This window comes from Enterovibrio gelatinilyticus (assembly GCF_028683095.1).
GTDB classification, from domain to species: domain Bacteria; phylum Pseudomonadota; class Gammaproteobacteria; order Enterobacterales; family Vibrionaceae; genus Enterovibrio; species Enterovibrio gelatinilyticus.
Map to the genome: position 1 here is coordinate 1 of NZ_JAJUBC010000010.1, position 57,671 is coordinate 57,671.

The window sequence follows — 57,671 nt, forward strand, 5'->3', positions numbered from 1 at the left end:
ACAAACTCTTCCGAGCCTGTTGGGTGGATAGCCACAACGCTGTCGAAATCCGCTTTGGTTGCGCCCATCTTCATGGCAACGCCAAAGCCTTGGATCATCTCGTCAACAGCAAAGCCGATACCGTGAAGACCAACAACCGTCTCTTCTTCACCCGCGCAGATTAGCTTCATGCGGCATGGCTGGCGGTGTTGGGTGACAGCGGTGTACATGGCCGTAAAACCAGACGTGTAAACCTTCACGTTCTCTTCCCCGTACTGTGCTTTCGCTTCTTGTTCTGTCAGACCAATGGTGCCGATAGGTGGGTGGCTGAATACCACGGTCGGGATCAGCGTGTAATCCATCTTGGCGTTGGTTTTGCCATTGAACAGACGCTCAGAAAGTTGGCGACCTGCTTTAACTGCCACAGGGGTAAGCTCAACGCCACCTTCCATGATGTCACCCACACAGTAGATGCCAGCCACGTTTGTGTTCTGGAACTCATCCACTTTGATGTAGCCGCGAGCATTGGTTTCAACGCCTGTTGCTTCCAAGTTGATTTTGCTGGTGGTCGGGTTACGACCAATCGCCCAGATGAGCAAATCAGTGTTGTGTGATGTGCCGTTTTCAAAGTGAAGCGTCACTGAACCATCCGCTTCTTTCACGACTTCTTTTGGCGTTGAATGGGTGTGAAGGCTTGGGCCTTCTGCTTCCATCACTTCTACCAAGGTATCGATAATCATCGGGTCGAAGGTACGAAGCGGCGACTCTTTACGTACAAACAGGTGCGTGTCTGTACCTAGAGCATTAAGAACACCGGCGATTTCAACGGCAATGTAGCCTGCACCCACAACAGCAACGCGTTTTGGCTGCTCAGTAAGCTCAAAGAAACCGTTTGAATCGATGCCATGCTCAGCGCCTGGTACGTTCGGAATGGTTGGTTCGCCACCGACTGCAATTAGAATATTGTCAGCGGTGTAGTGCTCGCCGTTCACTTCGACGGTTTTCGCATCTACAAATTTAGCAAAGCCATTGATGACTTCGATGTTGTTTTTGCCCAATACGTTTTCGTAAGAGGTATGAATGCGTCCAATGTAGGCTTCACGGTTTTCGACCAGCTTTGCCCAATCGAATTTGTTTACCGTGGTATCGAAACCATAGTCAGGGCCATACAGTTTGATCGCTTCAGCAACTTGAGCGCCGTGCCACATCACTTTCTTTGGAACACAACCTACGTTTACACAGGTGCCGCCTAAGTGTTTCGCTTCAACAATTGCTACCTTTGCACCATACATTGCCGCACGGTTAGCCGATGCAATACCACCACTACCACCACCGATACAGATGTAATCAAAATGCTTGGCCATTTTATTCTCCATGTGATTATTCTTATTTCCGCACTGATAGCGGTAATCCAATATTTCCCAATAGTAACAGACCCGATGGGGGCTGATTTTTACTCAGGTACAATCCATTCTACAAACTGATGACCTGTCGCGGGCGCAATTTTGCTTTGCAGCCACGGTAGAATTTCTTTCATCTGCGCTTCAAGCGTCCAAGGCGGGTTGATCACAATCATGCCTGACGCCGTCATACCGCGCTCTTCAGAATCGGGTGCAACCCCTAATTCGATTTGAAGGATTTTACGAACGCCGAGCTTTTCTAAGCCACGGGTGATCAAGTCGATATTTTTACGATACACCACCGGATACCAAATTGCATAAGTGCCAGTCGCCCAGCGGGCAACGCTTTCTTCAATTGCATCAACCACGTCTTGGTATTCGTGTTTTAGCTCATAAGGTGGGTCTATCAACACCACGCCACGACGCTCTTTCGGCGGAAGGCTAGCTTTCAAACGCGCGTAGCCATCTTCTTTGAACATTTTTACCTGACGGTCGCCACGAAATTCTTGCAGTAGCAGCGGGAAATCCGTTGGGTGAAGTTCGGAAAACATCGCGCGGTCTTGGTCACGCAGCAATGTTCTGCCGACTTTTGGCGAGCCTGGGTAATAGCGAAGTGACTCGCCATCATTCAAGCTGCTAATGACATCCAAATACGGCGCTAATGCTTCCGGCACATCGTCGCATTGCCAAATCTTGCCAATCCCTTCTTTGTATTCGCCGGTCTTTTCTGCATGTTCATCGGCGAGATCGTAACGACCCGCACCGCTATGCGTATCGTGATACACAAAGGCTTTATCTTTTTGTTTAAGCGATTCAATGATAAGGCTCTGAACAATGTGTTTAACCACATCGGCATGGTTGCCTGCGTGGAAGCTGTGGCGATAACTGAGCATGATAGACCTGAATGAAAACGGACAAAAGTAGCGAGCATTATCGCTTATTGAGGCGTAATACCCAAGCGGCCAAGAGGGGCTGGATTTCAGAGTTAGTTAGCGTGTCCAATGCGAGACAAACTTTCAGAACAATAGCAGGCTATTTGATGTGAATTTGACGAAGTAGTGGGCATGCTGAAGCGCTTTCGAAGGGCGAGAGTACTATAAGGATGCGCTTAAACGGTTTTTAAAGGAATGAAGGGGAAAGTTGCGATCATGATGTCATTTACTTATCGCTGAAACCTGCTAATTCGGGTTGCTTGGGTATATCTGCAGCATCAGCATTGAAAACCCGTTCATTTGCCATCATAACTAGAGCATTGAGAAAGAGATAAAGGAATTGACCATGTCCAACCCGTTGCTGTCGTTTACCGATTTGCCTCCCTTTTCTGCTATTAAGCCGGAACATGTTCAACCCGCGGTGGAGCAAGCCATCGCTGATTGCCGCTCCGCGATAGAAGCGGTGTTGGAAAACAACACAGATCCAAGTTGGGACAACATTTGTGTGCCGCTCGCAGAGAGTGACGACAGGCTCAGCCGCATTTGGTCGCCGATTGGACATATGAATGGTGTGGTGAACAGCCCTGAGCTTCGAGACGCTTATGAGGCATGTCTGCCGATGCTGTCTGATTACTCAACATGGGTAGGTCAAAACAAGCCATTGTATGACGCGTACAAAGCCATTAAAGCGCGTGACGATTTTGACTTTCTAACGCCAGCGCAGCAAAAGACCATCACCGATGCATTGCGTGATTTCGAATTGTCAGGCATTGCATTGCCACAAAAAGAGCAGCATCGATTTGGTGAGATCAGCAAGCGCTTGTCTGAGCTTTCTTCTAATTTCTCAAACAATGTGCTTGATGCCACGATGGGCTGGAGCAAGCAGATCACAGATGTGAACGAACTTGCAGGCATGCCTGAATCAGCACTGGCGGCAGCACAAGCGCAAGCTGAGGCCAAAGAGCAAGAAGGATACCTGCTAACGCTTGATATTCCGTCTTACCTGCCAGTGATGACCTACTGCGATAACCGCGAGCTTCGTGCAGAGATGTACCAAGCTTATACCACGCGAGCCTCTGATCGCGGACCTACTGCGGGTAAGTGGGACAACACTGATCTCATTAGCGAAACCTTGTTGCTGAAAAGCGAGATATCTCGACTCCTCGGTTTTGCTAGCTACAGTGAGCTGTCGTTGGCCACCAAAATGGCACAATCGACAGATCAGGTTTTGACCTTCCTTAATGAACTTGTCGACAAAGCGCGTCCACAAGGCGAACAAGACTTTCAGGCGTTGGAACAATTCGCTAAAGAGAATTTTGGCGTTGAAGCATTAGAGCCTTGGGATGTGGCTTACTATTCCGAGAAACTCAAGCAACACCAATACAGTATTTCGGACGAAGAACTACGCCCATACTTCCCTGAAAACAAAGTGGTAGCCGGTTTATTTGAAGTGCTTAAGCGTGTATTTGGCATGGACGTGAAGCGCCGTGATGACGTGGATGTGTGGCACGAGTCAGTATCGTTTTACGATATATTCGATGGCAAAGGTGAGCTGCGTGGCAGCTTCTATTTGGACTTGTATGCCCGTGAACATAAACGTGGCGGAGCATGGATGGACGATTGTCGCGGTCGTCGAGTGACGGCGTCTGGTGAGCTTCAAACCCCTGTCGCATACCTAACCTGTAACTTCAACAAGCCTATCGGTGGCAAGCCTGCACTGTTCACGCATGATGAAGTGGTCACTTTGTTCCATGAATTTGGTCACGGCATTCACCACATGTTGACGCAAGTGGACGAATCATCTGTGTCCGGTATTAACGGCGTGCCGTGGGATGCGGTAGAGCTGCCAAGTCAGTTTTTAGAAAACTGGTGCTGGCAAGAAGATGCACTAGCGTTTATTTCGGGTCATTTTGAAACCGGAGAGCCTCTGCCAAAAGACATGCTCGACAAAATGCTAGCAGCGAAGAACTTCCAATCAGCGATGTTCATTTTACGTCAGCTAGAATTCGCACTGTTCGATTTTACCCTGTTCACGCGCTTCGACCCAGAGGAAGGTGCGAAAGTATTGGAAACGCTCGCCGAGGTGAAAAGCCGAGTCTCAGTGGTGCCATCCCCAGAGTGGAATCGCTTCCCGCATTCGTTCAGCCACATCTTCGCGGGTGGTTACAGTGCGGGCTATTACAGCTACCTTTGGGCGGAAGTGTTGTCGTCAGATGCGTTCAGTCGCTTTGAAGAAGAAGGCATTTTCAATACCGAAACTGGCGCGTCATTCCTAGAGAATATTTTAGAGCGCGGCGGCAGTGAAGAGCCCATGGAGCTGTTCAAACGCTTCCGTGGACGCGAGCCATCCCCCGATGCGTTTTTGCGTCACAGTGGTATTGGCGCTTAACTGACTGTTAAAGTCGTACAAAAAAGCACGGCAATTGCCGTGCTTTTTTATGCCTGAAACATCGCTAGGCGATGATCAAAGGCCAGTGTTGGTCGCATTGACGCTGGGCTTCCAGTGCTAATTCTGCAGACATAAGCGGGTTATTCGCTTCCCATTCATGTGGCAGAGTGAGTGTCAGCGCATCGTATTCTGCGTTCAATGTCACGACGGGAAGCGTTTGGCTGTCACGGCGGTGACATAAGATCACAGCAAGTCGCAATATGCGTAGAATGCGATTCGCGCTGGTGGCCGATACTGCGCTTTGCGCGCCAATTGGTTGCAGTTGTTCGCGATACTGACGAAGTAGCTGAGCAAGCAGTTGTTTCTGCGCTTGTGTAAAGCCCGGCAAATCGAGATTTTTTATCAAGTATGCAGCGTGTTCGCCGTCTTTCTTGAAACCAATGCTCATGCCAATTTCGTAAAGCTCGGCGGCAGAGTTCAACATATCTTCCGCGATAGGCTCAACGATCCATTTATCACCACACTGGCGAAGCAGGTTGGCGGCCATGTTAGCGACGCTGTTAGCGTGAGCCTGATCGAGCTGATAACGAGACTGTATGCTTTGAATAGTACGGATGCGAATGTCTTGCTGCTGCATTGTATTCATCATGCCATACACTAGGCCTTCACGAAGCGCACCGCCTGCCAGTGTCATCGAATCGATGTCGAATTGCTCAAAAATCGCGATAAGAATTGATAGGCCGCTTGGGAATACCAAGGCACGCTCTAGCGTCAAACCATCAATATCGAGTTCTTCTACCTGACCAAACCCGATGGCCTGCTTGCGTAATCGATGCAATTTGGCGAGGGTGATAACTTCGTCCATGCCTTGTGCAATCATGATTTCTTGCAATGCCTGAACGGTGCCGCTGGCACCCACACAAACATCCCAACCAAGAGAGCGATAGCGTTCAACAATCGGCGCTAGGACTTGTTTGGCACCGTCAATCGCACGGTCAAAGCTGGCTTCTGTTAGCGAGCGGTCTTTGAAGTGTTGTTCAAGCCAAGTAACACAACCCATATCAAGGCTGGTTAATGCCGCAGCATCAAATCCTTCACCGATGATAAGTTCTGTGCTGGCACCACCGATATCCACAACCAATCGTTTACCTTTACCACCAGAGGTGTGTGCGACACCTTGATAAATGGTGCAAGCCTCTTCCTCACCTGTAATAACCGTGATGGGGTGGCCTAAAATCTGATTGGCTTTTGCAATGAACTCATCGGTGTTTTTGGCGCTGCGAAGTGCTGCCGTAGCGACAATACGAATATTCTGAGGGTCGATATCTTGTAGGCGTTCAGCGAACAAAGAAAGGCAATCCCAACCGCGCTGCATTGCTTCGCTGCTGAGGTTAAGGTGTTTGTCCAAACCTGCGGCGAGGCGGACTTTGCGTTTGATTTTTGCCAGCGTTTGCACACTGCCTTGAACCTCGCGAACAACCAGCATATGAAAGCTGTTTGAACCGAGGTCAATGGCAGCGTACAGGGGCGAACGCGCGTGATCCATGCTGTGTTACCCCTGAGTGTTTTACGCTTTATTCTGCGGCGGACGACGACGACCGCGGCCACGATTTTGCGGGCCAGTTTTGTTGCCTGACGTATTGCGGCGACTATTAACCTGACGCGGACGTTGCAGGCGGATAGGCGGCGGTAAATCGGTCATCAATGCGTCTTCACTGTATTCAGACACTGGGATAGCATGATCGATATATTCTTCAATGCCTGGCAGATTCACGGCGTATTCTTCACACGCGAAACTGATAGAGTGACCGCTTGCACCAGCACGACCAGTACGGCCAATACGGTGAACATAATCTTCGCTATCGTCAGGTAGATCGTAGTTGAATACGTGTGTTACCTGAGGAATGTGCAGACCACGAGCGGCAACGTCAGTTGCAACCAGAATGTCGATGTCACCTTTGGTGAAATCTTCAAGGATCTTCATGCGTTTTTTCTGAGGCACATCACCCGTTAGCAAACCAGCGCGTAGTTCATCAGCAGCCAAGTGGCCCCAGATTTGCTCACAGCGGTGCTTGGTGTTGGCAAACACAATCGCACGTTCTGGCCAATCTTCTTCGATCAAAGTCTGCAGCAAGCGCATCTTGTCGTTGTTTGATGGATAGAACAATTCTTCCTGAATGCGGTGACCGGTTTTTTGGTCGGGTTCAACCACAACATGTTCAGGGTTTGTCATGTGCTCAAACGCCAATTCCTGCACACGGTAGGAAAGGGTCGCTGAGAACAGCATGTTTTGACGCTCAGCCGGAGCAGGCATGCGGCGGAACAAGAAACGAATGTCCTTGATAAAGCCTAGGTCGAACATACGGTCCGCTTCATCAAGCACGACGGCTTGAATCGCGTTCAAGTCGATCACACGCTGCTTGTAGAAGTCGATAATACGACCACAGGTGCCGATAAGAATATCAACGCCATTTTCCAGAACTTCTTTCTGCTTGTCGTACGCTTCACCGCCGTAGGCCAAGCCAGCGGTCAGTGAGGTTGAGGCCAGTAACGGGGCAGCATCGTTGTAGATCTGGATCGCAAGTTCGCGCGTCGGTGCCATAATGATGGCTCGCGGGCAGTTTTTCTTGCGGTCGGCAGGTGCCTCCGTTGTCAGCAAGTGATGGAAAGTCGCAGTCAGGAATGCCAGTGTCTTACCTGTGCCCGTTTGGGCCTGTCCTGCAATGTCTCGGCCGGTGAGCAGGACCGGCAATGCCAAGGCTTGAATAGGGGTACAGTTATGAAACCCTTTTTCTTCCAAACCTTTGATGACATCGGCGTGTAGACCGAAGTCGGCAAATTTTTGCTCTGTGAGATGCGTCATTTTCATCAGCATAGAATATCAGCTTAGGCTTGCAATACGATAGTGAATACATTCAAATAGTGTGATGATTTACTGGTTGGTATATCACCAGTGACAAAAAGTAATCATTGGAGTGAAAGATGAGCGACAAGATTTTGCAGCTGACAGACGACAGCTTCGAGGCAGATGTTATCAATGCTGCAGGCCCTGTACTGGTTGATTTCTGGGCAGAGTGGTGTGGTCCATGTAAGATGATCGCCCCTATTCTTGACGAAATCGCTGAAGAGTACGAAGGGAAAGTCACTATTGGTAAATTGAATATCGACCAAAATGCAGGTACCCCACCTAAATTCGGTATCCGTGGTATTCCAACATTATTGCTGTTTAAAGACGGCGGTGTAGCGGCAACGAAGGTTGGCGCTCTGTCAAAAACTCAACTGAAAGAGTTTTTAGACGCAAACCTATAATGTGACAAATAAGCCGTGTACCACTCAGGACACGGCTTATTTGTTTCTAGTAACTAGACAGTTCCCCGATCTGGTGCTAACTTATTGCACGTAAAGTGTACATCTGTTCATCTCTTGATCACACCCGTGATTCCTAAATTCAAACTAATTCAGACCTCAACTTTGACTGACAAGACACCTACCACTATGAATCTTACCGAACTGAAGAATCAGGCCGTTTCTGAGCTGGTCGCCTTAGGCGAAAGCATGGGCCTTGAGAACCTTGCCCGCCTCCGTAAACAAGACATTATCTTCGCGATTTTGAAACAACATGCGAAAGGCGGCGAAGATATTTTTGGAAACGGCGTGCTGGAAATTCTTCAGGACGGTTTCGGCTTCCTGCGCAGCGCAGACAGCTCTTACCTTGCTGGCCCAGATGATATCTATGTTTCACCAAGCCAAATTCGCCGCTTTAACCTGCGAACTGGTGATACCATCTCTGGCAAAATTCGTCCGCCGAAAGACGGCGAGCGTTACTTCGCACTGTTAAAAGTGAACGAAGTTAACCATGACAAACCTGATAATGCCCGCAACAAGATCCTGTTTGAAAACCTGACGCCTCTGCACGCTAACGAGCGTATGGTGATGGAGCGTGGTAATGGCTCAACCGAAGATATCACAGCACGTGTGCTGGATTTGGCATCGCCAATCGGTAAAGGTCAACGTGGTTTGATTGTTGCTCCGCCTAAAGCGGGTAAAACCATTTTGCTGCAGAACATCGCACAGAGCATTGCCCACAACCACCCTGAGTGTGAGTTGATGGTACTTCTGATTGACGAACGTCCTGAAGAAGTGACCGAAATGCAGCGTTTGGTTAAAGGTGAAGTGATCGCTTCTACCTTTGATGAGCCAGCAAGCCGTCACGTACAAGTTGCGGAAATGGTTATCGAAAAAGCAAAACGCCTTGTTGAGCACAAAAAAGACGTAGTTATCCTTTTGGATTCTATTACACGTCTGGCTCGTGCATATAACACCGTGGTACCAAGCTCAGGCAAAGTACTGACAGGTGGTGTGGATGCGAATGCATTGCACCGTCCTAAGCGTTTCTTTGGTGCTGCACGTAACGTTGAAGAGGGCGGAAGCCTGACCATCATCGCAACGGCATTGGTTGATACCGGCTCTAAGATGGATGAAGTTATTTACGAAGAATTTAAAGGTACAGGTAACATGGAACTGCACCTATCTCGTAAGATTGCCGAGAAGCGTGTCTTCCCTGCGATTGATTTCACCCGCTCTGGTACCCGTCGTGAAGAGCTTCTTACAAAGTCTGATGAACTACAGAAAATGTGGATTCTGCGTAAGATTGTTCATCCTATGGGCGAAATTGATGGCATGGAATTCCTGCTTGATAAGCTCTCGATGACCAAGACCAACGAAGAATTCTTTGAAGCAATGCGTCGTCAGAAATCGTAACGCGCATCATGCAACAAAAAAGCATCGCTTAGGCGGTGCTTTTTTTTGCCTGAATATTTTGATGTCGCTGTCCAGTAAGTTGTAGTGTGTGTCATTGGGTCGATCGCGGTGAGCGTTATTAGGGTTAGATTGCACCGAATACCTGCTTAACAGTGCGTCGATACTGGCGTATATGGGTTGCTAAATATGAGAATGAGCCTCAGAATTGAGCAAGCATATTATTCAGCCAGTGGATTAGGATGTACTGGTGCAGGATTTCTGGGATGAAACGTTCACTCGCTTTACTACTCATATTATTTTTCGTCCTCTTTGGCGGCGTTTCTCGTGCTATCACGATTTCTCCCGATGACGTTGCTTCGCACATAGCCGATCCCAACTCCGTTTCCGCTATTCTTAAAGCGACCGCGCTTTTTGACGACAACAAAATCCCTCAACTCGATACTTATCTTGCTTCAATGCCAACCTTGCTGCGTGAAGAAACGCTGACGGTATTGGCGCGTAGCGCCTTGGATTTTTCCCATATGACGCCTGAGCGTGAAAAGTTTCTCGTTAAGATAAGCCATCAACAACCTAAGTATTTGGTGAAAAGTCAGGGCAATGGCTATTGGGTCACTATGCCAGCCTTTAACTATGCTGGAGAGGCAAAATGGGTACTGAATCGTTGGGAGATCAAACTGCTTGAGAACGAAGCGAATCGCCTGCTTAACTATGATCAATTGTCATTGGCTAAATGGTTGTCTTTCTCGTCAGCTGATTATGCATTGCGCCGAGAAGCCTTAGTTAGCCTGATCTCCCATTTAACGCTGCCTGCTCTCGCCAAACTTGAAACCTTATATATCAACGATAAAAGTATGGTGTGGAGCCCAGATAATGCGGTATTGGCCGCATTGACGAGCAGAACGGGTAGTGATGAATTATACAATCTACTGTGGTTGCGACGTACGGACAATTACAGCTTAGAAGTGCTGCAAAAGCTCGATGTTCCGCCCATTACTGAGCTTGATATCGATCAGATGATCGCTGCCACGGTGAATCCCGTATTGGCCGACACGGCATTGAGACAACTTTCAAGTTTGAATCCGCTGCCAGACAGCGTGAAGGCGTTTTTACTGAAGAAAATTGGTGATCGTCGTCAGGGTGAAGCCATCGTTGTCTTGCTGGCTAAGAAGGGGCATCGAGGTTGGTTACTGCGAATGCAAAAGCAAGCATCAGGCGTAACCCGTCGTAATATTGAGAACGGACTAGAGAGTGTGAAAATCTAAAAGACATGTTCATCGTTTCTACTCCCTTGGCCGTGTTACAGGCAATACATCTCGTTATAATCAACCCCTCACATCTCATCTGGGAAGGCCATGAAATTTACTGATTTACGTGCATTTATCGACTATCTGGAATCTGTCGGTGAGCTCAAACGCATCTCTCATCCTGTCGACCCAAATCAGGAAATGACAGAAATTGCCGATCGTGTATTACGAGATGGCGGCCCTGCTTTGTTGTTTGAAAACCCCGTGGGATATGACATTCCCGTGCTGGCGAATTTATTTGGTACTCCAAAGCGTGTTGCTATGGGAATGGGGCGAGAAGATGTCACGGCACTTCGTGAGGTAGGGAAGCTGCTCGCGTACCTTAAAGAGCCTGAGCCACCAAAAGGCTTTAAGGACGCGTTGGATAAATTGCCCGTGTTCAGGCAAGTGCTGAATATGCCAGCCAAAAAGCTTCGCAAAGCCTCTTGTCAGGATATTGTCTGGACAGGAGATGACGTCGATCTGGATAAAATCCCTGTTATGAGTTGTTGGCCGGGCGATGTAGCACCGTTGTTGACGTGGGGCCTGACGATTACCAAGGGGCCAAACAAAAAACGCCAGAACCTTGGTATTTATCGCCAGCAAAAAATCGGTAAGAACAAAGTCATCATGCGCTGGCTTGCGCACCGTGGTGGTGCGTTGGATTTACGTGATTGGATGGAAACCCACCCAGGTGAACCATTTCCTGTCACCGTGGCGTACGGCGCAGATCCCGCCACCATTCTTGGTGCGGTCACGCCAGTGCCAGATACTTTGTCAGAATATGCCTTCGCAGGATTACTTCGTGGCAGCAAAACCGAAGTGGTCAAAAGTTTAAGTAATGACTTAGACGTGCCAGCCAGTGCAGAAATTGTTATGGAAGGCTACATTGACCCGAATGAGTATGCTGATGAAGGCCCTTATGGCGACCACACCGGTTACTACAACGAAGTAGAACGTCATCATGTGTTTACTGTGACGCACATTACCATGCGTCAAAAACCGATTTATCACAGTACTTATACAGGCCGTCCACCGGATGAACCAGCAGTGCTTGGCGTCGCATTGAACGAAGTATTTGTGCCTATTTTGCAAAAGCAATTTCCCGAGATTGTGGATTTCTATCTGCCGCCGGAAGGCTGTTCTTACCGCATGGCGGTAGTGAGCATGAAGAAGCAATACCCAGGACATGCTAAGCGCGTGATGATGGGCGTGTGGTCTTTCCTTCGTCAATTTATGTACACAAAATACGTCATTGTGGTGGATGAAGATGTTGATACACGTGATTGGAACAGCGTGATTAACGCCATGACCACTCGCATGGATCCGCAAAGAGACACTCTGCTAATAGAAAACACGCCGATCGACTCATTAGATTTTGCGTCGCCAGTGGTGGGGCTAGGCTCAAAAATGGGTCTAGATGCAACCATCAAATGGGAAGCCGAGACCATTAACTCACCTGTGCCTAACGAAACCAAGTCAGATGAAGCTGTTCTTGATGCGGCGCTTAGTGCGGTACGTGAGCAGTATCCAGAGATTGTCGAACTCTATTTACCACCGGAAGCGAATGCGAGCCAGATGGCACTTGTGACTATCAAGAAGGAAGCGGTAGGACAAGGTCCTCGGGTGATGGAAGGTCTTTGGACCCAGCTAGGGCCGATCACTGACCTGAAATTTGTCATGGTGTTTGATGAGGGTGATGTCAACGTACGCGACTGGAACGATGTAATTTGGGCAATAACCACCCGAATGGATCCTGCTCGTGATACCCTATTTAGCTGTACTCGCTCGCTAGATACGCAGGCTGACTCTGATCAAGAGGCGTCGCCAGTTGCGCTGGGCGGGTCTAAAATGGGGTTAGATGCCACCAATAAATGGCAAGGTGAATCGACCCGAGAGTGGGGAACACCGATTGCTAAAGATCCGCAAATTGTCGTGAGCGTCGATAAAATGTGGGACAAACTGGGTATTTAGTCCGTGTTTAAAGTAAACCTAATGCCAGCAGGAACTGAGTTTGAGGTTCCTGCTCACCAAACACTATTACAAGGCGCGCTCAGCGCAGGAATAGCATTTCCTAACCGTTGTCAGATCGGTGCTTGTGCAACTTGTCTTTGCAGGTTGATAGAAGGTGATGTGCGTTATCATCTAGAGCCTATGCTCACCGAACAAGAAAAAGAGCAAGGCTGGATATTTGCCTGTCAGGCCATTCCTAGCAGTGATCTGGTGGTTAGTTTTGAGGAAAGCGATGACTATTAAATGTGAAGTAACGTCAGTGTCGTCACTGACCAATAACACCTATCGAATTTTATTAAAGCCAGAGCAGCCTGTGAGCTACAAAGCGGGTCAATACCTGCTTGCTGTGATGGGCGAGAAAGACAAACGTCCGTTCTCGATCGCGAGCAGCCCTTGTCGTCAAAATGGTCATGAGCTTGAGTTACACATCGGTGCGGCGGAAGAAAACGCTTATGCGATGGACGTGGTAAAAGCGGCTAAGCAGACTTTTGAGCAAGGCGACAACTCTTTTACTATCGAAGCCCCTCATGGTGATGCTTGGCTTCGTGAAGAGCGTCAACGTCCACTGATCTTGATTGCTGGTGGAACGGGTTTTTCCTACGTGCGCAGTATGGTCGATCATTGCCTGAGCCAAGGTTTCTCACAACCTATTTTCCTTTACTGGGGTGGTCGTGATATGAGCCAGCTTTATGCCAATGACGAAATGGAAGCCTTGGCGTTGAAAAACCGCCAGCTTACCTACATTCCTGTGGTGGAAAATGCCCCGGAAGGATGGCAAGGCAAGCAAGGTAATGTGTTGCAGGCAGTGATGGAAGATTTTGTCTCGCTGCCAGCGTACGATGTTTACATCGCAGGTCGCTTTGAGATGGCGGGTGCGGCGCGAGAGATGTTCTGCACCGAGCGTGGCGCAGAGCGCGATCACCTATTTGCGGATGCGTTTGCATTTCTGTAAACACAGAAGAGCACAGCATAAAAAACACCGCCATTTGGCGGTGTTTTTGTTTGGAAAGCGATAACACGTTTAAGTCTGTATTTGTGCTTATGATTGCACTTAGGCGAGCGAGGACGCCTCAATTTTCTTCTTCACCCACGTTTCATTGATCCAAAGTGACGCCAATATCACCGCACCTCCCATCGCAAGCGTTCCCAAATCCGCATCGCGGTTCCAGATAAGCACATTGACCACAATACCTGCTGGCACTAACGCATTGTTCATGACAGCTAACGCCCCCGCATTGACCAGCGTTGCACCTTTGTTCCAAAGGAAATAACCCAATCCAGATGCGATCGCACCAAGGTAAATCAAAATGCCCCACTGCGTCGATGTGGTTGGTAGTTTGTCTGTGTTACCCAGTAGTAAGAAAGCGGGTAGGGCAACGCACAATGCGCCGATGTAGAAGAGCCCAAATACAGTATGCTGCGGCAGACTATCTTCAGAGCGCTCCATCACGACTTTGTAGCTGACCTGTCCGATAGCAAAACAAAGGTTGGCGCCCTGAACAATCAAAAAGCCCTGCATGAAGTTAGGGTTGATCGAGGCAAACTTGATTAGCACTGCGCCAAGTACAGCCAATGCGGCGGTCATGAGGTACCAAGGTGAAAAACGGCGATGCAACAAGTCATACGTCAGCGTGACATAAACTGGCGTGAAAACCGTGAACAGTAAGACTTCAGGAACGGACAGATACAAAAAGGATTGATAGTAAAAGCAATACATCAACCCCAGTTGGATGCCGCCAATCGCCATGAGCTTGAGCATAAGCGGACGAGGTACGCCTTTGAGACGTAAGAATGGTAGAAAAACCACCGCCGCCAACGCCACCCGAGTGACCACAGAAAACCAAGCATCAACCTGCCCAGCCAAGTAAACGCCAATTAGGCTAAATGAAAAGGCCCACAGGAGTGTGATAAACGCGAGATAACCCATAACGATCCCTATTTGGTAGTAAATTGCCGCAAAGTGTACCCGAAATTGCAGCAATAGGTAGGGATCGTCAATCTGGACGGAGCAGAGGGTCGAGTCAGAGCGATCAGTTTGGCAGTGGCACCATGAGCATGTCGACAGGCGTCTTATTTATCAGCTGTTTGGCAGACGAAATTAAGGTGCTCCAAAAATCCTGATGATGACCACAGATCACCAGATCAATGCCGAAGTGTTGAATGGACTCGGTGATCTCTTCTGCTAAATCACCACTGGCAACCAAGGTGTTTGTCACTGGCACATCAACATGTTTCGCGAGCGTATTAAGCTGCGATTGTGCTTCATCAATGATGTGGTTGCGCGTTTCAACCATGTTGACGTCAATCAGCCCAGTGTAAAGCTGAGCGTAATTCACATCGATGTGGATCAATGACAGCTTTGCCCCCAATGGCTTTGCAAGCGCAGCTCCTTTTTGCACCAAAGATTCGCTATCTGCGGACAGGTCAACAGCGACCAAAATGTGTTTATAGCTCATAGCCTAACTCCTAAAAGGTTCTCATTGAGGCTTGCTAGCGTGGTTCGAGAGCCTTGTGTTTATTTTGCGTTGTGGTGCTCGTAGAACTGACCGAAAGCAGTTCAGTGTTTACTAGCAATGAAATCTGATCAGAAATTACCACTGTCTCCAAAGCAAGACTGTAGCAGAGATCCCAATGCCAGAGAGCACCATAAGAACTTATTACTCAAGAGGCATTGTGAGGGTTGAAATACAAACGCTTGCCAGACAAAATGCCCATTATATTGAAGAGAAGGGATACAGTTCATGCTAGCAAAACCAATGATTGACCAACTGAATGCTCAGATTAATTTGGAGTTTTTTTCATCAAATCTATACTTACAAATGAGTGCTTGGTGTGAAGACAGAGGGTTTGAAGGTGCAGCGCAGTTTATGCGTAAGCATGCGCAAGAAGAAATGGAGCATATGCAGCGCTTATTCACTTACGTGAGCGAGACAGGTGCAATGCCAATTCTTGGCACGATTGAAGCGCCGCGTCACCATTTTGAATCACTCGGCGAAGTGTTTCGTGAAACGTACAAACATGAGCAACTCATTACTGAGAAAATTAACCATTTGGCACATGTGGCGTTCACCACGCAGGATTATTCTACGTTCAACTTCCTGCAATGGTATGTCGCCGAGCAACACGAAGAAGAAAAATTATTCAAAAGTGTTATCGACAAAATTGAACTGGTAGGGGAAGACGGAAAAGCCCTGTTCTTCATTGATAAAGATTTGGCAGAGATGGCAAAACAAGCGCCTACTTCTGTGATGGATAGCCCCGTGGCGTAACACTATTATCGTGTCTTCGCTCGGGCTTCCCATCGTTAATAATGGGAGATGAAACCATGAGCGGAGACGCCTTAATTATTGCAATTTTTTTCGTCGCGCTAGCGAACATACTGCGCTATTTGAGTTCGCTTCGGGCGCTACTCGTGATGATGCGTGAAGCCAATCCGTTGCTGTATCAGCAAATGAACCGTGGTAGTAGTAACTTTTTCTCCTCTCAGGGCGACATCAGCCGCCAAAAGCGATTGTTTCACTATATTCGCTGTCAGGAATATCTCCATCACCATGATGGGGCATTTATTGCTAAGTGCAATAAAGTCAGACACTTGTTCATTCTATCGACCGCCCTTGTACTCGCTTTGATTTTTTCACTCTTTTTTGTGGCGTTCACTGGTCTTTAAGTTCCTTCTTAGCGCATAACAAAAAAACGCCGACAGATGTTGGCGTTTTTTTTGATACCCTCTTTACCAAGAAAAACATCGATAAATGAAAGGACAACGACGTGGATGGATTTTTGGCGTGGTGGCGCTCGAGTTCGGAAGAGCTCAATTTTGCTTGGCTTGAACATATTGCAGTACTACTCGCGATGGCAGCGTTTGCATGGCTTGTTTGGCGAGTTGTGTTTGGGCGCTTGGTCGCGATATCGATGAAAACCAAAACGGAATGGGACACCATCATGCTGCAATCGGTCAGCGTTCCCATCAGTGTATTGATTTGGTTGTGGCCCTCTAGTTTTGTGCTGGACAGCGTAATAGCCGTCACTGAAAAAACAGGTGAGAGTTGGCTGTTTATCTCCAGGAGAGTGATGGTATTCGCTGTCATTCTTTGGATCATGTTGCGCTTGGTTAATCGCATTGAAGCCTACTTGATGAAATCCGATACTCGCGACCAAACTACCGTGTCTGCCATGGGACATGTGCTGCGCTTGCTCCTAGCGGTTATCGGCGTACTGACGGCATTGCAGGCGTTTGGGATTAGCTTGACGGGGTTGCTGACCTTTGGCGGTGTTGGCGGGTTAATTGTTGGCCTTGCAGCGAAAGACTTACTGTCAAACTTCTTTGGCGGTTTGATGATCTACTTTGACCGTCCTTTTAGCGTTGGGGATTGGATTAGCTCACCTGATAGAAATATAGAAGGAACGGTTGAGCGCATTGGTATGCGCATGACCATGATACGCACCTTTGAAAGTCGCCCGTTATACGTACCCAACTCTGTTTTCAGTAGCATTGTGGTACAAAACCCTTCACGAATGCAGCATCGACGTATCAATGAAACCATCGGGCTTCGTTACAAAGATGCCAGCAAGATGGCGGCCATTGTGGCGGATGTTAAAGTCATGCTCGAGACACATCCTGACATAGAACAACGTTCAACCTTGATGGTGAACTTCGATGCTTTTGCTGGTTCATCGCTGAACTTCTTTATTTATACGTTTACCAAGACCGTCAATTGGGCGCGTTACCATGAAGTCAAACAAGACGTGATGCTGAAGATTGTTGAAATTGTTCATGCACATGGCGCTGACTTTGCCTTCCCATCACGCACCATCTCCTTTGATAAAGACGAGGCTATCGAGGCTGCCATCCCCGTGCCTGAGGCCATTGGCGGCACATCAAATACGCCATGAGTGGTAAACTCACTGGCTCAAGGTGATCAGGGCGGCTACAATGCCGCCCTATTTGAAACCAGACCGAATTGAAGCAGTAGAGTGTAGTGATGAAGCAAGTTGATGTGGTGATCATTGGTGCAGGTGCCGCAGGCCTGATGTGCGCCGCGCAAGCAGGTAAGCGCGGTCGTTCCGTGCTGGTGGTCGACAATGGCAAAAAACCGGGACGAAAAATTCTTATCTCCGGTGGTGGTCGTTGCAACTTCACCAACTACGACGTCACAGCGGCGAACTTTGTTTGTCGTAACCCGCACTTTGCTAAATCGGCATTGGCGCAATATAGCCAGTGGGATTTCTTCTCCATGGTTAATGAGCATGGCATTGCGTGGGAAGAGCGCGATCACGGCCAATTGTTTTGCATTGATTCGGCGAAAGATATCGTCGAAATGCTGCTAAAAGAGTGTAATTTACCGAATGTTGAGCAGCGTTACCGTTGTGACGTGCATGACATCGAAAAAACAGACGAAGGTTTTACCTTAAAACTGGATACCGACACCGTAGCTTGCCAATCACTGGTCGTTGCTACCGGAGGGTTGTCCATGCCTAAATTGGGTGCGACGCCGTTTGGCTATCAAATCGCGGAACAATTTGGCCTAGCGCGAATCCCTACCACCGCTGGCTTAGTACCGTTCACGCTGCATGATAAAGACAAAGCGGCGTTTTCCGATCTGTCAGGCATTGCGATACCGGTTACTGTCACGTCAGAAAACGACGTGACGTTTAAAGAAAACCTCTTGTTCACCCATCGTGGTCTGTCTGGCCCTGTTGTGCTGCAAATCAGCTCTTACTGGGTGCCAGGAGAGAAGGTGACGGTGAACCTGCTGCCGGATTTGGACGTGGTAGACACATTGAATGCCATGCGAGAGAAGCATCCTGCTCAGAGCTTGAAGAATAGCTTGTCCCGCTTACTGCCTAAGCGCTTGGTTGAAGCGATGATCACGCGCGGTGATATTGAAGATAAACCGCTTAAGCAGTTAAATCCGAAAGACATTGAAAAGCTCGCAGAGTACCTGCACCAATGGAACATTGCGCCTAACGGCACTGAAGGCTACCGCACGGCGGAAGTGACCTTAGGTGGCGTGGATACAGACGAATTATCATCAAAAACCATGGAGACAAAGAATGTCTCTGGGCTTTATTTTGTTGGCGAAGTCATGGATGTATCAGGCTGGTTAGGTGGCTATAATTTTCAGTGGGCTTGGAGCTCAGGTTGGGTTGCAGGGCAACATGTTTGATGTGTGACCGTCACGGATCATGACTGACGGGTTTGGACGTAACTAATTGAAAAACAATCAAGATGGAGTCTTTTTAAGGCTCCATTAATGTGATGAAACACAGCTTTTTTTCTACGCGCTGACACGATGTTTTAAACCCTCAAAATAAACCTTTACAAAAATAACTGTTCGAGTATTATTCACCTCGCTCTGTTGTGCAGGGTTATTAATGAAACACGAAAGTAAAAGTAAAAATTCAGTTTGCCTTCCATTGTTGTGCCCTCTGCGTTTCCCTTAGCTTCATCGTAACATTCAATAATTCAGGTTCTCAGTGCATCGCATTATTGCGAATTTCTTATGAATTAATAAATTAAGGGACACACAATGTCTAACAAAACAACTGGTCTGGTAAAGTGGTTTAACGAAGAGAAAGGTTTCGGTTTCATCACTCAAGACAACGGCGGTGCTGACGTATTCGTTCACTTCCGTGCAATCGCTTCTGAAGGCTTCAAGACTCTGTCTGAAGGTCAGAAAGTATCTTTCGAAGTTGAGCAAGGCCAAAAAGGCCCACAAGCTGCGAACGTAGTAGCTCTATAATTTCGAAAGAAGACGCAGATGGTTATCCATCTGCGTTTTTTTATGTCTAAAATTCGCCAAATCCACTATATATACCTTCTTCGTAATACTTTCTAACGCTTCTCAATCTCCTGTTTAAATTCTCTTCATGTGCTTCTTTGCGCAATTTCAGTCGATATTTTTATCCCAATTATATTTATTAGCCGCTTATATTTATGCCGCTATTTCGATAAGTCGTTTAGCCACTTAACGCAACGAACTGCGTGTTAAGCGGTATTATGAACAAAAAAGGCGCTACCCGAAGGCAGCACCCATTTGCGATGATGTGATGATATCTGCTCGAAGGGACTTAACCGAAATAATACGAAACACAGTTACCAAAAGGGTCTGTTGTTGCAGACCAGACCCTTGGGCGTAAATCTATCGCAAAAACAGCTTAAACATGATCTTCTGCCACCACTTTCCATAAGGGGGAGTCATGAGCTGTCCTGGGTTGAGCTTCCCGCGGGTGAAAACGGTTTTGGCATGGCTGAATGTACGAAACCCTTCAATACCGTGGTAACTCCCGAGCCCTGACGGCCCAACACCGCCGAATGGCGCATCGTCGACCGCCACTTGCATGATGGTGTCATTGATCGCGATAGAGCCCGAGTGGGTATGGCGGATCACATGACGTGTGAAGTTCTCATCGAAGGTCATCAAATACAGGGCGAGAGGGCGCGGCATTTCCTTTACTGTATTAATGACATCATGCACATCTTGATAGGTAATGATGGGCAGCAGAGGGCCAAAGATTTCTTCCTGCATGATGGCGCTTTCTTCGGGTGGGTTGATCACTAGATGAAGCGCCATTTTCCGTGATTCTGGTAAGGATGCGATATCGCTAAGTGGAATGACGTTAATGTCGCGCTGTTTGGCATCATCAATCAGTGACTCAAGCCTTGCGAATTGGCGGTCATTAATAATGGCAGTGCGATCATCACTTTGTATGCCTTTTGGATAGGCGGCTTGCCACTGAGCTCGCAGCGCTTCGATCACCTCATCCAATTTATCTTCGTGAATAAATACATGGTCAGGTGCGACACAGATTTGTCCCGCATTGAGGTTTTTGCCAAATATTAGTCGTTCAGCCGCCAGTGCAGGGGAGATGTCAGGCGCAATGATCACCGGAGATTTTCCACCTAACTCCAGTGTGACTGGCGTTAGGTTGGCGGCTGCTGCTTCCATCACTTTCTTACCCACTTCGGTAGAACCGGTGAACAGCAGGTGATCAAAAGGGAGTTGGGTAAATGCTGTCGCTACCTCAACCTCACCTTCCACAACAGTGACTTGGTCTTCGGAAAAGGCATCGCTTAGTAGGGCTTTTAACGCTTGATTGGTGAGCGGGGTAAACTCGCTCATTTTCAGCATCACGCGGTTGCCGGCGGCGATCGCTGTCATCAGTGGGATAAGGCTTAACGTGATGGGAAAATTCCACGGCACGATGATACCCACCACACCAAGAGGTTGGTAATGCACCTCTACTTTAGCCGGTGTAAGTAATAGCCCAGCAGAGCGGCGTGAAGGCTTCATCCAGCGCTTTAATTTGCGCTTGGTATACCTGAGCATTTGAAAGCAAGGCATGATGTCAGCCATCAAGCTGTCGGTGTGGCTGCGATGACCATAATCTTGCGATAAGGCATTAACCAGCGCATCAGCATGCTTACTTAGCGCGGATTGAAGGCGAGTCAAATCATCAATGCGTTGGGCATAGCTACTATCGGAAACCTGACGACTCAAGCCGACTTGTTTAGAAAACTGTGCTTCCAACAACTCAATTTGTTGTTGAACTGGCATTGGATTGGCCATTGAGACCACTGTCATGTTTACGCGTCCTTCATGCGATATGCCTAGCGCTACATTAAATTGTGTCGCAAAAATTTGCAAATTTGATACATATTACGGTGTTACTGCAATGTGCTGGCGATCTGATTCGAAAATACGCATGAATTGCTCTAAATATGTCGACATGATGCTGGCATTTTTTTTCTCACCCAATGCGGCCATGAGTTCAATACCTACCTCACAAGTACAGAGCGACCCCGAGGGTTGATTACGGCGCAATGAATAGCGGGTTGTCAGTCCTTCGGGCAACGTTACCGTTGGGACATCCTCTAGCCAAGGGCTTTGACGAAGCATTTTCCTAGCCTGTTGCCAGGTCGCATCCACAATAATGAAATGCAGCGGCTTGGCGTATGACGCGGATGATTGGCGAGATACGACCTTATCGAGTGGCTGCGCGGTATCGCTTGGGAAGACCAAGAAAGGCTGAACTGCGGGATCAGCCAGCAGGGTGAGCAACTCTGACGGTGGCGTTTTTCGCTGCCAAATATGGCGGCGGCAATGAGGTAATGCCGCCTCCAAAAGCCGACCGGTGTTGCTCGTGCGTTGAGCTTCGGTTTCGTGCATTAATAGCTCAATACGCAACTCGCTGGTTAGCGATGGAGTATGCTCGCATAAGCAATTGTAATGAAAGCCACAGCCTTGGCACGGTGCTGGTTTGGTCGACAAAATGGTTTCCTTAGGGTCTGTTGATCTTTGGTGGCTAAATTTTGTTCTAGCTAAAAGCGTTTAGGCGAGGCGAGGTGTGTGCCGCCTAGTCATTCTAAGCAAACACGCCTCAACAAAGCATAAAACGCTTTTGGCAGAACCCTTCGGGCAGCGTTTGTGGCGACTTTCTCCTGCGTTATCGACTTCTCATGTAGGCCACTACACATCGTAGCCTCTGCCTTGTATAAAGCCGCCACAAACTGCTGCAAAAATCATCACCAAAGATCAACAGACCCTAGTGATGATTTTCGTCATGGTGTTATTTGAAGGTGATGCCTTGTTGTTGAGGGTATATGCCGTCAGCAAACAAATAGGTATCACTTTCATCAGGAAGGCTCACTTCAGGGGCCAGCGAAGGGTTGCTCGGATAGCGTTTTCCGTCAAACATGAGCACGCGTGTGGAGGCTTTCGCACCGCCCCCACCCACTGGCATGATCAAATCACGCCAGCCGTTCTGTGTGATGCTTCCTAGCTGGAAGGGTAAATGCACCAATGTGATGCGACTGTTGAAGACCCAATCACCGTTTTGGTTGGCAAACACCAACAATGTACATCCACCGGTGCCGCACCAATCGGTAAAAACGAAAAGTTCGTCTTCGCCATCATCATTGAGGTCTTGCGTTAACCAACGATAACGCATGCCTGCAGCTTCCTTGGCGGCATCGCCAAGGTATGCCAGCAGTGCCGCATCCACGTCTGGGTTATAGATTGCAGAGCCTTCGACGCCGTAAGAGGTTACCTTTGAGCCCGTGGCAGACACGGCGGTTACTTCACTGCCTACCATCAATGATAAGGCCAACCCTTCTGTGCCTAAGCTGTACTCGCGGCCATTGACGGTTTCAGTTTTCGCCGTGAGTGTTAAACCATTGCGCTGAAATACGCGCTCACTGACCAGATATTGCCCTTGATGACGCGTCATCATCACTTGAACTTCATTGGGGCTGACTTGTTGCCATACGCCCGTTTCTTCGATATCAGGCTCATTGACTTGCTGGTAGCGTGTGGTCGCCGAATGATCAGCATTGAGGGTGACGGTGGTGGTGAGTCGAACCTCTCCTTGTGTTGTGATGCCTTGATAATCGCCGACCCAAGCTTGGGTGGGATCATTGGCTGACAAGGTGGCACAGCCTTCCCATGACTGATTGCCTTTGGTGAATGTGGATGTCCAGCCATAGATACTGTCACTCATGCCATCGCTACACAGTGCAGGGCGAAGTGTCAATGTGGCACCTTCTGCGTGGTAAATACGAGCTTCTTGGCTGATATGACGTTCCTTGAGCGTGAAGTTTTCACTTTCAAAGCCCAAGCGACTTAATTGCAGTGTATTGCTAGAGATCGACACTGACCAAAACGGTTCAGTCCCTGACGCCACAGTGAGATTGCGACGTTGCTGACAGCCATCAATTTCAGCAGACATGAGATTGAGTTGCGTGACTTTAAAGCTTGCTGGGTAATCTGCAGCAAATCCATCGTGTGGCGGAGCGACAAATTCACCAATCACTTCGCCATAAATGGTGTTGTACGGACTTGAACTCAGCGCCATGCTTTGTTGAGCCGTGGCGGGATCAAACTGCAGCCAATATTGGCTATTACTACCACAGGGGGTAATGGCTCGAGCCTCGTGTCCCAGTGTTACTTCGCCGCGCAACATAAAGCGTTGGATTGATGGCGGCTTAACGGCTTGGTCGGATGCCTTTTGGGATGCCTGCGGGGATAAGTCGTCCGAGTTGCCCAGTTCGACGGGGCCCGAGGGTGACAGGCTACAGGCCGAAAGCAAGCTAATCGCACTCGCGATGCTCAGTGTTTTGATAAGGCGACAGTTTGAGGTTGGCAACGGAGATTCCTCTTCTCTTTCATTAGCTAACAGGGTATACCGAAGAATCCTGCTTCTTCAGGTTACTTGGGTATACAGCCTTGATGATGGCATTCACACCAATTGGGGGGAATTATGGCGTATTGGCTGTTAAAAACCGAGCCAGATACTTTTTCTATAGACACTTTAAAACAGCAAAAGGTCTCTTGTTGGGAAGGTGTTCGAAATTATCAAGCACGAAACATGATGCGCGATGGTATGACGCTTGGGGATTTGGTGTTGATTTATCACTCGTCATGTAAAGACGTTGGCGTGGTGGGGATCGGAGAAGTGGTGAAAGAAGCCTATCCCGATCATTTCCAGTTTGACCCTGAAAGCCCGTACTTTGATCCCAAAAGCTCCCCTGAAAATCCTCGCTGGATCATGGTTGATATCGAATATCGCCAGCATCTGCGTTATGTCTCTTTGGCGCGCATCAAGTCCAACCCAGCGTTAGAGGAAATGCCACTGGTGAAGAAAGGCAGTCGGCTCAGCATCATGCCTGTCACGGACATGCAGTGGAATGAGATCCTTGCCATGTCAGCAACGCCAATCAGGTAACGAACGAGTCGAACAAAAAAAGAAAACGGCAGCGGGGGGAGCGCTACCGTTGGGATGTATGCGAGCAAGCTCCGTGCTTACAGCAGGTGCTTCTCAAGGTAGCGAGCAACGGCTTCGTCTGCATGGCTACCAATGACTTCGTTGTTTGGTAGTGTAGCCTTCACGCGAGGGTGCGCCGTTTCCATGACCAAACCTTTTTTCGCCGCCGTCAGCATTTCTACGTCGTTCATGCCATCGCCAAATGCGATGCACTCTTCGAGGCTAAAGCCTTTGATTTCCGCGACAGCTTTAAGTGCATCTCCTTTCGATACGCCTGCGCCCATGACTTCAAGACAAAAAGGCGTTGAAAATGCCACGCTGACTTTGTCGCCAAACTTTTCAACAAGCTTGTGTTCGTAAGTCGTTAGGTAGTCGTGGTCATGACGAATGAAGAAGATTTTGGCCACGTCTTCTAGCGGCGGATTCTCTGGGTCAAATAGCTCTGCACTAAAGCCAGAATCTTTGTGGTATTTCGCAAGATCTTCATCAATGCGGTTGAGCAACCAATCGTTTTCACGGTAGATATGGATAGTGACGGTTTCATCGTCTTTCACCATATTGATCAGCTCAGGAATTAGCGCGGGATCGACATTTCGGCTAAATATCAGGTTATCGTCAGCATCATGAACGCGAGCACCGTTTGAGGTGATCATGAAAGCTGGAATACCCACGTTTTGTCGAATGTGTGCCACATCGATATGGTGACGGCCCGTTGCGAAGACAAAGTGTTCGCCTTTTTGATGCAGGCGCTGAAGGACATCGCGTGTGTATGGGGCGATGCTATGTTCGGGAGTCAGCAGAGTGCCATCGAGATCGGATGCAACGATTCTGTACATGTGTACCTCAAATTTAAAAAGGATATGCAATACATCCCCAGTGTATCGAAGCACCCGAGAAAGAAAAGGGATCAAATTGCCGGCGTTTTTTTCCTGTTTAGGTTAAATAACCGGCAACTTGCATTGGCGAGAATCGATCCGTTGATTACGCCGACTGCTCTAAGGGTGTGGTATCCATGTCATTGAAAAATTTGAGACATAAGCTCAATGCCGCGTCACGAATAGGGTCTTTCTCAAACAGCAGTTCGTGGCGAGAATCTGCGACTATCTCAAATTGGATGGGCAGACTTGCCGCCTGACGTTTACGGTGGAATTCGAACATAGCATGGTTGCACACCACTTCATCACGCGCTGCTTGCATCAATAAAATGGGCATGTCGATGATGTTTGCTGCATCTAGTGCACGTTCGCAGGCTGACAGACTTTGCCAAATCCATTGCGTGCTGGGGCCACCCACCTTAAGTGTACTATTATCTTCATACAGGTCGCGAAACCATTGGTAGCGCGGATGAGAACTTGTCAGTAAATTGTGCTTAAACGGCTTTAACCAATAAGGCACTTGTCCCGGAGCATAGCCTGCAGGGTGATGGATCTCAGACAACAAACGACAGAGAGGCTTGGCCGCTTTTTGCAATAGTGGAGACAGGTTGATGCCAAACATCGGGGCACTCAATACTAACGCATCGATTGCCGCTGGCTTTCTCGCGGCATAAAGCGTGGAGATAGCACCACCCATTGAATGAGCGAGGATCATGCGTTGCTGGTGAGGCTTTTGTGTGACGACTTCGTCAATAAAGGTTTCGAGATCGTCAACATAGTGCTCAAACTCGACCACATGGCCAATGTCACTGCCTGTCACTAAACGATGACTGTGCCCCTGACCACGGTGATCGCAGCTGTAAACGTCATACCCTTGTTGGAATAAGTCGAAAAACACTTCCTGATATTTTTCTACTGACTCAATGCGACCATTGACCACCACAATAGCGCGAGTGTGTTCTGGCTTAGTAAAGGCACACCACTTCAGACGCAGGCCATCTTGACCAATGACTTGCCCTTGCTGACGCGTTGCCCAAAAAGGGGCAATCTGATCCGTCATTGTATTGTTGAGTTCATCTTCGCGAGAAAATAAAAAAGGGCGTTCAATTGACATGTACATTCCGCTCTGGGGTTTTTATTTAGCATATCACGACAGGCGAGAAGTGCTTGGTTAAGTGTTAGCCAATCTCGCGGATAGATGCTGATACCGTTCGTTGAGACAAGATTTAGGCGAATAGAAACCACAAATAGTCACAAACAAAAACAGCCAGCAAAGGCTGGCTGTTTGGTCTTCATGCGAATTGTACTATTACGTCGAATGACTTTATTGCGCGAAGTTAAAGTAAGTGGCTGAGCCTGGGCCGACTGGCATACCTGCAACAAACACCCACAGGTAGAAGAACACGCTCCAGCCAACAAGGAATATCAGGCTGTAAGGCAGCATGGTGGCTATTAAGGTACCGATACCCAAGTCGCGCTTATATCGAGAAGCCACCGCCAGAATCAGGCCAAAGTAACTCATCATCGGGGTGATAAGGTTCGTCACTGAGTCACCGATACGGTAAGCCGCTTGAATGGTTTCCGGTGCGTAACCAACTAGCATCAGCATTGGAACGAATATTGGTGCCGTTACTGCCCACTGTGCAGACGCCGAACCGAGTGTCAGGTTGATGATGCCGCACATAATAATGAAAGCAAAGAACAGCATTGGCCCAGTCAGACCGATGTTTTGTAGAAAGTCTGCACCACCTACCGCGATGACTTGGCCGAAGTTCGTCCATTTAAACAGGGCAACAAATTGCGCAGCAAAGAAGACGAGAACAATGTACAGACCCATGGCGCTGATGGACTTCGCCATCGCGTCAATGACGTCACGGTCATTATTCATGGTGCCGACGGTTTTACCGTAGACGTAACCAGGGACAGCAAAGAACACCAGAATAAACGCGACGATACCTTTCAAGAACGGTGAACCCGCGACCGCGCCAGTTTCAGGGTGACGCAGGATACCCCACTCAGGCACGATGGTCAGTGCGAGTAATGCAGAGACAACCAATGCTGCGATACCAGCATTGCGCATACCGCGTCTTTCAAGGTCGGTGACTTTCCCTGCTTCTTTGGCTTCAAAGTCTTCTGCCGCCATAGATTGGTCGTATTTGCCCAACTTCGGTTCAACGATTTTCTCTGTGACCCACGCACCAAGGATGGTGATAAGGAAGGTTGAGGCAAACATGAAGTACCAGTTCGCTTCAGGGCCGACGGTATAGCTTGGGTCAATCATCTGTGCTGAGGTTTCGGTGATACCTGATAGTAGCGGATCGACGGTACCCAACAGCAAGTTAGCGGAGTAACCACCGGAAACACCGGCAAATGCAGCGGCAAGGCCTGCCAGCGGGTGACGCCCTAACGAGTGGAATATCATCGCAGCCAGTGGGATCAGTACCACATAGCCAAGCTCTGACGCGGTGTTTGATACGATACCAGCGAAGACCACCGTCAGGGTTACCATACGCGCTGACGCGCCCATAACCATTGAACGCATGGTGGCGGACAACAGACCTGAGTGTTCAGCGACGGCGACACCCATCATGGCAACTAATACTGTGCCTAGGGGGGCAAAACCAGTGAAGTTTTTCACTAGGTTGGTCACAATCAGTTGAACGCCTTCTGCGTTTAGCAGGCTTTTCACATAGATCATGCCATCGGCAGCGCGTCCGGCTGTGCCTTCAGGACGAGGATCGGCAACAGACATGCCGAAGTAACCTGCAATACCAGATGCAAAGAAAATGACCACACACAAGATGGCGAACAAAGTGACGGGGTGTGGAAGCAAGTTACCGAGAAATTCTACGGAATCGAGAAAACGGGAAAAAAGTGATTTTTTCGGCTTCCCGCCATTGTGGTGTTGCGAAGCTGATGTCTGCATCAGTTCCTCCATGTTAGACAACTTTCCATTTTTGTTGGGAGCATGCTAGGTCATAAAAAAGGGTCAATGCAATACTTACTGCTACCAAATGACAATAAATCAGCCATATTATTTAAATGAAATGCAACATTTGGCGTCAAATGTTGTTTGGTTTTTGTTCGGTTTGGCTAAATTGTCAGCAGGTTTACAATTCCAATATCAATCGGTGCGGTTGTGCCACTCTCGGAAGATAAGATGCAGAAAAAAGTCTTTTATATTGAACTGTTGCGTGTGGTCGCCGCGATTGCAGTGATCGCAATCCATGTGTTGGGGCCATATCGCTACATTGTGGGCGATATTCCAGTGAGTGACTGGCTCTCCGCCATTTCAATTAATGGTGCAAGTCGTTGGGCGGTGCCTGTTTTCATTATGATCACAGGTGCATTAATGCTGTCGGACACTCGTTCGTTTTCCGCATCGTATTTTGTGAAACGCCGAGTCATGAAAGTGTTTGTACCCTTTGTTATTTGGTCTGTTTTTTATGCGGTTTTGGCGGCGATATCGTTACAAAATGTAAATTGGTCAGAAACCGTACAGCGATTGATGCAATTTCCAGTGGAAGAAACGTACTATCATCTGGGATTTTTCTACTATTTTCTGCCGCTATATCTTCTAATTCCAATATTACGGCCTATGGCACAGCAAAAATCGCCAGATGCCTATAATGCCTTGTTAGCAATATGGCTTGGCTTATACACCGCTAGGCTAATGGGGATGGACTTGGGGCTGGTTGAGGATTTTGTGCTGTACGGGGGCTACTTAATGCTGGGCTATGCACTGCACAAGTACGAAGCACCGTTCAAATTATTGTTCTTTATCGGTGTGCTGGCGCTGGTGGCGACAGAGTACACGGCGATTTCTCAAAGTGTCTCAAAAGGGTCATACACAAGTGCGGGTTGGTTTTCCTATAAAACAGTCAACACTGTGCTGATCGCCACCATGGTGTTTGTGCTGTGTAAGCGCTGGGCAGAAAACGTGTCTGAGAAATGGCAAAAGCGGATCACTGCGGTGAGCCGACACTCACTCGGTATTTACTTGATACATCCCATTTTCTTATGGCCACTGAGAGAGGCCAACATGGTGTTTGGCATGGCGTGGCTGAGTATTCCATTGGTGACACTGGCCGTGTTTGCATTGTCATATTGGGCCAGTGTCGGATTGTCGAGGTGGCGGGTTACTGCTTGGCTCGTGCCGTGATCACTGAATGGTTTGTAGTTTGGCAAAGTGAACAAAGTCCGAACCACGGTAGGTCAGTCGACCACAATCTCCTGGCTGCAGAGCATGGTAGTAGTGAATACCAACTTGGAATTCGCGTTTCGGGCCCCCTGACATGGGCTCGACATAAATCCAATACTCTTCAGGATCTTGGTGTTGTTCATCACTTGGTAGGGCAACGGCCTGTTTATCAAGTATACGAATGTCGATAGCACGCTCTTCTGCACCTTGTCCGAGAGTGTGTTTTTGAAAGGTGAATACAAAGTAGACGCCAGCGATCACAGCAAGGGCGATCACGAGCAAAATCACAGAAATGGGCACGTTTGTCTCCTTAATCCGGCCACAAAAGGCCGGCAGTGAGTCTACTTCAGAACAAGGGCTGACAAACCTTCACCAGAAAAAATTCGTGATCGAAAGCACTTATCTGAGTCAGATTTAACGCTAACGTAAGTGAAGTTAAAGAGTTTTCTCATTTTTAGTGATATGACGTAAGCTAATGGAAAGAGATATATTGGGTGATAGACACGGCTCAATGACGGACCCGAGGAGGCCAGCATGGATGACATTGCAGTTGTTGTGAGACAAAGTCGGCGTCTGGAGCGTTTGCTGAAAGAGCATTACCACGCCCAAGGGCGAGGGCTTCATGAACTTGTGAGCAGTTGTCAGGAGCGATTACCCCACGACGTAATTGCCAAACTGCGCTTCGTTGCCACGATCAGAAATAAAGCAGTGCACGAAGATGGCTACGAAGTGGATGACATGCGAGGTTTTGTTTCTGCCTGCAAGCAGTGCGAAAAAGAACTTCAACCTCGTAGTAGCCGAATGATTTGGCGCGCGGCTATTTTCCTGATTTTTGCCGTCACCGCCGGTGCGGTATGGTTTTATATCGAAAACTGGCGCCATATCGTCGGCAATTGATCGACGCGATAACGCGAAATTAAATAGAAGAGCACCTGTATCGGTGCTTTTTTTGTATCCGCGAGTAGTGCGATAAGGGGGTTCTGCGGTGCGAATTATCAGTTTTCGTCGCTAAAATAAGACGAACAGTGACATGAAAAGGCTTACTCTTTTTAAGGGGATAGGCAGTACTGCCTTATGATTTTTTTCACCCGTACTCTCAGATGTTATCGACCCTAGAATTTGATGCGTGGTTCGCTTTCTGAGACATGTGCGGTGGACTTTCCATATTGCATCCCTAGACTTGGTTGGCTTGCAATTTAAGGGAAGAATTCATGTTGAGTTGGCTTGCTGTTTGGTGTTCAGGGCTACTGCACATCAATGCTGCTTACAAGGGACCTCGCTGGCAGTTTTATCTGTTCAAACCATTGACGATTGCATTGATGATGCTGATTGTAGTGACTGGTGGCGAAGCAAACACTTATGCCTACTTAGTCTTGGCGGGGTTGCTGTTCTCGTTGTTTGGTGACGTATTCTTGATGTTGCCAAAAGACAGGTTCATTCCTGGGCTTCTCAGTTTTCTCGTTGCTCACATCTTCTATAGTGTCGCCTTCTGGCTGCAATTTGATGGGACGATGGTTTGGTGGTTGCCATCATTGCTTGGCGCTGCCAGTGTGATCATTTTTCTCTTACTGCTTCCCAATCTTGGGCCTTTATTAGTGCCTGTTGGTGTTTATATTGCCGTGATTGCGCAAATGGCGTGGGGGGCGGGTGAGTTTTGGATGAATACCCATTCCCAAATGGCTGCTTACGCATTTGGTGGTGCGTTGTTGTTTATGGTGTCGGATACCGTGCTGGCATTTGAGCGGTTCAAAGGACCGTTTCGCGCTTCCGTCGTCTTAGTGATGAGCACCTATTTCTGCGCACAAGGTCTTATCACGTTGTCCGCGATTTCTGGGTAATAAGGAGTCAAAGATGTCTTGGGTTCAAGTGTATAGTGCAAGCAATTCACTGGAAGCACATAGCCTGAAAGGGATGCTTGAAGCCATGGGAATGGACGTCATGCTAAAAGGTGATTCACTGTCGAGTGCTACCGGAGAGCTTCCTGCCGATGTGGTTGCAGTGACCTTATGGGTGGACGTGCTGCGCTCAGAGAAAGCGCGAGAGGCGCTTCATCAATATGAATTGCAGGCAGAAAGTCTTTGGTTTTGTTCCTCGTGTCAGGAAGAAAATAGCGGTAGCTTTGAGATTTGCTGGCAATGCAGTACACCGCGTAATGAATCCTGATCAAGATTGCGGCATGTCAAAGTAGTGGTAACGAGAGTGTGTTTTTATGCCTTTCGTTTAAGTTGTGCGCTGTTGGAGTTTGAATGTCTGCGTCAATTCATGTTCATGAGGTACTCAATTACCTCAAAGCTCAATCTGTGTCGGAACAGGCATTGGTTGATTGGGTGAGTGGTCAATGGGGAAGCTCGGCGCGTTTTCATACTTGCAGTCAAAATGGTCTGTCATTAAGTGAAGTTCTCGCATTTTTGCGTCGACGTAAGAAAATTCTTGAGCAAGCAGGCTCATTAGTGGTGAACGAAGCGCGTGTTTGCCAACACTGATAACGATTTAATGAATTCAAAAAAAGGCCTCGATGAGGCCTTTTTGCTGTTTGTCGCGGTTGATCAGATTGTCACCGCGTCGCTGCCAGAATTACTCGCTCAGCATATATTTGCGGCGAATATCGAGCAGGGCAAAGATACCGAAAATCAAAATGGACCATTTCTCCCAGCGGGTCATGGTGATCTTATCGCCAAATGCACCGATGAATATCAGCATCTGTAAGCCGTGCATACAGAACAAGAAAGCGGTCATGATATACAGCGCCATTGCTGCTACACCAGGGAAGGGTGAAACGATATTGGCGATCAGAACCAACCAAACAAAACCAATGGCTGCTTTCGCTAACAAGATGAGTGCTTTCATTTTTCCTCTCTTAGATACAACCGGAAACTCACTTGTCCGGCGTGTTTTTCCTTAATCATGTCCCAGTGGGCAGGAACGTCAGGCAAGCCGAGTTCTTTTTCCGCCTCAATGTAAATCAATGCATTTTTATTTAGCCAGCCATTGTGCTCGAGTTTGGCTAGTGCGTCACTCAACAACTCTTTGCGAAAAGGTGGGTCGATAAAAACCACATCAAACGGCTGACCGGGTTGCGATAGGTATTGCAAAGCATCCGTGTTGTGCACGGTAGCATTGTCGGCTTTCAATGTGGCGAGGTTTTGGTTAATTTGCGCCGCAGCACCCTTGTCTAACTCTAACAAGGTGACGTGATCAGCCTGACGAGACAAGGCTTCAAGCCCCAAGCCACCACTTCCTGCGAATACATCTAAGCATTTCGCTTGGTGTAAATCTGCTGCCAACCAGTTAAAAACTGTCTCTTTGACACGATCTGTGGTTGGTCGTAGGCCTTCTACATTTTTCACAGGCAATTTTCGGCCGCGCCATTTGCCAGAAATAATGCGGACAAAACCAGAACCGCCCCCCGTATTTGATGCAGGCTGATTGCCCCTGCTGTGGGTTTGTTTTGCAGGGTTTTTAGGGTTACGTCTTACCATAGATTTTTTGACCGCCAAGAAGGTGTTAGTATATGTCGGTTCGGTAACGGCTCAGCATTTTCAAGGTCAATTTGCCCTTAATTAAATGATCAGCGACGTAAGGGTTTTTGGCCTCTTTCGCCGAATTTTCTGCGCCGCAATGTATGTACTATACCGCCGTTACCACACTGCATAAATAAGGCGCAGTGCTCACAGTTTAAGATCAGCTCGATGTTATCGCGCTGATTGTACCAATCATGCTTTAGGATTTGCCAATGGCAGAAAAAAAGAAACGCGGATTTATGTCCTGGCTGGGTTTCGGCCGCAAGAACGACGAACAAGAACAACAGGCTGAACAAGCTCGCCTTCAAGCGGAAGCTGACGCGAAAGCACAAGCCGAAGAGGCTGCTCGCCTTCAAGCGGAAGCGGATGTGAAAGCTCAAGCCGACGAAGCTGCTCGCCTTCAAGCGGAAGCGGATGCGAAGGCACAAGCCGAAGAGGCTGCTCGCCTTCAAGCAGAAGCGGATGCGAAGGCTCAAGCTGAAGAGGCTGCTCGCCTTCAAGCAGAAGCTGACGCAAACGCTCAAGCCGAAGAAGCTGCTCGCCTTCAAGCAGAAGCTGACGCAAACGCTCAAGCTGAAGAGGCTGCTCGCCTTCAAGCGGAAGCTGATGCGAAGGCTCAAGCCGACGAAGCTGCTCGCCTTCAAGCAGAAGCGGATGCGAAGGCGCAAGCCGAAGAAGCTGCTCGCCTTCAAGCAGAAGCGGATGCAAAAGCTCAAGCCGACGAGGCTGCTCGCCTTCAAGCAGAAGCTGACGCAAACGCTCAAGCTGAAGAAGCTGCTCGCCTTCAAGCGGAAGCTGACGCGAAAGCTCAAGCCGAAGAAGTTGCTCGCCTTCAAGCGGAAGCTGATGCGAAAGCTCAAGCCGACGAAGCTGCTCGCCTTCAAGCGGAAGCTGACGCGAAAGCACAAGCCGAAGAGGCTGCTCGCCTTCAAGCAGAAGCGGATGCGAAAGCTCAAGCTGAAGAAGTTGCTCGCCTTCAAGCGGAAGCTGATGCGAAAGCTCAAGCCGACGAAGCTGCTCGCCTTCAAGCGGAAGCTGACGCGAAAGCACAAGCCGAAGAGGCTGCTCGCCTTCAAGCAGAAGCGGATGCGAAAGCTCAAGCTGAAGAGGCAGCTCGCCTTCAAGCAGAAGCGGATGCAAAAGCCCAAGCCGACGAAGCTGCTCGCCTTCAAGCAGAAGCGGATGCGAAGGCACAAGCCGAAGAGGCTGCTCGCCTTCAAGCGGAAGCTGATGCGAAAGCAAACGCTGAGCAAGAAAAGCCTAAACGTGAAGGTCTATTTGCACGTTTAAAGCGTGGACTTCAAAAAACAAAAGCAAACATTGGTGCGGGTTTCTTTGGCCTGTTCAGTGGTAAGAAAATTGATGATGAGCTGTTTGAAGAGCTCGAAGAGCAATTGCTCATTGCCGATGTTGGCATGGACACCACGACAAAAATCATCAACAACCTAACTGATAACGCATCACGTAAGGCGTTGAAAGATGGTGAAGCCTTGTATGGCCTGCTTAAACAAGAAATGGCAGGTATCTTGAGTCAGGTAGAGAAACCTCTGGACGTGACCAAGAAAGACGGCCCATTTGTGATCTTGATGGTGGGTGTCAATGGTGTAGGTAAAACCACCACCATTGGTAAGCTTGCGAAGCAATTCCAGCAAGAAGGTAAGTCTGTCATGCTTGCCGCAGGTGACACTTTCCGTGCGGCTGCAGTCGAACAGCTACAAGTTTGGGGTGCGCGTAATAAAGTCCCTGTCATTGCCCAGCATACAGGTGCAGATAGCGCATCAGTGATCTATGACGCGATTGAAGCTGCAAAAGCACGTAATGTTGATGTCGTGATTGCTGATACTGCAGGCCGTTTGCAAAACAAAGCTAACCTGATGGAAGAGCTGAAAAAAATCGTCCGCGTGATGAAGAAGCTTGATGAGAATGCACCACATGAAATCATGCTGACCATTGATGCAGGTACGGGCCAAAATGCTATCAGCCAAGCACGTTTGTTCAATGACATCGCACCGCTTTCAGGTATTACCCTGACTAAGCTCGATGGCACGGCAAAAGGTGGCGTTATCTTTGCGGTTGCCGATCAGTTCAACATTCCTATCCGTTACATCGGTGTGGGTGAAGGGATCGACGATTTAAGACCGTTTGTGGCGGAAGACTTTATAGAAGCACTGTTTAGTCAGGAGGACTGATAGGCGTGATCCAGTTTCAGCAGGTTAGTAAAGCCTACCGTGGTGGGCAGCGAGCACTACAAAAAGTAAGCTTTCACTTGCCCAAAGGGGACATGGCATTTTTGACCGGCCACTCTGGGGCTGGCAAAAGTACCTTGCTGAAACTGTTGTGCGCCATTGAACGACCAAGTGACGGCAAAATACTGTTCAATAACCACGATATTTCGCGTATTGACCGAAAAGATATTCCTTTTTTACGTCGACACATTGGCGTGATTTTTCAAGATCATAAGCTCTTGATGGACAGAACTGTGTTTGACAACGTGGCACTGCCTCTGCGTATTGAGCAGGCTAATGAATCTGACGTGAAAAAGCGTGTATCGGCTGCGTTGGATAAAGTGGGTTTGTTGGACAAAGCGGCGTGTTTGCCGATCCAGTTGTCCGGCGGTGAGCAGCAACGTGTGGGCATTGCTCGCGCGGTGGTTAACCGTCCGCAGGTGTTGATTGCTGATGAACCAACGGGGAATTTGGATGCGGCACTGTCGCAACAAATCATGGAATTGTTTCGTCAATTCAACCAAGTGGGTGTCACGGTACTCATGGCAACACACGATACCTCCTTACTGAGCCGATACGACATGCGTCGCTTCGATCTGAATCAGGGGCATTTGTCGGAGGTGGCGCGTGGCTAATTTTTTGTCGCTGCATAAGCAGCAATGCGGGCAAGCATTAAAAGATTTGTTAGCACGCCCAACCGGTAACCTGTTGACGGTGCTGGCACTGGCATTCTCGCTCGCACTGCCTGTTACTTTGTATATGTTGGCGAAAAATGTGGTTGCCGTCAGTACGCAATGGCAAGCGCCGAATCAGTTAACCGTGTATCTCGATGACATGCCGGAAAATAGCGCAACATCACTCAGTGAAGAGCTTTTGCAGTGGTCCGAAATTGGCTCGGCTGCGTATATCTCTCCGGATCAGGGCTTGTTAGAGCTTCGTCAGATCCAAGGATTTGATGAAGCGGTCAGCTTACTCGATGATAATCCATTACCAGGGGTTATCGTGGTGACACCCAATAGTGATGATGCCGTGGCCGTCACCGCGTTGGCGTCTAAACTGCGTGCAGAATCTGGCATAGAAGAAGTACGGCTTGATAGTGATTGGTTGCAGCGTTTGGCGGCGATTGAATCCTTGGTGCTGACATTAACTTGGGTGTTCTCCGGTCTGATGCTAATGGCGGTGTTCCTTATCGTCGGTAATACCTTGCGATTGCAGGTACTCAACCAAAAACAAGAAATTCAAGTGATGAAGCTTGTGGGGGCGACGGACAGTTATATCCTGCGGCCTTATTTGTACACGGGTGTTTGGTTGGCATTGTCTGGAGCCGTGGTCGCGTGGATTGTTGCAACGGTGAACGGATTACTACTTGATGCAGCCGTCGCGAAATTGGCTACATTATATAGCAGTGGTTTTCGTCTCAGTGGCTTAGGTGTCGATGAAACCTTGATTCTGTTTATGGTCGCTGGCCTGATTGGATTGTTAGCCGCCAGACTTGCCGCAGGAAAACATTTGCGAGACATTGAACCTGTCTAACAGGGAATGGTCACATAATGTAGAGAATATGTACTCGGGCTTGCAGTTTTTTTGTACATGAGTAGAGTATGCCTTTGGTCTTTTTTGACCATGAGTGTTCGATAGATTCGAAAAGAGGTGAAAATGACAGCAGAGATGCATGCACTAGCTCCGATCTCCAGAGATAGCTTGGATAGCTATCTACGTCAGGTAAACAGCCACCCAATGCTGTCAGCTGATGAAGAGCGGGAGCTTGCAGAACGTCTGCACTATGACGAAGACTTGGATGCGGCGAAAAGCCTGATCCTGTCTCATCTAAGATTTGTTGTTCATATTGCCCGTGGTTATTCCGGTTACGGACTGCCTGTGTCTGATCTAGTGCAAGAAGGTAATATCGGTCTAATGAAAGCGGTTAAGCGCTTTAACCCAGAAGTGGGTGTGAGACTGGTGTCGTTCGCCGTGCATTGGATCAAAGCTGAAATTCATGAATACGTTTTGCGTAACTGGCGTATTGTGAAAGTCGCGACGACCAAGGCTCAGCGTAAACTGTTTTTCAACCTGCGTAAGTCGAAAAAACGTCTTGGTTGGTTTAACGCTGAAGAAGTGAACTTGGTTGCCGAGCAGCTGGGTGTTGATGCATCAGAAGTGCGTGAGATGGAATCTCGTCTCGCGGCGCAAGATGCAGGTTTTGATGGTGGTGCTGATGATGATGAGCGTGAAGGCTCAGGCCCTGTGGCTCCAGTCTTTTTCTTAGAAGACAAAAGTTCAGACGTTGCCATCAACCTCGAAGATCAAAACTGGGAAGACCATGCCAACCGCCGACTGGCTCATGCGATGTCAGGGCTAGATGAACGAAGCCAGCATATTATTCGTTCGCGTTGGTTGGATGATGACAACAAAGCAACCTTGCAGGAATTGGCAGATCACTACCAAGTATCTGCTGAACGCATTCGACAGTTAGAGAAGAATGCGATGAGAAAATTGAAAGAGGCGGTTGGCGAAGACGCATTATGATCTTGCCACCCTCTTTGATCGTTAAAAACCGGCCTATCGCCGGTTTTTTTGTCTCTAATAAAGCCTTATCGCTCTAGGGCTCAGATCACTTGTCCACAGCTTTATTACGATCAACACTATATGTTGTGGATCTTTCTCTGAGATCCTACTTTATCAACGCAATCCACAGATTTTTCCACAGGCGACTAAAAATCGTACAAAGCCCATTATTTCTCTGTGGCAAGGATTGCGCAAAACTCAGGTACAATGGTGTTTTCGCTGTTGTTTCCCAGTAATTACGTGAAATCTCAGCATTTTGAATAATGGCAGGGAGTGGAATAACTCATGGAACAATTTGCGCATATCTCCGTTTTGGATGCTTGGCAGCTACTTGAGGACAACGATCAGAACGCAGTGATCGCGGATATTCGGGATCCTCAGTCATTTTCGCTATCTCATCCACAGGGCGCATTTCATCTTACCAACGATACCATGGTGCAATTCAGTCAGAACGTTGATTATGAGCAACCCGTACTTGTGATTTGCTATCACGGTGTGAGTAGCCAAGGTGCGGCACAATATTTGGTTAACCAAGGCTTTGAGCAGGTGTACAGTGTAGATGGTGGATTTGAAGCCTGGCATCGACAGTCGTTGCCAGTTGTAGGTAATAACGATTAGAACAACGAGAAAGAGGCTTGAATGGTAAGGCTGATTGCAATTTCTAACCCTCGTGCTGGACAGGCATTCATTGACTACATGGCATCGCGAGAGATCGACATTCAAATGATGCCGGAAGGGGAAGGGCAATTTGCCTTGTGGCTAACTGATGATCAACATCAAGTTGAAGCAGAGTCTGAACTTCACGCCTTTTTGCAAAACCCCACGGCACGTAAATATCAATCAGCTTCATGGGAAATGGCGGAAAGCCGTACTGCGCATTTTACTTACCCCAAGCAGGGCATATTGGCTTCACTGAGACAAAATGCTGGACCGTTTACGCTGTCTATCATGGTGGTATGCATTGTCGCCTATGCGGGGTTGACCCTTGGGTTTGGCAATGAGGTCTTCTCTTTACTGCATTTCCCTGCAACGGACGACCAGCAGTGGGAACTGTGGCGTTTGTTTACCCATGCCTTGCTGCATTTTTCCGCCACCCATATTGTGTTTAATCTGCTGTGGTGGTGGGTGCTGGGCGGTAAAATAGAAAAATTATGTGGTAGTGCCAAACTGGTGCAGCTGTTTTTGCTCACCGCGCTATTTTCTGGTTTAGGGCAGTATATGTTTGAAGGCCCTGCATTTGGCGGCATGTCCGGTGTGATCTATGCCTTGATGGGGTATTTGTGGCTAATGGGTACATTGGCACCTTCTCGCGGATTGTCGATAGAACCGAGTTACGTCGGCTTTATGCTGTTGTGGTTCGTCGCCGGATTCTTTGAACCGTTTGGTATGGCTATCGCCAACATGGCGCATTTGTTTGGTTTGGTTTCAGGCTGTGCTATTGCCGTGTTTGATGCGAAGTTTTCCCGAGCTGCGAGAAATCCTTCCTAATGCTTAGTGAGTAGTGTGATGCGTGCTGACCCTTGGGCTTGCTTTCGTTGGCAAGCCGCAGGCAGCCACGTAAACTAAAATCTGACATTGTGCTAGCGCAGAGGACACCGTGAAGCAAACGCTACGACATCAAGAAATTCTCGATTTAGTTAGAAGCAAAGGGTATGTCAGCACTGATGATTTGGTGGCTTTTTTTGACGTAAGCCCTCAGACGATTCGTCGAGATTTGAATGAACTGGCAGCGGAAAACAAAATCCGACGTCAACACGGTGGTGCGACCATTCCATCAAGTTCGGTGAATGCAGCCTATGATGCACGCAAAGTGATGCAGCAAGACGCCAAGAATAAGTTGGCGCTGGCGTTGGCTTCACACATACCTGATGGTGCAACTTTATTCCTTGATATCGGCACCACGCCCGAAGCCGTAGCACGGGCTCTGCTTAACCACCAAGATCTGCGTATCGTGACTAATAACCTCAATGCGGCGAGCATCTTGATGGCGAAAGAAGACTTTCGGATCATCATGGCGGGCGGAGAAGTCCGTAATCGTGATGGCGGCATCATGGGTGAAGCCACCTTGGATTTCATTTCTCAGTTTCGTCTTGATTTCGGTATTTTGGGGATCAGCGGCATCGACCTTGATGGTGGCCTGCTCGATTTCGATTACCACGAGGTGCGCGTTAAGCAAGCCATCATGGAAAACAGCCGCTCCGTGATGCTCGCGGTGGATCATACTAAGTTTGGTCGTAACGCCATGGTCAACGTGGGTGACATTGCACAAATCAATATGCTTTTCACCAATGCGGCCTTGCCTGAATCTATCGCTATCCTCCTGCAAGACGCTGATACACAAGTCGAAATCATCCTGTAATTGCTCCTGTCGTTGTTGTTACCTCTACTCTCGCCACCGTCAGGTGGCGTTTTTGTATGCGCGTTTTGTTGCGTTTTTCACCACATTGTCACTAGACACGCTCATTTTTTGCACTAGAATGTTCGTAAACGAAAGTTAAATGTTCGAATGAATGGTTGTGCCGATAAGTTGCGCTGTACGGTGCGACACAATGAACGTGAGACAATAGATAGGGCAGAAGGTGGAATGAGCGCAGAAATGTTGGACATACTGGTAGTTGGCGGCGGGATAAATGGTGCGGGCATCGCTGCTGATGCAACGGGGCGTGGCCTGAAAGTGGCGTTGTTTGAGGCTGATGATTTTGCATCAGCGACTTCGTCAGCAAGCTCGAAGCTGATTCATGGTGGTCTGCGTTATCTTGAGCACTATGAGTTTCGTTTAGTGAGTGAAGCGCTCGCTGAACGTGAAGTTCTGTTGAAAAAAGCACCTTTCCTCGCGTGGCCCATGCGTTTTCGTTTGCCTCATCGTCCTCATCTTCGTCCTGCATGGATGATTCGTGCCGGCCTCTTTCTTTATGACAATCTCGGAAAACGCACTAGCCTCCCCGCGAGCAAAGGCATTCGGTTTGGCGCGGATTCCGTATTAAAACCGGAAATTACAAAAGGCTTTGAATACTCAGATTGTTGGGTGGACGATGCGCGATTGGTGGTGCTCAATATCATGGATGCGCAAGAGCGTGGCGCGGAAGTGCGTAATCGCTGCAAAGTCACTAAAGCCACACGCTTGGGCGCTCACTGGGAAGTTGAGATTGTCGACCAACTGACAAACGAGACATTTATTCGTCATTGCAAAGTGTTGGTAAATGCATCGGGCCCTTGGGTTAAGCAGTTTTATGATGACAGCACTACGCTCAAATCCCCTCGCGGTATTCGCCTTATAAAGGGCAGTCACATTGTGGTGCCAAGAGTGCACGATGGGTCTGCGGCGTATATTTTGCAAAATGAAGATGGTCGTATTGTCTTTGTACTGCCTTACTTGGATCGATTTTCGATTGTTGGCACGACGGATGTTGAGCATCATGATGACCCGCGAAAGGCGTCTATTGATGACAATGAAATTGCGTACATGCTGAAAGTCTTCAACCAACATTTTACTAAACAACTGACTGCTGACGATGTGGTATGGACATACAGTGGTGTGCGTCCACTGTGTGATGATGAGTCAGACTCACCGCAAGCCGTGACGCGCGATTACACCCTCGATCTTGATGAAAATGGCGGTGATGCGCCGATTTTGTCGGTGTTTGGTGGCAAACTGACCACATATCGAAAACTGGCGCAGGCCGCGGTGAACAAGCTTGAACCTTTCTTTGCTGACATGGGTAAGGCTTGGACTGCTGAGAGCGTGCTTCCTGGCGGAGAGGGAATAACATCCTTCAATGACGTTGAGACTAGGTTGACCCAAGATTTCGCATGGATGGATGCAATGACCATAAACCGATTGGCGACCACTTATGGTTCGCGTGTTTTGGTATGGCTAGAGGATGCGAAGTCGGCCTCTGATTTGGGCGAGCAATTTGGCAGTGGCCTAACGCAAAAAGAAGTCGACTACTTGATGGCTATTGAATACGTGCAGACAGGCGCGGACTTATTGTGGCGTCGTACCAAGCTGGGTTTGTACTTGTCCGAGCAAGAGCAGCAACGAGTATGCGATTACGTGGCGCAATATCGTCGTGTGTTGGCCGATCAGGCGATCAGCGCTTAACTTTAACGAATGCGTACACGAAAAAAGCGCACCGCTTAGGGTGCGCTTTTTTATTTGTCTTTAACTACTGGTAGAGGTATTTGGTAAACAGCAGGTCTACCAGTACCTTTTGATTGGTTTCAGCCAGCAGCAGTTCATTGACCTTCTCTAAGCAGGCTTTTCGAATCGCTTCTCGTCCTGATAAGGATTTGACGCGAACTTCATTCTCTTGAGCCAACACTTCAATGATGGTGTCGCGGATCAACGGCTGGTGATATTCCAGCATCTGGATGAGCGACGGGTCATCAACCATTAAGTCGATACGAACATTGATAAAACCGAGTTTTCGACCATCGGTAATAAAGTTGGTGGTAATTTCAGGCTCAAGCGTGAAATAGCTATATTTCGCGGCTTCCTCTTCCGCATTTGCAATGGATGGAATTGAGAGCAGCAGCGTCAATAATAAGGTGAAAATGGCGGTCGTATTTTTTTTCATGGTTTTTGCCAAACCCCAGATTTAATGAATCTCTTATGGTAGTTTAGCTGCGCATGCGTTCGCACAGCTGTGTACAATAGCGCACTATTAATACTAAACATTAATGGCAGATTCGGCGAAAGTTTTGTTGTTTTTTTGCTCTTTGGCTCAGGATAAAATGTCAAATTTCAAGCGATTATATGTAGAAGCCCTTTTGGCAGCGAATTGGGTGGCTCCAGACTGGCAACTGCTGGAAAAAACAAAGGAAGGTGGGTGGCTGCTTGAGCGCCATTCAATGACGGAGCGCTTGAAAGCCTGCTGCCGTACCTTAACGGTGGAAGTGCTGGGTCTTCACGAAGTCGGCAAAGAAGTCTTGTCGAATAATGAACGTGAATTACTTGGCGACCAAGCATGTTTGGTGCGAGAGGTCGTTCTGTCAGGCGACGATACTCCCTGGCTTTGTGCACGAACCTTGGTGCCGATGTCGACCTTGACTGAACGCGAGCAAGACATCGCAGATTTGGGTGCCGTCCCGTTGGGACAGCGTGTTTTTAATCAGGCTAATGCGCGTCGTGATGCAATCGAAGTTGCGCACCTTGTCTGTGATGGACAAGCCTTGTTAGCACGCCGCTCCCGTTTGTGGGTGAATGACAAACCGATGCTGGTGTCTGAATTGTTTCTGCCTCATGCACCGATCTATCAGGAGGAAGGCTAAATGGATGCAGCCAAAGCTAAAGCGTTTTGGCAATTAACGCGGATGGATCGGCCCATTGGTAGCTTGTTGCTGCTATGGCCAACCCTGTGGGCGTTATTTCTTGCTGCTGATGGCGTGCCAGATCCGAAGGTGCTGGTGGTCTTTGTACTTGGCGTTATCATGATGAGAGCGGCAGGCTGTGTGATTAACGATTTTGCTGACCGCAACCTCGACGGTCATGTAAAGCGTACCAAAGCGCGTCCTCTTCCCTCTGGACTTGTTTCCGCCAAAGAAGCGTTGGCGCTCTTTGCCTTTTTAGTGCTTGGCGCTTTCTTACTGGTTCTGACGCTTGACCCACTGACGGTTAAACTCTCGGTGGTGGCGCTGGCGCTTGCCTCCATTTACCCGTTTATGAAGCGTTTCACCCATATGCCACAACTGGTTCTGGGTATGGCGTTTAGTTGGGCGATCCCGATGGCCTACGCGGCGCAGGCTGGAGAACTGCCGCCAGTTGCGTGGATGCTGTTTCTCGCCAATGTCGCGTGGACTGTCGCATACGATACCCTTTATGCCATGGTCGACAGAGATGACGATGTGAAAATCGGCATCAAATCATCGGCGATTTTGTTTGGTAAGTATGACAAGGCTGCGATTGGTGTGCTTCAGCTCATCACCTTATTGTTGCTAGTACTCGTCGGGTATCTGTCTCAGTTGTCGACGATATATTACTGGTTCTTATTAGTGGCATCGGCGCTGTTTGTTTACCAACAATGGCTAGCAAAAGGGCGCGACAGAGACGCCTGCTTTAAAGCTTTCTTGAATAACAATTACGTCGGCATGTTGGTATTTGTCGGCGTCGGCTTGGCTGTCATGCTCTAGCAATACAGTCTCTTTGCCGCGAAACGCAACGACACAATGGCATATCGCTCTCGTTCCAGAGAAAACCGGATAAGCATAAAAAAGAAAACCCTCGCCAATGGCGAGGGTTTTTTGTTTGCTTGAAGCGGCGTCGTTACGCGTCAGAAGGCTGATTCAGAATCGCTTGAATCGTGAGCTGTACTTCTGGCGAAATTAAACCCAACACACTTTCTTGCAGGGCTTCAATGTGCTCTTCTTTGGCGTGTCCTTCATCATTGAGGTAACCCTCTGCACGCAATGAATCCACTAAAGTACTGAATACGCCTTTGTCGAAGAACTCTGGTGCATTGATACCGTGCAGGCGACTCAAGCGTTGCGCCATCATTTGACTTTGCTGCTCAAGATCGGACTTTGATACATCCGGCTCGTGGCAGAATAAAGTGATAGTGATAGCGTAGCGTTGCAAGGTTTCGGCAATGGTGCGGCCTAACAGCTGAAGTTGATTCAGTTTACCTGACGCTCTTTGCAAGGTGTCGCCATCAATGGTCAGCAATGACTGACGCTCTAGCTCAATGATCACGGCATCCACGTAGCTTTCCAGTGCTTCGTTATCAAAGCTCATAAAGAGCTCAGATTTAAGTAGTGGGTAAAGCTGACGTACTGTTTCCAGCAAGGCTTCACGTTTCACACTGGTCTTGAACACCAGCATTTGCGCGATCAATGATGGAATCGCAAACAGATGAATAATGTTGTTGCGGTAGTAGGTCATCAAAATGGATTGATGACGATCCAATGAAATCACTTCACCTAATGAATCTTTCTCTACCACGAATTTGTTCAGGCTTAATGCATGTTCAACCAACTGTTGCGCCGTGTCTTCTGGCACTGTACTGGTTGATGAATACGGCACTTGGCGTAGTAATTCGAGGTAAATGTTCAACTGCTCTTCAAGCGCTTCACGGCTCAGAGCGCGTTGACGAGAGGCCAACAAAGCTGTGGCACAAAGCGTTAACGCATTGGCGGCTGCCGCATCGTTGATTTGCGTCATCATACGATCTGCTAGCTCATTCACCACTGGGTTTAGCCAGCTTGGGCGTTGAGGCTCGATAGGGTCGATGTCTTTGTGCCAGTTCGGTGCTTTCTCATTCAGGAAGTGGTTAACCTGAATCGGTTCGCCAAAGTTCACATAGCCTTTGCCGTAGTTACGCAGCTTGCGCAGAATGCCGACGACTTGGCCGAAGCTTTCTTTTTCTTTGCGCTTACCTTGCAGCTCTTTCGCGTAGGTACTGACTTCCATTACATGTTCGTAGCCGATATACACTGGCACCAAAGTAACCGGACGTTTTAGACCGCGAAGCATGGCTTGGATGGTCATTGCGAGCATGCCAGTTTTAGCGGGTAGCAAGCGACCTGTGCGTGAACGACCACCTTCGGAGAAATACTCAACCGAATAGCCTTTGGCAAACAGTTCTGCCAAATATTCGCGGAACACGGTGGAGTAGAGGCGGTTACCTTTGAAGGTACGACGCAAGAAGAATGCGCCACCACGACGGAAAATCGGCCCGGCTGGGAAGAAATTAAGATTCACCCCTGCCGCAATGTGTGGCGGAACCAAACCTTCTTTATACAGGGTATAAGAAAGTAGGACGTAGTCCATGTGCGAGCGGTGGCAGGGCACATAAACAATTTCATGACCGTCTTGGGCAAGCTTACGCACACGCTCGGCATTATTGATATTAATGCCTTGATACAGCTTATTCCAAAGCCACGTAAGTAGGCGATCGGCATAGCGAATCATGCTTGGTGAAAAGTCCGCGGCAATTTCTTCCATCATATCGATGGCTTCTTTACGCACTTTTTCGACAGGCACATCTCGGCTGGCAGCTTCGTCTTGTACCACTTTGTCGATTGCTTTGGACGCTAGCAGGCGCTTGAAAAGCAGCTGTCGATCAGGCAGTCCTGGGCCAGATGCCGCCATCTTTTGGCGTGAGAAATGGATTTTAGCAACACGGGCGAGTTTGTTAGCAATAGTGGTGTCGGTGCCGTGCTTGTCTGCCATGAATCGCAGCGAAACAGGGTTGCTTAGACGCACCATGCTGTCGCGACCTAAGGTCAAAATTGTGTAGCACTTTTGCAGCCCATTCATGGCTTGCAACGATGCAGCGACAGGGCGCGATTCATTGCCAGGGCTTCTGTCCCAAACCACAGATGCTGGGATCAACTGAATATCAAGCTCAGAGTCGCGCTTGTGCAGTTCGAGCAGTTCAGTAAACAGTTCTATGGACTCTTCAGGAACCGGATCGCCTTGTTTGAACATGCGTTTGCCTTCTGATATGAAGACATAGCGTGGCAGACTTTTCCCGCCAAGTTCTAAGGGCTCAAGTGGGTCTGGTAACCCGAGTTGCAGGCATATATTGCGCAACGTGAGCAGATCGGTATGAGAGCGAAACGGCAGAACGTAAACCATAGGGCGCGTGAGATCGAAGCCCAGTTGGTTAATCGGGTCTGACGGGATACTGATCGTCTTGACCAGTACCGATAAAGGTAAATTCAGTAACTTGTGATAAAACGATTGGCAAGCAGACATCTGATCGCAGCCTCTTATATTCTGTGCGTGGCAAGTCTAGCAGAAAACATTCGCGAACTTGCAGCGAAATGACACTAATACGCCTGCTTATGTCACCCGTGAGGCAGTAAAGGCAATGCGAGATTAAACAGAAAAGTGTGATCTCTGAGAGGGTCGTTAACCGAGTTGGTGCAAAATGCGCCTTTTCAACTGGTTAAACACTGGATATACTCACAGTTAACTGTATAAAAAGACAGGTCTGATTATGAAGCCGTTAACCGCAAGACAGCAGCAAGTCTTTGATCTTATCAAAGCAAAAATCGACGAGACGGGAATGCCACCAACCCGTGCCGAGATCGCGAGAGAGCTGGGCTTCCGCTCAGCGAATGCCGCGGAAGAACATTTGAAGGCGCTGGCGCGAAAAGGCGTGCTTGAAATCGTACCTGGTGCATCACGTGGCATCCGTTTACTGCTTACAACGGAATCCGCCAATGATGATGGGCTACCTCTGATCGGTCGAGTGGCAGCCGGTGAGCCAATTTTGGCGCAAGAGCATGTAGAAATGCACTATAAGGTTGACCCAAGTTTGTTCAAACCGAGCGCTGATTTCCTACTGCGTGTCAGCGGTATGAGTATGAAAGACATCGGTATTATGGATGGTGACTTACTCGCCGTGCACAAAACACAAGATGTGCGTAATGGTCAGGTGGTGGTTGCGCGTGTTGAAGACGATGTGACGGTTAAGCGCCTAGAACGTAAAGGCACGCAAGTCTGGTTACATGCTGAAAATGAAGAGTTTTCACCTATTGTGGTCGATTTAACACATCAGAACTTAGCCATTGAAGGTATTGCTGTTGGCGTTATTCGCAACAGCGACTGGATGTAATACCACTCCAAATCCAAGATGACTGAGAATAATAGGCGGTTAGTGGCGAAAGCATGCTAACCGCCTTTCTTTTACCTTTTTCTTGTGCCACAAGCCCTATCCTCGGGGTGTCTTCATCCCTCTGTTTTCACCCTTTCCCTACTGTATATATCCCTTAATTCGCGATTAAACTCTCTCTAATTTAGTGAGTTACCGTTCGCAAAATTTCGTTCTCGCTAGCGAATTTGTCGATAAAAGTTAAGGATGAAACACTTGTCTTCATCTCGTAATTTCGTGGCTGGCATCAAGTTTCAGCGCATTTTGCAGTCCATTTTTTGTTCTTTCCTCATTCCTTGCCTAGTTTTAATTGTAAATGAAGTGTTAATCGATGTTTCTGTTTGCTGCGCCCAATGAATCTCTGTTTTGCGTAGTGACTTCTAGGAGGGATCCGGTGACGACTCGCCAAACTCTATCTACGCTCGCGCTCCTCCCATCATTTGCTGCTGTCGCTGCAGATGAACAGTCTTCGTTCAACCTGACAAAAGGGGTGACGAATATCAGTGAGCAGGTCTACGACCTGCACATGACGATTCTGTATATCTGTGTCGCGATTGGTGTTGTGGTTTTTGGGATTATGTTTTGGTCGATTGTGCACCATCGCAAATCCAAAGGCGCAGTAGCAGCAAATTTCCATGAAAGCACCAAAGTGGAGATCTTATGGACATTAATTCCATTCTTGATCCTTATTGGTATGGCAGTTCCCGCTACGCGTGTGCTGTTAGCAATGGAAGACCCGTCTGACTCAGACATTACCATTCAGGTTACTGGCTCTCAGTGGAAGTGGCACTATCGCTACTTCGACCATGATGTGTCGTTTTTCTCTCTGCTCGCTTCTTCCTCAGCTCAAATTAATGGCGAACTCAAAAAGCGTGAAAATTACCTACTCGAAGTGGACCGCCCTTTGGTGGTACCTGTGGGTAAGAAGGTGCGCTTCCTGATCACTTCTGAAGACGTTATCCATTCTTGGTGGGTGCCTGCGTTTGCGGTGAAGAAAGATGCGAACCCAGGCTTCATTAATGAGGCGTGGACAAAAATCGACAAGCCCGGCATCTACCGTGGTCAATGTGCGGAATTGTGCGGTAAAGACCATGGCTTTATGCCGATAGTGGTCATTGCCAAGCCAGTTGATGAGTTCAATGAATGGGTGCAAGAGACGGCATTGGCACAAGCGAAAGTGCGTGAAGAAGAACAGAAACTGCTGTCGATGAACATGGATATGGACGAACTGATGACACTGGGTGAGGACGTTTACAACTCTCGTTGTGCAGCGTGTCACCAAGTCAATGGCCTCGGTTTGCCTGGTGTATTCCCAGCATTGGCGCAATCCGATATGGCGATTAAGTCGGACAGGCTTGTTGAGCATCTGAACGTAGTGATTCACGGCAAAGATGGTACAGCGATGCAAGCTTTCGGCGCACAACTGGGTTTGAAAGAATTGGCTGCGGTCATTACCTACGAGCGAAACGCATGGGGTAATGACACGGGGGATGTCATTCAAGCATCTCAAATTAATGCAGTGCTTAACGGTGACGATCTTTAAGGAGAAACGGTAATGACGGATATGACTCCCGATCAGGTCGATCATGATGACCATGATCATAAACCTCGCGGGGTGATGCGTTGGCTGTTGACAACCAACCATAAAGATATCGGCTCCATGTATCTGATCTTCAGCTTTAGCATGTTTTTGCTTGGCGGAGCCATGGCGCTCGTGATTCGTGCTGAGCTGTTCCAACCTGGGCTGCAGTTGGTTGAGCCAAATTTCTTCAACCAGATGACAACGGTTCATGGACTTATCATGGTATTTGGTGCGGTGATGCCAGCCTTTACAGGGCTAGCCAACTGGATGGTTCCTTTGATGATTGGTGCGCCAGATATGGCATTGCCACGCATGAACAACTGGAGCTTCTGGATTCTACCGTTCGCATTTCTGATGCTGATCATGTCACTGTTTATGGAAGGTGGTGGTCCTAACTTCGGTTGGACATTCTACGCACCGCTTTCGACCACCTATTCTCCTGACAGTACCGCACTGTTTGTGTTCGCCATTCATATTATGGGTATCAGTTCTATCATGGGGGCCATCAACGTGATTGTCACCATCATGAACCTGCGAGCCCCAGGTATGACTTACATGAAAATGCCGCTGTTCGTTTGGACATGGTTTATTACGGCCTTCTTGCTTATTGCCGTGATGCCCGTACTCGCGGGGGCGGTGACCATGGTGCTCACCGATAAATACTTTGCCACCTCATTCTTTGATGCCGCGGGTGGTGGTGATCCCGTGATGTTCCAGCATATCTTCTGGTTCTTTGGTCACCCTGAAGTTTACATTATGATTTTGCCAAGCTTCGGCATCATATCCGCCATTGTTCCAGCATTTTCACGCAAGAAGCTCTTTGGGTATGCCTCCATGGTTTACGCCACCGCGTCCATTGCGGGTTTGAGTTTCGTTGTGTGGGCGCATCACATGTTTACGACAGGGATGCCTGTGTTTGCAGAACTGTTTTTCATGTACTGCACCATGCTGATCTCCGTGCCGACAGGCGTGAAAGTGTTTAACTGGGTAGCCACCATGTGGCGTGGCTCGTTAACGTTCGAAACCCCCATGCTGTTTGCACTCGCCTTTATTGTGTTGTTCACCATTGGTGGTTTCTCAGGGTTGATGTTGGCGATCACACCGGCTGATTTCCAATACCATGACACCTATTTCGTGGTGGCGCATTTCCACTATGTTCTCGTGACGGGGGCGATCTTCTCCATCATGGCGGCGGCTTACTACTGGTTGCCGAAGTGGACAGGGCACATGTATGACAACAAATTGGCATCATGGCACTTCTGGTGCTCGCTGATTTCGGTCAACATTTTGTTCTTCCCGATGCACTTCCTTGGCTTGGCAGGTATGCCGCGCCGTATCCCTGACTATGCTCTTCAGTTTGCTGATATCAACGCGATTGTGAGTGTAGGGGCATTCTTGTTTGGCTTCTCGCAACTGATTTTCTTGGTGTTGGTTGTGAAATGTGCTCGCGGCGGTGAGCCAGCACCCGCGAAGCCTTGGGAAGGCGCGGAAGGTTTGGAGTGGGAAATTCCATCTCCAGCGCCTTATCACACCTTCTCTACGCCACCGAAAATTGATTAAAGGTAGGTTTGAATGGGCGAACAAAAAGACGACAACATACAACAACAGTCAGGTCGTTCAGCGTTAAAGCTGGCGGGCATGGCTGTACTGATGTTCGGCTTTGCGTTTGCCCTTGTTCCTTTGTATGACGTGTTTTGTGACATAACAGGCATCAACGGTAAAACGTCTGACATTGCTGCGCAGGAAAGCCAGCAAGTGGATTTCTCTCGAGAGGTCACCGTTGAGTTTGTGGCTTATATCAATCCTGGCCTTGGCTGGGATTTCACGCCTGAAATGAAAAAAATCACAGTCCACCCAGGGGAAACGCACACCATTGCCTACCGTGCGACGAACAACACCACCATGAATTCCATTGGGCAAGCAGTACCATCGGTTTCTCCGGGGTTAGCGGCTCAGTACTTGAACAAAATTGAATGCTTCTGCTTTAACCGCCAGCCATTAGAGGCGGGGAAAGATGCAGAGTTGCCATTGGTTTTCTATGTAGACCCGGCAATTCCTGACGACATCAATACCCTGACGTTGGCTTACACCCTGTTTAGCGCCAAAACTGAGCCAGTCACTCAGTAACCGCAGTGAGGTCATCATGACAACAACGCACTCAAACTCCGAATCACAGCAGGACTATGAACATTACTACGTCCCTGCACAGAGCAAATGGCCGATTGTCGGTGCTATTGCCCTGTTTTTGATCGCTATGGGCGCAGGCTCGACGGTCGGAGGGTTATTTGGCGGGAATGGACCCTGGATGCTCCTTGCGGGCTCTGCGGTGTTGATTTTCATGCTGACAGGTTGGTTTCGCGATGTGATCCATGAATCCATGGGTGGGCTATATTCCCATCAAATGGATCGGTCGTTTCGTCAGGGAATGAGCTGGTTTATTTTCTCTGAGGTCATGTTCTTTGCCGCCTTCTTTGGTGCATTGTTCTATGCGCGCTTTATCGCGGTGCCTTGGCTTGGTGGAGCAAGTAACAATGCCATGACAGCGGAAGTGCTATGGCCAGACTTCATCCCAGGTTGGCCTTTGGTGAAAACCCCTGATGGCACTGAGACAACAGCAATGGGCGCGTGGGGTTTACCGCTGATTAACACTGTTATCTTACTGGCGTCTTCTGTCACGCTTCATATCGCGCATGTGGCGATGGAAGAGGGCAACCGAAAACGCATCGTCCAAATGCTGGGTTTAACAGTACTGCTAGGCTGGATTTTCTTGTTCTTGCAAGGTGAAGAATACATTCATGCATACCAAGAGCTGAACCTGCGTCTTGATTCAGGTGTTTACGGGAATACCTTCTTCATGCTGACAGGTTTCCATGGCATGCACGTCTTCCTTGGTTCGGTTATTTTGTTCATTGTTTGGCTTAGGGTGCTAAAAGGGCATATGTCGCCTGATCAGCACTTTGCCTTTCAGGCTGGGGCTTGGTATTGGCATTTCGTGGACGTGGTATGGCTGACACTGTTTGTGTTCGTGTATGTCTTATAGCGCGATGTTGGGGTGATTCTTCACCCCTTTTACGTATTTCAGTGCTTAGTAAGGACGAGGATTCGGTTCGATAACGCCAGTCGCTATTGCGATCAGTAGCAAAGCGAACACAATCACAGAAAAGAAAACACGCCGACCGAGATAACGCGACATAGGGATATCGGACTTCCCTTTGAGCATGATGGGAAGCGCGCGAAACAGGTTAAACACAATAAAGATAAGTAGGCAGACGAGGATAGCTTTGAGCAACATATTGCCTCCATCTGGCCAAAAAGGTGACCAACAGGGTGAATGGGTGTCGACATCGAAAGTACGTCGCATACGACGCTTGGGTTTCCTTGCTTTTACTTTGACCATGGTTGTGCTCTTGGTCAAGTTAGGGATGTGGCAAATGTCACGTGCTGCGGAAAAAGAGACGCTTCTGGATCAACTGTCGGCGCGTCAGCAGCAAGTGTTCACTCAAGTTTCCTCTCTTCCTCAAGATGCCAAAGGGTTTGCGGTTGACCTAAGTGGCACCTTCGACGTGAATCGCAGTGTGTTACTCGATAACCAAATTCATCAAGGAAGAGTGGGGTATCGCTGGATGATGCCACTCTTGACGGATGACCGTTGGCTGTTGATTGATTTGGGTTGGATTGCCGCGCCGCCGCGCCGCGATACATTGCCAGAGTTACCCAAGATATTAGGACGTTATCGCGTTGAGGGTATTGCGGATTCTCCCTCGCAACGCGTGGTGCTCGCCACAGATAATGCGGCGCCTTCGTGGCCTTGGCGAGTGCAGTTAATTGATATTGAAGCGATATCTAAGGCCAGTGGTTACCCCCTACAGCCTTGGGTGATACGTGTTGAAACGATAACAAGTCAATCGGGGGAAACGGTTGATTGGAATGCCTTACCCGTGTGGGAACCTGTCGTGATGCAGCCTGAGAAACACTATGGCTATGCGATGCAGTGGTTCGGCTTGGCTCTGGTGGTGGCTTTGGGATTTGTGATTTGGTGGAGGAAGGGACGCTGATGAATGGAAAGAAAGCCTTAATCATGGTGGTAATAGCCTTTGCTGTGCCTGTGGTGGCTGCCAAGTTGGTATTGGAAATGGGTTGGTTTAACAAAGGCGTGACCAACAAAGGGGAACTGCTGACACAAGAGGTTCGCACGGATTGGCTCGAACACAATGGGCAGTGGCGCTTGGTGTATTCTTTGCCGCAAACCTGCTCAGAGCAATGTGAAAGTGCGCTGTTTCAGTTAAAACAAATCCCCGTTGCTGTTGGCCCAGAACGCGATCGCGTGACCAGTATTTTATTGGTGTCTGATGCGCCAGCAGCGAAGGGCGGCGACAGTATCATTGAGCAGAGAATCGATACTCAGCAGCACCAAACCATGGCGGCACTGCCTCATGCGGGTGAAGCGATTTATCTGGTTGACCCACTTAATAACCTCATCTTGGCGTATCCGATTCCGGAAGGAAAACCTGAGCAAATTACTCAAAGCAAGGGGCTACTCTCTGATCTTCGCAAACTCATGAAACTGTCAAAGGTGGGGTGAGCATGGACGCTGAAAAACGCTACCTCGGGGTTATTTATGGCGCACTGCTCTTGGCGTTTGTGGTGGTAGGGCTCGGCGCGTTCACCCGTTTAACAGAAGCAGGGCTAGGTTGCCCTGACTGGCCGGGATGTTATGGATTTTTGACCGTCCCACTAACCCCTGAAAAAGTGGAACAAGCCACACAAGCTTTCCCAAATGCTCCCGTGGAAGCGCAAAAAGCATGGAATGAGATGATCCACCGCTACGTGGCTGGCACCCTAGGTTTGGTCATTGCAGCCATCGCTTGGCTGGCTTGGCGAGGTCAGGGTAGAAGTCGAACATTACCCACAATTTTACTGGCTGTGGTGACATTTCAAGCCGCTCTCGGCATGTGGACTGTCACCATGAACTTAATGCCCATTGTGGTGATGGGGCATCTATTAGGTGGCTTCACCACAGTGACCTTGCTGTTTTTGTTGGCCGTACTTGAGCGAAAACGTTTTAGGCAACAGCATGAAAGTCATGAAGTATCTGAGCAAGCAGGCGTGGTGCCACCAGACGCTGCATCAATGGCTATCCAAGATAACACCACGATGTCTGGTTCAATATCCGGTCGATTAAAAGTGCTCACGGTAGGGGCTCTGATGGCGGTGATATTGCAAATTGCCTTGGGTGGATGGACGTCGGCGAATTATGCCGCGGTGGTGTGTACGCAATTGCCCATCTGTGAAGTGGACTGGGCGAGCAGTTATGACGCGTCAGCGTTTCACCCTATCAGCCCAACCAGCGAGACCTATCAATATGGTGTCCTCGGTTTTGAACAGCGTGTGACCATTCACGCCACCCACCGAATTGGCGCGATGGTGGTAACGGCATTGGTGCTGCTGTTGGCGTGGCGTGTTCGCCGACCATTAGGAAAAAATACGTCGATGCTGCTTGTCGGCGCGTTACTGTTACAAATTTCACTGGGTGTAACCAATGTTGTTGCCTTATTACCATTGTCGGTGGCAGTGGCACACAACGTATGTGGCTTGTTGTTGTTATTAATTATGGTGCGGACAACCGTGTTGGTTTTTTCCGCCCAACCTTCCAACGCGTCTCAGACGTCATTGGAAGAATCGGGGAGGTTGAGTCATGGCTAAAGTCTCAGTGCAATCGCTAGCAAACAGCACATCTACGAGAACGGAAACCGCCGTCTGGCGTGATTATCTGGAGTTAACCAAACCCAAGGTGGTGGCCATGTTGCTACTCACCGCGATGGTGGGAATGTGTCTTGCTGTACCTGCGTTACCAACAGCAAAAGTGGTGATTTTGGGACTGCTGGGTATAGGGATGCAATCTGCTGCCGCTGCGGTGTTCAATCATGTGATTGACCGTCGTATTGACCGTCAAATGCAACGCACCATCCATCGTCCTGTGGCGAAAGGTCGTGTCAGCACCATGCAGGCATTGGCGTTTGGTGTCACGCTCATGGTGGTGGGTTTTGCCTTGCTTTGGGCGTTGAATTCGCTGGTGGCATGGCTCACGTTCGCGAGTTTAATTGGCTATGCCTTGGTGTATACCGTTTGGTTGAAGCATGCCACCCCACAAAACATTGTCATTGGTGGCCTTGCTGGCGCCATGCCGCCGTTGCTCGGTTGGGTCGCGGTCACGGGTTCATTAGACCCTCATGCATTGCTACTTGTAATGCTGGTGTTTACATGGACGCCGCCTCATTTCTGGGCGTTGGCGATTCACCGTCAGAAAGATTATGCCAAAGCTGGCGTTCCTATGTTGCCCGTGACGCATGGTGTTGAATTTACCAAGACCATGATTTTGCTCTACACCATGCTGCTCATCGTTGTAGGGTTCTTACCATGGTTGGCAGGCATGAGTGGTGAGATTTATTTGGTTGGCAGCTTTGCGCTGAACCTTGGTTTTGCGTGGTATGCATGGCGTTTGAAGTTTGCCGATGAAAAAGGACTAGCCTGGCAGACCTTTAAATATTCCATTTGGCATATCTTCGGTCTGTTTGTCGCCTTGTTGGCTGACCACGCGTGGTATGCGTTAGCATAAGGGAAATGCTTCCTTTGTGCTGAGTGCCATCATGACCTTTCCTGATGTGACGTTTCGAACGCCGCGGTTAACTGCCGCGGCGTTATCATCTTCCTCATTACCTCACGTGTTAAGTGCAGTTTCAACGCAGCTTGCCTCGATACTGACGACTGATGTGACTCGCCATCTTCCCCCTGATATACAAACGGTGTGTGACACAGAAAGTGCGGCTAAGTGGTTATTGAGCACGGTCGCTGAATGCCAGTTTGTGACAGTGAGCTTGGCCGATGATGATGCGTTTGTGGGCTTCTTTTTGCTTTATCCAGAGATTGTCGAACACGAACGCGACGGCTATTTGCTTCGATTGGGGTATGTGGTGGCTGAACGCTATCAGGGGCAAGGGCTTGCCAGTGAAATGATTGCGGGATTAGTGGCGTGGAGTCGCTCGTCTGGTGTTGTCAAAGCCCTGTCTGGTGGCGCCAGTGCCGAGAATGTCCCATCGATTAAGGTGTTGGAGAAAAACGGCTTTGTCCGAGAAGAAAATGATGAAAATCATCAGGGTAATACGGTGTTTTTAACGATAACGTTCTAATCATCTTTGTTACACTGGCCCACCGAATTTTCCTAGTGTGCGAATTATGTTTTCAGCACTTCAACAAAAATCACTCCACGTTCGCGTGTTCTCTCTCGCTTTTCCCATGGTGTTATCCAACATCACTGTGCCGCTATTGGGGCTGGTGGATGCGGCCGTTATTGGTCATCTCGACCATGCTTGGTATCTCGGCGGTGTTGCTATTGGCAGCACAATGATTGCTGTTACCTTCTGGTTATTGGGCTTTTTGCGCATGGCAACCACTGGGCTGACGGCGCAAGCGTGGGGCGGTAACGACAAAACAGGGCTTGCCAATGTGTTTTTGCAAGGCTTGACCTTGGCGTGGTTACTGGCGGCGGTGATCCTCGCTTTGCATCCGTTTATTGCTGATGCCGTGCTCTCGTATAGTGATGCCAGCGCGGAAGTAAAACGCTATGCGGATGAATATTTTTCTATTCGTATTTGGAGTGCGCCTGCCGCGCTAACCAATTTGGTGATCATGGGATGGCTGCTTGGCGCACAAAACGCCAAGAAGCCGATGATGCTGATCATCTTGGTCAATCTGGTCAATATCGTGCTGGATTTACTGTTTGTGGTGGGCTTTGGCTGGAAAGTTCAGGGCGCCGCTGCGGCGAGTGTGATCGCCGATTATTCGGGTATGGCGCTAGGGTTGTATTTCGTTGCTAGGGTTTGGGTGGAATCGTCACTGCCTTCGCCGCTTGCGCAATGGAAGAAGGCGTCTGCGGGAATGAGCCGATTAGCAAAGCTCAACAGAGACATTTTCCTGCGTAGCCTTTGTTTGCAATTAGCGTTTACGTTCATGACCTTTCAAGGTGCGACCTTGGGGGATGACGTGGTGGCAGCCAATGCGGTATTGATGAATTTCTTGATGCTGGTGTCTTTTGCCATGGATGGATTTGCCTACGCGATGGAAGCCATGGTGGGTAAGGCGATCGGCGCTAAAAATCGGCAAGAACTATTGGAGTCTCTCACGGCAACTTCCTTCTGGAGTTTGGTTATTTCTTTGCTGATCACCTTGGCGTTTCTATTGGGAGGGCGAAGCATCGTCGGGGTAATTTCAGACATTCCCGCCGTACGCGAACAAGCATATTTATACCTGCCTTGGCTGATAGCCATGCCTTTGGTGTCTATGTGGTGCTTCTTGTTAGATGGCGTGTTCATTGGGGCAACGCGTGGACGAGAAATGCGTAATACCATGTTCATCTCGATGGCAGGCTTTTTCGCCATTTGGTGGCTGTTGAGCAGTGCGAATCAAGACATAGGTAACCATGCTCTTTGGGCGGCAATGCTCGGCTTTATGGCTTTGCGAGGAATTACCCTCGGTGTGTTGTTTGCGTATCAGTGGCGACGTGGGAAGTTCTTGTTGTCATCACATCCT

General features: G+C 48.7%; 57 protein-coding genes and 1 pseudogene (1 of these 58 running past the window's edge). 40 read left to right on the plus strand and 18 right to left on the minus strand.

What is annotated here, in order from left to right; genetic code table 11:
• Both gorA and LRP50_RS10035 read right to left on the minus strand, forming a co-directional pair.
• A partial coding sequence (gene gorA, locus LRP50_RS10030; protein WP_274164331.1) for a glutathione-disulfide reductase occupies positions 1-1,343 on the minus strand: 1,343 nt, incomplete at its 3' end.
• 89 nt (positions 1,344-1,432) lie between these two features.
• The gene (locus tag LRP50_RS10035; protein WP_274164332.1) at positions 1,433-2,272 is read right to left on the minus strand and encodes a 23S rRNA (adenine(2030)-N(6))-methyltransferase RlmJ; all 840 of its coding nucleotides are present in this window, start codon (positions 2,270-2,272) and stop codon (positions 1,433-1,435) included.
• A gap of 385 nt (positions 2,273-2,657) precedes the next feature.
• Here LRP50_RS10035 and prlC point away from each other — a divergent pair, with 385 nt between their 5' ends.
• The gene (gene prlC / locus LRP50_RS10040) at positions 2,658-4,700 is read left to right on the plus strand and encodes an oligopeptidase A (protein ID WP_274164333.1); all 2,043 of its coding nucleotides are present in this window, start codon (positions 2,658-2,660) and stop codon (positions 4,698-4,700) included.
• Positions 4,701-4,764: 64 nt separating this feature from the next.
• On the opposite strand, the gene gppA is transcribed toward prlC, so the two are convergent.
• Complete coding sequence (gppA, locus tag LRP50_RS10045) at positions 4,765-6,246, minus strand: guanosine-5'-triphosphate,3'-diphosphate diphosphatase (RefSeq protein WP_274164334.1); 1,482 nt, start codon at positions 6,244-6,246, stop codon at positions 4,765-4,767.
• Positions 6,247-6,267: 21 nt separating this feature from the next.
• Complete coding sequence (rhlB, locus tag LRP50_RS10050) at positions 6,268-7,569, minus strand: ATP-dependent RNA helicase RhlB (RefSeq protein WP_274164490.1); 1,302 nt, start codon at positions 7,567-7,569, stop codon at positions 6,268-6,270.
• A gap of 113 nt (positions 7,570-7,682) precedes the next feature.
• Between rhlB and trxA the strand changes: the two genes are divergently transcribed.
• From trxA to fre, 7 genes and pseudogenes are all read left to right on the plus strand, one after another.
• Positions 7,683-8,009, plus strand: coding sequence for a thioredoxin TrxA (gene trxA, locus LRP50_RS10055; protein WP_028025756.1), 327 nt, complete (start codon positions 7,683-7,685; stop codon positions 8,007-8,009).
• 186 nt (positions 8,010-8,195) lie between these two features.
• Entirely contained in the window at positions 8,196-9,461 is a 1,266-nt protein-coding gene (gene rho / locus LRP50_RS10060) for a transcription termination factor Rho (RefSeq protein WP_028025757.1), read from the plus strand.
• Positions 9,462-9,724: 263 nt separating this feature from the next.
• Positions 9,725-10,723 carry a hypothetical protein gene (locus LRP50_RS10065; protein WP_274164335.1) on the plus strand — a complete coding sequence of 333 codons (999 nt, stop codon included), beginning with the start codon at positions 9,725-9,727 and terminating at the stop codon, positions 10,721-10,723.
• A 90-nt stretch (positions 10,724-10,813) separates the two neighbouring features.
• Positions 10,814-12,191: pseudogene (ubiD, locus tag LRP50_RS10070) on the plus strand (4-hydroxy-3-polyprenylbenzoate decarboxylase); the annotation flags it as partial.
• A 14-nt stretch (positions 12,192-12,205) separates the two neighbouring features.
• The gene (locus LRP50_RS25735; protein WP_420791218.1) at positions 12,206-12,718 is read left to right on the plus strand and encodes a UbiD family decarboxylase; all 513 of its coding nucleotides are present in this window, start codon (positions 12,206-12,208) and stop codon (positions 12,716-12,718) included.
• 21 nt (positions 12,719-12,739) lie between these two features.
• The gene (locus LRP50_RS10075) at positions 12,740-13,000 is read left to right on the plus strand and encodes a 2Fe-2S iron-sulfur cluster-binding protein (protein ID WP_274164337.1); all 261 of its coding nucleotides are present in this window, start codon (positions 12,740-12,742) and stop codon (positions 12,998-13,000) included.
• On the plus strand, positions 12,990-13,709 hold the full coding sequence (gene fre / locus LRP50_RS10080) for an NAD(P)H-flavin reductase (RefSeq protein WP_274164338.1): 720 nt from the start codon (positions 12,990-12,992) through the stop codon (positions 13,707-13,709). Before LRP50_RS10075 ends, fre begins: the two co-directional genes overlap by 11 nt.
• A 99-nt stretch (positions 13,710-13,808) precedes the next feature.
• Here fre and LRP50_RS10085 read toward each other — a convergent pair whose 3' ends face one another.
• Both LRP50_RS10085 and LRP50_RS10090 read right to left on the minus strand, forming a co-directional pair.
• A complete protein-coding gene (locus tag LRP50_RS10085) occupies positions 13,809-14,684 on the minus strand; it encodes a carboxylate/amino acid/amine transporter (protein ID WP_274164339.1) in 876 nt (291 codons plus the stop codon).
• A 103-nt stretch (positions 14,685-14,787) separates the two neighbouring features.
• On the minus strand, positions 14,788-15,213 hold the full coding sequence (locus LRP50_RS10090; RefSeq protein ID WP_028025763.1) for a universal stress protein: 426 nt from the start codon (positions 15,211-15,213) through the stop codon (positions 14,788-14,790).
• A 285-nt stretch (positions 15,214-15,498) separates the two neighbouring features.
• Here LRP50_RS10090 and ftnA point away from each other — a divergent pair, with 285 nt between their 5' ends.
• The 5 genes from ftnA (at position 15,499) to cspE (ending at position 19,500) form a co-directional block, all read left to right on the plus strand.
• Positions 15,499-16,026 (plus strand): non-heme ferritin, encoded by a 528-nt coding sequence (ftnA, locus tag LRP50_RS10095; protein WP_274164340.1) that lies wholly within the window; start codon positions 15,499-15,501, stop codon positions 16,024-16,026.
• Between the two features lie 56 nt (positions 16,027-16,082).
• Positions 16,083-16,424 carry a universal stress protein UspB gene (locus tag LRP50_RS10100; protein WP_274164341.1) on the plus strand — a complete coding sequence of 114 codons (342 nt, stop codon included), beginning with the start codon at positions 16,083-16,085 and terminating at the stop codon, positions 16,422-16,424.
• Between the two features lie 101 nt (positions 16,425-16,525).
• Positions 16,526-17,650 (plus strand): mechanosensitive ion channel family protein, encoded by a 1,125-nt coding sequence (locus tag LRP50_RS10105; RefSeq protein ID WP_274164342.1) that lies wholly within the window; start codon positions 16,526-16,528, stop codon positions 17,648-17,650.
• Positions 17,651-17,739: 89 nt separating this feature from the next.
• Complete coding sequence (locus LRP50_RS10110; protein WP_274164343.1) at positions 17,740-18,924, plus strand: BaiN/RdsA family NAD(P)/FAD-dependent oxidoreductase; 1,185 nt, start codon at positions 17,740-17,742, stop codon at positions 18,922-18,924.
• Positions 18,925-19,287: 363 nt separating this feature from the next.
• Positions 19,288-19,500, plus strand: coding sequence for a transcription antiterminator/RNA stability regulator CspE (gene cspE, locus LRP50_RS10115; protein WP_274164344.1), 213 nt, complete (start codon positions 19,288-19,290; stop codon positions 19,498-19,500).
• Positions 19,501-19,899: 399 nt separating this feature from the next.
• On the opposite strand, the gene LRP50_RS10120 is transcribed toward cspE, so the two are convergent.
• The 3 genes from LRP50_RS10120 to LRP50_RS10130 form a co-directional block, all read right to left on the minus strand.
• Positions 19,900-21,342 (minus strand): coniferyl aldehyde dehydrogenase, encoded by a 1,443-nt coding sequence (locus LRP50_RS10120; protein WP_274164345.1) that lies wholly within the window; start codon positions 21,340-21,342, stop codon positions 19,900-19,902.
• Positions 21,343-21,417: 75 nt separating this feature from the next.
• Positions 21,418-22,029, minus strand: a complete 612-nt coding sequence (locus tag LRP50_RS10125) for a tRNA-uridine aminocarboxypropyltransferase (protein ID WP_274164346.1) — start codon at positions 22,027-22,029, stop codon at positions 21,418-21,420.
• Between the two features lie 298 nt (positions 22,030-22,327).
• Complete coding sequence (locus LRP50_RS10130; protein ID WP_274164347.1) at positions 22,328-23,902, minus strand: COG3650 family protein; 1,575 nt, start codon at positions 23,900-23,902, stop codon at positions 22,328-22,330.
• A gap of 114 nt (positions 23,903-24,016) precedes the next feature.
• Here LRP50_RS10130 and LRP50_RS10135 point away from each other — a divergent pair, with 114 nt between their 5' ends.
• On the plus strand, positions 24,017-24,481 hold the full coding sequence (locus LRP50_RS10135) for an EVE domain-containing protein (protein WP_274164348.1): 465 nt from the start codon (positions 24,017-24,019) through the stop codon (positions 24,479-24,481).
• 77 nt (positions 24,482-24,558) lie between these two features.
• Here the strand turns inward: LRP50_RS10135 and LRP50_RS10140 are convergent, their stop codons facing one another.
• The 3 genes from LRP50_RS10140 to LRP50_RS10150 form a co-directional block, all read right to left on the minus strand.
• Entirely contained in the window at positions 24,559-25,356 is a 798-nt protein-coding gene (locus tag LRP50_RS10140) for a Cof-type HAD-IIB family hydrolase (RefSeq protein ID WP_274164349.1), read from the minus strand.
• Positions 25,357-25,501: 145 nt separating this feature from the next.
• The gene (locus tag LRP50_RS10145; protein WP_274164350.1) at positions 25,502-26,509 is read right to left on the minus strand and encodes an alpha/beta fold hydrolase; all 1,008 of its coding nucleotides are present in this window, start codon (positions 26,507-26,509) and stop codon (positions 25,502-25,504) included.
• 210 nt (positions 26,510-26,719) lie between these two features.
• Positions 26,720-28,321, minus strand: coding sequence for an AbgT family transporter (locus tag LRP50_RS10150; protein WP_274164351.1), 1,602 nt, complete (start codon positions 28,319-28,321; stop codon positions 26,720-26,722).
• Between the two features lie 234 nt (positions 28,322-28,555).
• Here LRP50_RS10150 and LRP50_RS10155 point away from each other — a divergent pair, with 234 nt between their 5' ends.
• Complete coding sequence (locus LRP50_RS10155; protein ID WP_274164352.1) at positions 28,556-29,557, plus strand: acyltransferase; 1,002 nt, start codon at positions 28,556-28,558, stop codon at positions 29,555-29,557.
• Here the strand turns inward: LRP50_RS10155 and LRP50_RS10160 are convergent, their stop codons facing one another.
• A complete protein-coding gene (locus tag LRP50_RS10160; protein WP_274164353.1) occupies positions 29,558-29,896 on the minus strand; it encodes a DUF2500 domain-containing protein in 339 nt (112 codons plus the stop codon). It abuts the gene before it with no gap.
• A gap of 234 nt (positions 29,897-30,130) precedes the next feature.
• Between LRP50_RS10160 and LRP50_RS10165 the strand changes: the two genes are divergently transcribed.
• The 4 genes from LRP50_RS10165 (at position 30,131) to LRP50_RS10180 (ending at position 32,079) form a co-directional block, all read left to right on the plus strand.
• Positions 30,131-30,493 (plus strand): DUF4145 domain-containing protein, encoded by a 363-nt coding sequence (locus LRP50_RS10165; RefSeq protein ID WP_274164354.1) that lies wholly within the window; start codon positions 30,131-30,133, stop codon positions 30,491-30,493.
• 314 nt (positions 30,494-30,807) lie between these two features.
• Positions 30,808-31,434 (plus strand): lysoplasmalogenase, encoded by a 627-nt coding sequence (locus LRP50_RS10170; RefSeq protein WP_274164355.1) that lies wholly within the window; start codon positions 30,808-30,810, stop codon positions 31,432-31,434.
• A gap of 13 nt (positions 31,435-31,447) precedes the next feature.
• Positions 31,448-31,759 carry a putative signal transducing protein gene (locus LRP50_RS10175; protein WP_274164356.1) on the plus strand — a complete coding sequence of 104 codons (312 nt, stop codon included), beginning with the start codon at positions 31,448-31,450 and terminating at the stop codon, positions 31,757-31,759.
• Positions 31,760-31,842: 83 nt separating this feature from the next.
• The gene (locus LRP50_RS10180) at positions 31,843-32,079 is read left to right on the plus strand and encodes a YecH family metal-binding protein (protein ID WP_274164357.1); all 237 of its coding nucleotides are present in this window, start codon (positions 31,843-31,845) and stop codon (positions 32,077-32,079) included.
• 91 nt (positions 32,080-32,170) lie between these two features.
• Here LRP50_RS10180 and LRP50_RS10185 read toward each other — a convergent pair whose 3' ends face one another.
• On the minus strand, positions 32,171-32,443 hold the full coding sequence (locus LRP50_RS10185) for a DUF1145 domain-containing protein (protein ID WP_274164358.1): 273 nt from the start codon (positions 32,441-32,443) through the stop codon (positions 32,171-32,173).
• A complete protein-coding gene (rsmD, locus tag LRP50_RS10190; protein ID WP_274164359.1) occupies positions 32,440-33,075 on the minus strand; it encodes a 16S rRNA (guanine(966)-N(2))-methyltransferase RsmD in 636 nt (211 codons plus the stop codon). The genes LRP50_RS10185 and rsmD overlap by 4 nt, the downstream gene beginning before the upstream one ends.
• 281 nt (positions 33,076-33,356) lie before the next feature.
• Between rsmD and ftsY the strand changes: the two genes are divergently transcribed.
• The 8 genes from ftsY to glpD all read left to right on the plus strand — a co-directional run bounded on the left by ftsY (position 33,357) and on the right by glpD (position 42,009).
• A complete protein-coding gene (gene ftsY / locus LRP50_RS10195) occupies positions 33,357-35,306 on the plus strand; it encodes a signal recognition particle-docking protein FtsY (protein ID WP_274164491.1) in 1,950 nt (649 codons plus the stop codon).
• A 5-nt stretch (positions 35,307-35,311) separates the two neighbouring features.
• On the plus strand, positions 35,312-35,977 hold the full coding sequence (ftsE, locus tag LRP50_RS10200; protein ID WP_028025785.1) for a cell division ATP-binding protein FtsE: 666 nt from the start codon (positions 35,312-35,314) through the stop codon (positions 35,975-35,977).
• On the plus strand, positions 35,970-36,875 hold the full coding sequence (ftsX, locus tag LRP50_RS10205; protein ID WP_274164360.1) for a permease-like cell division protein FtsX: 906 nt from the start codon (positions 35,970-35,972) through the stop codon (positions 36,873-36,875). Before ftsE ends, ftsX begins: the two co-directional genes overlap by 8 nt.
• A 123-nt stretch (positions 36,876-36,998) precedes the next feature.
• Positions 36,999-37,868: an RNA polymerase sigma factor RpoH gene (gene rpoH / locus LRP50_RS10210; protein WP_274164361.1), complete on the plus strand. Its 870-nt coding sequence runs from the start codon at positions 36,999-37,001 to the stop codon at positions 37,866-37,868.
• Between the two features lie 324 nt (positions 37,869-38,192).
• Positions 38,193-38,525 (plus strand): thiosulfate sulfurtransferase GlpE, encoded by a 333-nt coding sequence (glpE, locus tag LRP50_RS10215; protein WP_274164362.1) that lies wholly within the window; start codon positions 38,193-38,195, stop codon positions 38,523-38,525.
• 21 nt (positions 38,526-38,546) lie between these two features.
• Positions 38,547-39,395: a rhomboid family intramembrane serine protease GlpG gene (glpG, locus tag LRP50_RS10220; RefSeq protein ID WP_274164363.1), complete on the plus strand. Its 849-nt coding sequence runs from the start codon at positions 38,547-38,549 to the stop codon at positions 39,393-39,395.
• Positions 39,396-39,504: 109 nt separating this feature from the next.
• A complete protein-coding gene (locus LRP50_RS10225; protein ID WP_274164364.1) occupies positions 39,505-40,266 on the plus strand; it encodes a DeoR/GlpR family transcriptional regulator in 762 nt (253 codons plus the stop codon).
• A 225-nt stretch (positions 40,267-40,491) separates the two neighbouring features.
• The gene (gene glpD, locus LRP50_RS10230) at positions 40,492-42,009 is read left to right on the plus strand and encodes a glycerol-3-phosphate dehydrogenase (RefSeq protein ID WP_274164365.1); all 1,518 of its coding nucleotides are present in this window, start codon (positions 40,492-40,494) and stop codon (positions 42,007-42,009) included.
• A gap of 64 nt (positions 42,010-42,073) precedes the next feature.
• Here glpD and LRP50_RS10235 read toward each other — a convergent pair whose 3' ends face one another.
• Complete coding sequence (locus tag LRP50_RS10235; protein ID WP_274164366.1) at positions 42,074-42,484, minus strand: flagellar basal body-associated protein FliL; 411 nt, start codon at positions 42,482-42,484, stop codon at positions 42,074-42,076.
• A gap of 157 nt (positions 42,485-42,641) precedes the next feature.
• On the opposite strand from LRP50_RS10235, the gene LRP50_RS10240 reads away from it, so the two are divergent.
• Together LRP50_RS10240 and ubiA are read left to right on the plus strand one after the other, a co-directional pair.
• Positions 42,642-43,178 (plus strand): chorismate--pyruvate lyase family protein, encoded by a 537-nt coding sequence (locus LRP50_RS10240; RefSeq protein ID WP_274164367.1) that lies wholly within the window; start codon positions 42,642-42,644, stop codon positions 43,176-43,178.
• A complete protein-coding gene (gene ubiA / locus LRP50_RS10245; protein WP_274164368.1) occupies positions 43,179-44,036 on the plus strand; it encodes a 4-hydroxybenzoate octaprenyltransferase in 858 nt (285 codons plus the stop codon). It abuts the gene before it with no gap.
• Between the two features lie 133 nt (positions 44,037-44,169).
• On the opposite strand, the gene plsB is transcribed toward ubiA, so the two are convergent.
• Positions 44,170-46,602, minus strand: a complete 2,433-nt coding sequence (plsB, locus tag LRP50_RS10250) for a glycerol-3-phosphate 1-O-acyltransferase PlsB (RefSeq protein WP_274164369.1) — start codon at positions 46,600-46,602, stop codon at positions 44,170-44,172.
• Positions 46,603-46,846: 244 nt separating this feature from the next.
• On the opposite strand from plsB, the gene lexA reads away from it, so the two are divergent.
• The 5 genes from lexA to LRP50_RS10275 all read left to right on the plus strand — a co-directional run bounded on the left by lexA (position 46,847) and on the right by LRP50_RS10275 (position 52,125).
• Entirely contained in the window at positions 46,847-47,467 is a 621-nt protein-coding gene (lexA, locus tag LRP50_RS10255) for a transcriptional repressor LexA (RefSeq protein WP_274164370.1), read from the plus strand.
• A 430-nt stretch (positions 47,468-47,897) separates the two neighbouring features.
• A complete protein-coding gene (coxB, locus tag LRP50_RS10260) occupies positions 47,898-49,046 on the plus strand; it encodes a cytochrome c oxidase subunit II (RefSeq protein WP_274164371.1) in 1,149 nt (382 codons plus the stop codon).
• A gap of 12 nt (positions 49,047-49,058) precedes the next feature.
• On the plus strand, positions 49,059-50,645 hold the full coding sequence (gene ctaD, locus LRP50_RS10265) for a cytochrome c oxidase subunit I (protein ID WP_274164372.1): 1,587 nt from the start codon (positions 49,059-49,061) through the stop codon (positions 50,643-50,645).
• 12 nt (positions 50,646-50,657) lie between these two features.
• Positions 50,658-51,212, plus strand: coding sequence for a cytochrome c oxidase assembly protein (locus tag LRP50_RS10270; protein ID WP_274164373.1), 555 nt, complete (start codon positions 50,658-50,660; stop codon positions 51,210-51,212).
• Positions 51,213-51,228: 16 nt separating this feature from the next.
• Positions 51,229-52,125 (plus strand): cytochrome c oxidase subunit 3, encoded by an 897-nt coding sequence (locus LRP50_RS10275; RefSeq protein ID WP_274164374.1) that lies wholly within the window; start codon positions 51,229-51,231, stop codon positions 52,123-52,125.
• 45 nt (positions 52,126-52,170) lie between these two features.
• Here LRP50_RS10275 and LRP50_RS10280 read toward each other — a convergent pair whose 3' ends face one another.
• Complete coding sequence (locus LRP50_RS10280; RefSeq protein ID WP_274164375.1) at positions 52,171-52,377, minus strand: DUF2909 domain-containing protein; 207 nt, start codon at positions 52,375-52,377, stop codon at positions 52,171-52,173.
• Between LRP50_RS10280 and LRP50_RS10285 the strand changes: the two genes are divergently transcribed.
• The 6 genes in view from LRP50_RS10285 to dinF are tightly spaced (at most 46 nt apart) and all read left to right on the plus strand, a layout consistent with a single transcriptional unit that may run on beyond the window.
• Positions 52,367-53,140, plus strand: coding sequence for an SURF1 family protein (locus LRP50_RS10285; protein ID WP_337992912.1), 774 nt, complete (start codon positions 52,367-52,369; stop codon positions 53,138-53,140). The two genes, LRP50_RS10280 and LRP50_RS10285, sit on opposite strands and share 11 nt — an antisense overlap.
• The gene (locus tag LRP50_RS10290) at positions 53,140-53,667 is read left to right on the plus strand and encodes a hypothetical protein (protein ID WP_274164376.1); all 528 of its coding nucleotides are present in this window, start codon (positions 53,140-53,142) and stop codon (positions 53,665-53,667) included. Before LRP50_RS10285 ends, LRP50_RS10290 begins: the two co-directional genes overlap by 1 nt.
• Positions 53,668-53,669: 2 nt before the next feature.
• A complete protein-coding gene (locus LRP50_RS10295) occupies positions 53,670-54,788 on the plus strand; it encodes a COX15/CtaA family protein (RefSeq protein WP_274164377.1) in 1,119 nt (372 codons plus the stop codon).
• Complete coding sequence (cyoE, locus tag LRP50_RS10300) at positions 54,781-55,701, plus strand: heme o synthase (RefSeq protein ID WP_274164378.1); 921 nt, start codon at positions 54,781-54,783, stop codon at positions 55,699-55,701. Before LRP50_RS10295 ends, cyoE begins: the two co-directional genes overlap by 8 nt.
• A 31-nt stretch (positions 55,702-55,732) precedes the next feature.
• Entirely contained in the window at positions 55,733-56,272 is a 540-nt protein-coding gene (locus tag LRP50_RS10305) for a GNAT family N-acetyltransferase (protein WP_274164379.1), read from the plus strand.
• A gap of 46 nt (positions 56,273-56,318) precedes the next feature.
• Positions 56,319-57,671, plus strand: partial view of an MATE family efflux transporter DinF gene (dinF, locus tag LRP50_RS10310; protein WP_274164380.1) — the 5' portion only. It continues 3 nt past the right edge of the window; only the first 1,353 of its 1,356 coding nucleotides appear in the window; its start codon is at positions 56,319-56,321; its stop codon lies beyond the right edge, outside the window.

Excerpts from the sequence above, each read along its gene's own strand:
- LRP50_RS10140 (WP_274164349.1), bottom strand. The coding sequence starts at position 25,356 with ATGTACAGAATCGTTGCATCCGATCTCGATGGCACTCTGCTGACTCCC.
- glpG (WP_274164363.1), top strand. The coding sequence starts at position 38,547 with ATGGTAAGGCTGATTGCAATTTCTAACCCTCGTGCTGGACAGGCATTC.
- LRP50_RS10180 (WP_274164357.1), top strand. The coding sequence starts at position 31,843 with ATGTCTGCGTCAATTCATGTTCATGAGGTACTCAATTACCTCAAAGCT.
- LRP50_RS10240 (WP_274164367.1), top strand. The coding sequence starts at position 42,642 with ATGTCAAATTTCAAGCGATTATATGTAGAAGCCCTTTTGGCAGCGAAT.
- ubiA (WP_274164368.1), top strand. The coding sequence starts at position 43,179 with ATGGATGCAGCCAAAGCTAAAGCGTTTTGGCAATTAACGCGGATGGAT.
- rhlB (WP_274164490.1), bottom strand. The coding sequence starts at position 7,569 with ATGAAAATGACGCATCTCACAGAGCAAAAATTTGCCGACTTCGGTCTA.
- glpD (WP_274164365.1), top strand. The coding sequence starts at position 40,492 with ATGAGCGCAGAAATGTTGGACATACTGGTAGTTGGCGGCGGGATAAAT.
- LRP50_RS10165 (WP_274164354.1), top strand. The coding sequence starts at position 30,131 with ATGGATGACATTGCAGTTGTTGTGAGACAAAGTCGGCGTCTGGAGCGT.
- LRP50_RS10150 (WP_274164351.1), bottom strand. The coding sequence starts at position 28,321 with ATGCAGACATCAGCTTCGCAACACCACAATGGCGGGAAGCCGAAAAAA.
- LRP50_RS10305 (WP_274164379.1), top strand. The coding sequence starts at position 55,733 with ATGACCTTTCCTGATGTGACGTTTCGAACGCCGCGGTTAACTGCCGCG.
- LRP50_RS10135 (WP_274164348.1), top strand. The coding sequence starts at position 24,017 with ATGGCGTATTGGCTGTTAAAAACCGAGCCAGATACTTTTTCTATAGAC.
- LRP50_RS10065 (WP_274164335.1), top strand. The coding sequence starts at position 9,725 with ATGAAACGTTCACTCGCTTTACTACTCATATTATTTTTCGTCCTCTTT.
- rpoH (WP_274164361.1), top strand. The coding sequence starts at position 36,999 with ATGACAGCAGAGATGCATGCACTAGCTCCGATCTCCAGAGATAGCTTG.
- LRP50_RS10100 (WP_274164341.1), top strand. The coding sequence starts at position 16,083 with ATGAGCGGAGACGCCTTAATTATTGCAATTTTTTTCGTCGCGCTAGCG.
- LRP50_RS10275 (WP_274164374.1), top strand. The coding sequence starts at position 51,229 with ATGACAACAACGCACTCAAACTCCGAATCACAGCAGGACTATGAACAT.
- ftsY (WP_274164491.1), top strand. The coding sequence starts at position 33,357 with ATGTCCTGGCTGGGTTTCGGCCGCAAGAACGACGAACAAGAACAACAG.
- plsB (WP_274164369.1), bottom strand. The coding sequence starts at position 46,602 with ATGTCTGCTTGCCAATCGTTTTATCACAAGTTACTGAATTTACCTTTA.
- rsmD (WP_274164359.1), bottom strand. The coding sequence starts at position 33,075 with ATGGTAAGACGTAACCCTAAAAACCCTGCAAAACAAACCCACAGCAGG.
- LRP50_RS10170 (WP_274164355.1), top strand. The coding sequence starts at position 30,808 with ATGTTGAGTTGGCTTGCTGTTTGGTGTTCAGGGCTACTGCACATCAAT.
- LRP50_RS10110 (WP_274164343.1), top strand. The coding sequence starts at position 17,740 with ATGAAGCAAGTTGATGTGGTGATCATTGGTGCAGGTGCCGCAGGCCTG.
- trxA (WP_028025756.1), top strand. The coding sequence starts at position 7,683 with ATGAGCGACAAGATTTTGCAGCTGACAGACGACAGCTTCGAGGCAGAT.
- LRP50_RS10085 (WP_274164339.1), bottom strand. The coding sequence starts at position 14,684 with ATGGGTTATCTCGCGTTTATCACACTCCTGTGGGCCTTTTCATTTAGC.
- LRP50_RS10035 (WP_274164332.1), bottom strand. The coding sequence starts at position 2,272 with ATGCTCAGTTATCGCCACAGCTTCCACGCAGGCAACCATGCCGATGTG.
- cyoE (WP_274164378.1), top strand. The coding sequence starts at position 54,781 with ATGGCTAAAGTCTCAGTGCAATCGCTAGCAAACAGCACATCTACGAGA.
- cspE (WP_274164344.1), top strand. The coding sequence starts at position 19,288 with ATGTCTAACAAAACAACTGGTCTGGTAAAGTGGTTTAACGAAGAGAAA.
- LRP50_RS10120 (WP_274164345.1), bottom strand. The coding sequence starts at position 21,342 with ATGACAGTGGTCTCAATGGCCAATCCAATGCCAGTTCAACAACAAATT.
- ftnA (WP_274164340.1), top strand. The coding sequence starts at position 15,499 with ATGCTAGCAAAACCAATGATTGACCAACTGAATGCTCAGATTAATTTG.
- rho (WP_028025757.1), top strand. The coding sequence starts at position 8,196 with ATGAATCTTACCGAACTGAAGAATCAGGCCGTTTCTGAGCTGGTCGCC.
- LRP50_RS10185 (WP_274164358.1), bottom strand. The coding sequence starts at position 32,443 with ATGAAAGCACTCATCTTGTTAGCGAAAGCAGCCATTGGTTTTGTTTGG.
- LRP50_RS10280 (WP_274164375.1), bottom strand. The coding sequence starts at position 52,377 with ATGTTGCTCAAAGCTATCCTCGTCTGCCTACTTATCTTTATTGTGTTT.
- fre (WP_274164338.1), top strand. The coding sequence starts at position 12,990 with ATGACTATTAAATGTGAAGTAACGTCAGTGTCGTCACTGACCAATAAC.
- LRP50_RS10075 (WP_274164337.1), top strand. The coding sequence starts at position 12,740 with ATGCCAGCAGGAACTGAGTTTGAGGTTCCTGCTCACCAAACACTATTA.
- LRP50_RS10295 (WP_274164377.1), top strand. The coding sequence starts at position 53,670 with ATGGACGCTGAAAAACGCTACCTCGGGGTTATTTATGGCGCACTGCTC.
- LRP50_RS10145 (WP_274164350.1), bottom strand. The coding sequence starts at position 26,509 with ATGTCAATTGAACGCCCTTTTTTATTTTCTCGCGAAGATGAACTCAAC.
- LRP50_RS10270 (WP_274164373.1), top strand. The coding sequence starts at position 50,658 with ATGGGCGAACAAAAAGACGACAACATACAACAACAGTCAGGTCGTTCA.
- LRP50_RS10290 (WP_274164376.1), top strand. The coding sequence starts at position 53,140 with ATGAATGGAAAGAAAGCCTTAATCATGGTGGTAATAGCCTTTGCTGTG.
- LRP50_RS10175 (WP_274164356.1), top strand. The coding sequence starts at position 31,448 with ATGTCTTGGGTTCAAGTGTATAGTGCAAGCAATTCACTGGAAGCACAT.
- glpE (WP_274164362.1), top strand. The coding sequence starts at position 38,193 with ATGGAACAATTTGCGCATATCTCCGTTTTGGATGCTTGGCAGCTACTT.
- LRP50_RS10235 (WP_274164366.1), bottom strand. The coding sequence starts at position 42,484 with ATGAAAAAAAATACGACCGCCATTTTCACCTTATTATTGACGCTGCTG.
- LRP50_RS10155 (WP_274164352.1), top strand. The coding sequence starts at position 28,556 with ATGCAGAAAAAAGTCTTTTATATTGAACTGTTGCGTGTGGTCGCCGCG.
- gppA (WP_274164334.1), bottom strand. The coding sequence starts at position 6,246 with ATGGATCACGCGCGTTCGCCCCTGTACGCTGCCATTGACCTCGGTTCA.
- lexA (WP_274164370.1), top strand. The coding sequence starts at position 46,847 with ATGAAGCCGTTAACCGCAAGACAGCAGCAAGTCTTTGATCTTATCAAA.
- ctaD (WP_274164372.1), top strand. The coding sequence starts at position 49,059 with ATGACGGATATGACTCCCGATCAGGTCGATCATGATGACCATGATCAT.
- LRP50_RS10090 (WP_028025763.1), bottom strand. The coding sequence starts at position 15,213 with ATGAGCTATAAACACATTTTGGTCGCTGTTGACCTGTCCGCAGATAGC.
- prlC (WP_274164333.1), top strand. The coding sequence starts at position 2,658 with ATGTCCAACCCGTTGCTGTCGTTTACCGATTTGCCTCCCTTTTCTGCT.